This is a genomic window from Anaerocolumna sp. AGMB13020 (assembly GCF_033100115.1).
GTDB lineage: Bacteria > Bacillota > Clostridia > Lachnospirales > Lachnospiraceae > Anaerocolumna.
Map to the genome: position 1 here is coordinate 5053773 of NZ_CP136910.1, position 41228 is coordinate 5095000.

Consider the following 41228-nt stretch of genomic DNA (forward strand, 5'->3'; position numbering starts at 1 on the left):
AGGAGCCACAGGTCCCGCAGGTCCCCAGGGAGAGCAGGGAGTAGCAGGTCCGGCAGGAGCCACGGGAGCAACAGGCCCGCAAGGTCCGGCAGGAGCCACAGGTCCCGCAGGTCCCCAGGGAGAGCAGGGTGAAGCAGGTCCGGCAGGAGCCACGGGAGCAACAGGCCCGCAAGGTCCGGCAGGAGCCACAGGTCCCGCAGGTCCCCAGGGAGAGCAGGGTGAAGCAGGTCCGGCAGGAGCTACAGGAGCAACAGGAGCCCAAGGTCCGGCAGGAGCCACAGGTCCCGCAGGTCCCCAGGGTGAAGCAGGCCCCGCAGGCCCGCAAGGAGTAGCAGGTCCGGCAGGAGCCACAGGCCCGCAAGGTCCAACGGGAGCCACAGGTCCGCAAGGCCCGCAAGGTCCGCAAGGTCCGCAAGGCCCTCCTGGTCCCGCAGGTATTAATTCTTACGTTTTCCGCTATAGTACCAATTCTGACAGAACTATTGCTGGTGGTGCAGAATTTGTGTTTGATAGTGGAAATGTTCCGAGTACGCCTGTTGGTATACTACTTCCCAACACTACTGATACAGTATTGACGGAGGCAGGCGATTATCTGGTTATATTCGAAGCTAATGTATTAGGAACACTCACTTCTGTTTCTATTAATCTTAATGGTTTACCCGTTCCCGGAGGTACAACAGGTGATACCGCGACTACGATCAGAGTGGAAATAACAGCTATTGTTCAGGTAACTACAGTACCAGCAACAATAACAGTAACAAATGACTCATTTATTTCCATCACATTCCCGGATCTTGCGCCAGGAAGTGTAGTTGCATCACTTACTATCCTTAAATTATCATAAATTATAAGGCGTCCGGTTCAGAGGACGCCTTACTTTTCATTAAAAGAGATTGTCAAATGTAATTCATCGAAAAATGTCATGAATAATGAACATATAGCAAAAACTGTCATATATTAAATTAGGATTTCAAAATCCTGATTTATATAGAAAGGAGTTTTTGCATGAGTAGTAAAGATTCGTCAAAAAACAAATCCTTTACTGACAGCCAAGACGACACTATTGTAAGTGCTATGAACTATAATTCATGGAATCCATGCTGTAATCCTAATCCCTATCCACCCGGACCGCCCGGACCTCCCGGACCTCCCGGACCTCCTGGACCGCCCGGACCCAGAGGACCCCAAGGACCAGTAGGACCACAGGGAGCACAGGGACCGCAAGGAGCTACGGGAGCTACCGGACCTAGAGGACCGCAAGGACCAGTAGGACCGCAAGGACCAGTAGGAGCCACGGGACCACAAGGACCGACGGGAGCCACCGGAGCCACCGGAGCCACAGGAGCAACGGGAGCTACAGGAGCCACGGGACCGCAAGGACCAGTAGGAGCCACGGGACCGCAAGGACCAGTAGGAGCCACGGGACCACAAGGACCAGTAGGAGCAACAGGAGCCACCGGAGCCACAGGAGCCACCGGAGCAACGGGAGCCACCGGACCGCAAGGACCAGTAGGAGCAACGGGACCGCAAGGACCAACGGGAGCTACGGGAGCAACAGGAGCAACGGGAGCCACGGGAGCAACAGGAGCAACGGGAGCAACGGGAGCAACGGGACCTCAGGGACCTGCCGGAGCAGCCGGAGCAACAGGAGCAACAGGAGCAACAGGAGCAACGGGACCTCAGGGACCTGCCGGAGCCACGGGAGCCACGGGAGCCACAGGAGCCACGGGGGCCACAGGAGCAACGGGACCTCAGGGACCTGCTGGAGCAACCGGAGCCACGGGAGCAACCGGAGCCACGGGAGCAACCGGAGCTACTGGAGCAACCGGAGCCACCGGAGCCACCGGAGCAACCGGAGCAACCGGAGCAGCTGGAACACCTGGCGGTGCTTCTATTATTCCTTATGCATCTGGTAATGTAGTTGCTTTGACAACTATTCTCGGTGGTTTAGTAGGAACTACAGCCGCAGTAGGTTTTGGAAGTTCAGCAACAGGAATTCAAATACTGAATGGTATTATTGATTCAACCAACATTAATAATTTTGCTTTTTCCGTACCAAGAGACGGAACAATCAGTTCCTTGGCAGCATACTTTAGCGTGGATGCCGGAATCAGTCTGATTGGAACGTCAGTTCAAATAACAGCACAGCTTTATAGAACAGTTGCGGTTAACAATGCCTTCACACCAGTACCCGGTGCTGTAGTCCAGCTTACACCTGCTTTAACCGGTATTATCTCTATTGGTGACAGAGTAAGTGGAATTACCTCAGGATTAGCAATACCAGTAACAGCTGGCACAAGGTTACTTCTTATTTTCTCTGCTTCAGTAGTATCAGGAACAGGAATTGCAACCAGCGTAGTTGGATATGCAAGTGCCGGACTTGGAATTATTTAAAGTAGAATAAAGACCTCCTATTAAATAAAGAAGGGGATATCTGCCGAGGGATTGAGATATTAATTCATCCAGGTGGATATCTCCTTCTTTATGCAATAAGGATATTGCATCCATAAAGAAAGATTGTGAGATTGACAGGTAGAAATCATACTGTTATACTAGTATACAAGATAAGAAGGAGGATTTTGTAATGATAATGACTTTACGTTGGTTTGGTAAAAAGTATGATTCTGTTACCCTGGAACAAATACGACAGATACCCGGAGTTGAAGGAGTCATAACTACTTTATATGATATTCCTGCAGGTGAGATCTGGCCAATTGAAAGAATAAGGGGATTACAGGAGGAAGTAGAAAAGAGTGGTTTAAAGATTATAGGTATTGAAAGTGTAAATATTCATGATTCTATTAAGACTGGCAATGCGAACCGTGATTATTACATTGATAACTATATTGAGACTTTGAAGAATCTAGGAGAATGCGGTATAAATATGATATGTTATAATTTTATGCCCGTTTTCGACTGGACGCGTTCTGACCTTGCCAAATTAAGAGAAGACGGTTCAACGGTATTATCTTATGATCAGGAAATAATTAATACGATTGATCCCGCAAAAATGTTTTCTGAATTGGATAAAAGCAGCAATGGTTTTATACTGCCAGGCTGGGAGCCTGAAAGACTGGAAAAGGTTAAAGAACTCTTTGAAGAATATAAGCATGTGGATAATGACATCCTGTTTGATAATCTTGTTTATTTCTTAAATCGCATCAAACCTGTATGCAAGCAGTATGGAATACATATGGCCATTCATCCGGACGATCCTGCCTGGCCAGTATTTAATCTGCCTCGAATCGTTACTGGAAAGGAATCGATTGAGAGACTCCTAAAGGCGGTAGATGAGGAGTTTAATGGAATAACACTTTGTACTGGTTCCCTGGGTTCTAATATTAATAATGATATTTGTGAGATAATAAAGACAGCGAAAGGACGAATCCATTTTGCGCATTTAAGAAATATCAAGCATCTGGCACCTGGCAAATTTGATGAAGCCGCACATTTGTCCAGTGATGGCTCTCTTGATATGTATGCTATTACAAAGACCCTTTACGAATGTGGATTTAACGGTCCCGTCCGCTCTGACCATGGAAGAGCAATCTGGGGAGAAGTATCCATGCCCGGGTATGGATTATATGACAGAGCACTTGGCACTTGCTATTTGAATGGACTTTTTGAGGCTATTGCAAAAGAAAAGGCTTAAGTTGATTCCAATAATATGGAGGAGAAAAGGATTATGAGATTATCCTACGAAGGTATAAAAAAAAGGGATGAGTGGGAACAGGAAGGATACCATCTGCCACAATTTAATATTGAAAACATGTTGGCTGAAACAGCAGAAGGCCCGGAATGGATACATTTTGGAGGTGGAAATATATTCAGAGCTTTTCCGGCAGCAGTCAGTCAGAAGCTATTGGAGGAGGGTATACTAAAGACTGGAATCATCGTTGCGGAAGGTTTCGACTATGAAATTGTTGAAAAAGCTTACAGGCAGTATGATAATCTTAGCATATTGGCCACTCTGTGCCCGGATGGAAGGATTGAGAAGACGGTAATTGCCAGTGTAGCTGAATCTCTATGCATGAACAGTAAGACAAAGGATTGGATCAGGCTGATTCAAATCTTCAAATCTCCGACACTGAAAATAGCTTCATTTACGATTACGGAAAAGGGCTATAGTCTGGTAAATCAAAGCAGAGAGTTTACACAGGATATATTAGCAGATTTTAAACATGGACCGGATTCTCCTATAAGCTATATGGGAAAACTTACAGCACTATGTTACGAGAGATACAAGGCAGGCGGCTTACCGCTTACTCTGGTCAGTATGGACAACTGCTCTCACAATGGAACGAAATTAAAGGAAGCTGTAATCTGTATTACAGAAAAGTGGATTGAGGGCGGAAAAGCCGAACCTCAGTTTTTAGCTTTCATGACGGATAAAATTACATACCCATGGTCAATGATTGATAAGATTACTCCAAGGCCAGCATCAGAGGTAGAAGAGCATTTAAAGGCTACCGGGCTGGAAGACCTGCAGACCTATATCACCTCAAAAAATACCTACTGTGCCCCTTTTGTTAATGCAGAAGAACCTCAATATCTGGTGATTGAAGATAAGTTTGCCGGGGAAAGGCTTGCCCTTGATAAAGGAGGAATCATATTTACCAGCCGTGAAACCGTAGATAAAGTAGAACGTATGAAAGTATGTACCTGTCTGAATCCTCTCCATACAGCACTGGCTATATTTGGATGTCTCCTGGGGTATCATAAAATCAGTGACCAAATGAAAGATGAGGATCTGAAAACACTGGTATATCAGTTAGGTTATAAAGAAGGACTTCCAGTCGTTGAAAACCCAGGAATTATCAAGCCTGAAAAGTTTCTTGAGGAAGTACTGGAAAAACGCCTGCCCAACCCTTTTATTCCAGATTCACCTCAAAGAATAGCTACGGATACTTCCTTAAAACTCAGTATACGCTTTGGAGAAACCATCAAAGCATACCTTAAGAAAGACGGCCAGGTATCCTTAAGACTAATTCCCTTGGTCCTTGCAGGCTGGTGCCGCTATTTAACAGAACTTGATGATAAGGGAGAGACGTATACATTAAGTCCGGATCCAATCCTTGCTTCACTTACACCTGTATTTCGTAACATTAAATTTGGTGAAGCAGAGGATATTCACACTCAGATTAGCGGAGTTCTCAGCAGGGAAGACATTTTTGGAGTAGATTTATATGAAGCAGGTTTGGGTAGACAGGTAGAAGAGTATTTTGGTAAAATGATGAAAGGACCCGGCGCGGTTCGCAATACATTAAAAGATATTCTAGGCTAAGGAGTCTGCATGATAATATTAGAGAGAAATAACAGGGAAACAGCAAGTGATTATGCTTTAAGAGTAATACGGTTTAATATTATATCGCTGAATTTAGTTCCGGGCAGTCTGGTTAGTGAAAATGAATTGGCAAAAGAGCTTGGAATCAGCAGAACGCCGGTAAGAGAAGCATTAATTGATCTTAGTAAGATTAAGCTGGTTGAAATATATCCGCAAAAAGGCAGCTGTATTTCTCTCATTAATCATCAATTAGTAGAAGAAGCAAGATTCGTTCGGTTGCTTTTAGAAAGTGCAATTGTGGAAGAAGCCTGTGAACTTGCTAGTACCAAAGACATTCTGCTGCTGGAGGAAAATATCAGGCTGCAGGAGATGTACCAGGGGCAGAACTATGAGGATAAGCAGCTGAAACTGGATAATGAATTTCATGAGCTATTATTTACCATCTGTAATAAGCAATTTACTTATAACCTGCTAACGGGAATGATGACTCATTTTGACAGAGTGAGAAGATTGAGCTTATCGGTAGTCAGGGACTCGAAAATACTGGCAGATCATAAGGCTTTAGTGGATTCCATCAAAAGGAAAGACAGTCAGGGTGCAAAAGAGATCATAACAAAACATTTATCCCGTTATCAGCTGGACGAAGAAGAACTGCGAAAAAACTATGGGGATTATTTTAAAAACAAACCTTCTGTGTTATAATAGGTACTGCAATAAACTGCCGGATGAAATTCTGTCCGGCAGTTTAAATTTCATATATTATATCCGATTATTACAATAGAAAGTAGGTAGTGGTATGTCAAATACATCAAAACAAAAAGTTATATACCTTGCGGGAGGCTGTTTCTGGGGAACAGAAAAATACCTCTCAAGTGTACAAGGTGTATTGGAAACCAACGTAGGTTATGCTAATGGTAATACGGAGAATCCCTCCTATGAGGAAGTCTGCCACAAAAATACCGGACATGCAGAAACCGTTAAAGTGGTCTATGATACAGAAATACTCGATTTGGATTTTATTTTGAAATTATACTATGATGTTATAAACCCTACATCAGTAAATAAGCAAGGAGAAGATGAAGGGTCTCAATATCGAACCGGAATCTATTATGAAACAGAAGAAGATGTGCCAGTTATTAAAGCATCTTTGCTTGAACTTCAGAAACAGTATGAAAAACCAATTGCAATAGAAGTACTTCCCATTAAAAATTACTATCTGGCAGAAGAATATCATCAGAAATATCTGGACAAGAATCCTACCGGTTATTGCCATATAAGACCTGATAAATTCGAAAAAGCAAGACAGGCAGTAAAACAGAATTAATTCATAAAATATCATAAAGCATTCATAAAATTCTGCAAAAGCTCAAATCCTAATAATGAAACTTAATGATAATTGTTCTCAAAAGCACAATTGACAAAATTAGTTGTCAAAGGATACAATGTGTTATGAGAATCATTATCAATAAATCATTTTGTTGCTTAAAGCAGGAGATTAAATATGAGTGAGGACATTTTTTTAAAAGGAGAAGACAGAACCGGTTCCTATGTGGCATTTTCATTAGCTAATTGCTGCATGCCTGCCTTGTTAAAGTCAAAACCCTCTAATCTGGTCTGCTTTCGAAAGTGCTATATAGACAGCCGGGTAAATTTTTTTAAAGCGCTAATCAAAGAATGCGAAGGATTTGGCTGCAATGCAAGAGTGCTGTGCGAATGTGAAAAAGCCATCTATATTATTATATATGATAAACAAATGCTGCTGGAGGTAATACAGAATAATATCGAAAATCCTCTTTTAGCCTTAAACGGCTATGGAAGCGGCTGTCCTTATCTTCACAAGGCACTAACCCGCCTGGGCGAACGATACGGCAGTTACCGCAAATGCAGAGAATCAGGACAGAATGAGGATTTCCCACATGAAATAGGAATTATGCTGGGTTATCCGGTTACTGATGTTGAAGAGTATATTAAAAACAATGGTGAGAACTATGTAATGTGCGGCTATTGGAAAGTGTATCACAATGCAGAGGAAGCTATCAGAGTATTTGATCGGTTTACAAAAATACGAAAAGAAGCGATGGAGCTGTTTTATGCTGGAAGACCTTTAAAAGAGATGATAGGTTGAGAATAAAAAATGAGGATAACGATAAAGGACAGTTTGTTTCAAGGGGACGGAAAATAGCACAAACCAGAAAAAACTCATGCTTCAATTCCAAGGCATAAGTAGTCCTAATTCTCTGATTATTTTGTGCTTGGCATATTATAAATCAGATAACTCGCTTCGCTCAGACAATCTGCTTTATAATATAGCACAAAATATTCAGAGAAAGGACTTCTAATGCCTTTCCATAGGCGCATTCGTTCTTTCTGGTTTGTGCTATTTTCCTGTACTCGTATTGACGTAAGCTTTTTATAGAAAAAATTAATATAAGTTTTGTGTCTTAGTTGGAGTGGGATTTTTTAGTTCTACTCTTTTATTATATTTTATTTAGATATTTAATTGAGAGCCCTGTTAGATAATGATATTATTAATACATATAATTTTAGGCGGATGAACATTAGCATCCTGATAAACTTAAGATTATACTAAAAAATATGCTGATAAAACTTTATAAGATATAAACCATTTATTATTGCGCATTTGGAAGGTAGTATCGGTATTTTCTTGTGGATTGTAATCAAGGAATTCGTTATTTCATTTTATGCCACCTGTATTTTTATGAGTTCTATTTGGCTGAATTACAGTCAAATATGCTAATTTTCTAATAAGATAATAAATTATATTATTAAACGAATTCTCCTTTTTTAGGTGAATATTGACCAGTGATTTCGATAATATTTCCATCTGGGTCTGTTAGTTGAAAATAATAATAGGGGCTTACATTGTTAATATATTTAATTTGGGTCAGTTTGTCACTTATATGCAATTGCTCTATTCTATTTCTCTCTTTTTCCAAATTTTCTGACCAGAGATTTAATACAAACTTATGTGTATTATCAGCATCTGCAATTGAAACTAAGTTATCAAATTCCTCTACATATTCCCCCTTGCGTACTGTTAAACCTGGATTCAATGCATCAAAGTAACCATTCAATATTGAAATGTTTTGTCCGTCGAAATGAAACTGAGCAAACCTTTGCATATTCTGAACACTTACCGGCATTTCTAATATCTTTTCATAAAACTGAATTGACTTATTATAATCCTTTACTATCAGATAAACTGAACCTAAATGCATATGTACCTCCTCGAATATAAGAATATTAATAATCATTACCTAAGCGGTCTATCTTTGAATTGTTATGTCCGTACTTCAACTGGTTCACTTACACTATCTAAAAGAGAGTTCTCTAAATAAATAAATCTTTATTTTGTTTAATTTTTCAGCCATTAAAACCAATATAAATAATTGGTTATATAGTTGCTACACCTTTAAAACGCTAATCCGCTTTTGAGGTTACAATGCAGTGAGTTCATATGATTAACTTGATAAACCCAATTCTTATGCCTTCCCCGTTTTTAATTCTTACATGTCTAACACAAAGTCCATAGAGAACTTGATATTTGTCAATGGAATATCGTCATTGAAGCTATTACTTACAATGTATGATTCTTTGAGAACTTGATATTTGTCATTGTCAATGGAATACGGTCATAGAAGCTATTACTAACAATATATGCTTCTTTGAGAACTTGATATTTGTCAATGGAGTACGGTCATAGAAGCTATTACTAACAATATATGATTCTTTGAGAACTTGATATTTGTTAATGGAATACCCCATAAAGCAGATATATCCAAACTAATTACTGGTAAAGATTGCAGAGTAGAATCTGCAGATTCTATTATATCATGATAAGAACATACGTTCAATGCTATTTGATATCATTTAAATCATTTAATAGTATAATATCAACGGATTTTATCTAAAAGAGCTTATAATAAAAAAAGCAAATCCTATTTACATAGAAGTGTTTCTAGTATTGCTAAACATACATCTGACTTATAAGCACTCAAATCTACAGAGATATCTCAATAATGTAACAATTATCCAATATCAATACCCAGATGATTTCGGTTTCTAGTTAGCCATTTTCTATTGAAGAGTTCCTTAATGACACTTAAATGGCAGAAACTGTGACCAGGCAAGATTATACCATGTTTGAGCGCACAGCCTTACATATAGAAAACCTGACAGCGAGTTTGGTATAATCTTGCCTTCCGGGAACAGTTACTGGCATTTTAGTGTCATTTGGAACTCTGAACGAGAAATGGCTAACTAGAAACCGTAATCATCGTCCATTGCCAAAGAAAACCGTCAGACACCAATCAATCAATCCCTGAAATATTTAACCTCAAAGGATTTGAAAGCCACAATTGACAGTTCAGAAATTTGATGTTATCATAATTCAGGCTAATAAAGACAGGAGTTTTGAAAGAACGGAGCAGGAAATGTTAAATCAATTTTCGAGAACAGAACTTTTATTTGGCAACGAAGGTATGGAGAAATTACAGAATGCACGAGTTGCTATATTTGGTATAGGCGGTGTGGGCGGATACACGGCAGAAGCACTTGCCAGAAGCGGCGTAGGAACCTTTGATTTATTTGATGATGATAAAGTATGTTTAACGAATATAAACCGGCAGATAATTGCAACAAGAAAAACGGTTGGTAAATACAAAGTTGAAGTAATGAAGGAAAGAATATTGGAAATCAACCCTCAGGCAGTGGTACATACTCATCAAACCTTTTATACACCTGAAGTAGCAGATCAATATGATTTTTCTGAATACACTTATGTTGTAGATGCAATAGATACCGTTACAGGAAAGATTGAGCTGGTTTTAAGGGCACAAAAATGTAATGTTCCTATTATAAGTTGTATGGGAGCTGGAAATAAGCTGGATCCAACCAGATTTGAAGTAACAGATATATATAAGACTAGCGTTTGCCCCCTTGCCAAGGTTATGCGAAAAGAGCTAAAGGTAAGAGGTGTTAAGAAGCTGAAGGTTGTTTATTCCAAGGAACCTGCTAGAAAACCTTTGGAAGATATGTCTATCAGCTGCAGAAGCAACTGCATATGTCCTCCCGGGGCACAGCGCAAATGTACGGACAGAAGACAAATTCCAGGAAGCAATGCTTTTGTACCTTCTGTAGCCGGACTGATTATAGCCGGAGAAATTATAAAGGATCTGACCGGAGTAAGATAAGATAACAGCAGTATGCCATTTGGTATACTGCTGTTTTTTTATTTATCTTTTTTTTAGGAGAAGAGGTAATGAAATAAATGGAAATCTAGTGGATATAAAATGTTTTTAACAGCAAGGATGTATTCATAGCAAGGAAGAATTCACAGCAGAGCCTGGACAAATATATTCATTAAATTCATTGAAATCAACTTAGTTGTCTGAAATGTAAAGAAAATTTAAACAATTAAACATAGTTATTTGCTTTAGAAGAAAATTGTTGTTAACTATAGCGAAATCAGTCAATATGTGTTATAATAAGTAAAATTACATTATATGGAATTGAATTGAGGGGAATTTATGCATAAGATAAGGACGTTCTTAGGTATTATAATCTGCTTACTGCTGACTTTTGCACCCAATAATTTATCTGGGAAATCACCTGTTTTCTTGGCTGCCGGAAATGAGGAAAAAAAGAATATTCTGTATATTAGCTCTTATAATGAGAATTTTCTCAGTGTACCAGAACAGATTGAAGGAGTTCGTTCTGTTTTAAGGACAGAGGAATATAATGTGGATCTGGAATTCATGGATTCGAAACGTTTTGTTTCATATAACAGCAGACAATTGTTTCATGATCTGATAAAATATAAAATAGAACATCTACCTCCTTATGATGGTATTATAGTAGGGGATGATTATGCTCTGCAGTTTGCCATGGATTATCAGAAGGAACTTTTTGCAGAGATACCAATTGTATTTTTGGGAGTTAATGATACGAACAGGGTGAAGGAAGCAGAAGGGATTCCATACATAACTGGTGTGGTAGAAGAGCTGTCTATCAAAGAAAACATACAACTCGGCATCGCACTTAATAAAGCAGCGAAGAGGATAGTAGCTATTGTGGATGATACCCTGACCGGCATTGGTGACAAAGTACAGTATTATTCCCTGGAGGAGCAATTCCCGGAATTAAAATTTGAACATATAAATGTATCCAACTACACCTTTGCAGAAGTGGAGAATCAAGTCAGCAATATTGATGATGACACGATACTTCTTTATTTAAGTATGTACACGGATAAAACAGGGGCCAATATAACTATACCTGAAGCCTCCAGAGTGTTAAGCAGAGCTGCAAGAGTTCCCATACTGCGTGCGGAAGTCGGAGGTATCGGTGAAGGCATCCTGGGTGGAAAAATGATTTCCTATTATGATTCAGGCGCAATCGCAGCCAAACTTCTTTTAAAAGTCTTTGGAGGTACTCCCATCGACTCAATCCCAATAATTCACGAAAGTCCAAATAATTACATAATTGATTACAACGTTTTAAAGAAATACGATATCCCCGTAAGATTACTACCGTCTGATACCCAGATTGTAGGACGTAAGCAATCCTTCATAGAACAGCATCCGGTTCTGACTGGAAATATAGTCTTGATTTTTTCTCTGTCTGCATTGGTAATAATTCTATTGACCTCAGATAATATCAGGAGAAGAAAAATGGACAGAATACTGCAGGAGAGTCATGAGGAACTGGTACAGACTTATGAAGAATTAACTGCTTCGGAGGAGGAATTAAGACTTCAGTATGAGATATCACAAAAACATATGGAAGAGATGGAAATCCTGAATCAGAAGTATGGTATTGCAGTTGACAGTACAGGCTGTGCAGTATGGGAGTATGATGTAACCTTAAGAACCTTATCAATAACCGAAGAGTTTCTGTATCCGTTAAATCCTAAGCTGGCAGAGATGAAGGATATCGATGTTCTTCTTGATAATATGTTGTGCCAGGAAGACAAGAATCTTGTATTATCAGAGTATAATAGGTATTTAAACGGAGAAACCGATAAGATATATATTGAATTATCCTTACATAATAGAAACAATGAAAAAATCTGGGTAATGTTAAGCGGCAAAGGCGTATTTGACCTGCAAGGAAATGTAATGTCTTTAAATGGTTTATTAATCGATATCACACAGATAAAGGAGCAGGAGGAATATATCAAGTACCTGGCAGGGAATGATTACCTGACGAAACTGCCGAACCGTATGAGTTTTATGGAGAAATTGGAGGGTCATTTAAAAGACAATTTCTATGGAGCTGTCCTCTTACTGGATATTGATAATTTCAAGACAATAAATGATACCCTGGGGCATTTAAACGGTGACCGGTTATTAACTGTTATAGCGGAACGAATCAACAGCCTTGTGGACGAGGATTTAAAGGCATATCGATTCGGAGGAGATGAATTCCTTCTATTGATTACCGATGTGAAGAGTGAAGAAGCTGTGGAAGTCTATCTGAATAAGCTTAGAAAATTATTTAATGAACCGATTAGCCTGCTTGGTAAAGAGCATCTTGTAAGTTTTAGTGCCGGTATTACCTTTTTTCCCAAAGACAGCAGGGATATGGAGAGGCTGCTTATCAATGTTGATACTGCAATGTATTATGTGAAAAGCAACGGAAAAGGCAATTGTATGTTCTATAGTGACAGTATTTTTGAAGATATCCGAAGCAAAGCGGAAATCGAAGATATCTTAAGAGGTGCACTAAAAGAAGACGGGTTTACCTTGCTGTATCAGCCACAGATTAATGTTGATACTGGAGAGATAGACGAGTTTGAAGCCCTGCTCAGGCTGAAGAACAGGAACTTATCCCCTGCAAAGTTCATTGAAATTGCTGAAGTGAGCGGTATAATAATTGAAATAGGAAGATGGGTTACAAAGGAAGTAATCCGGCAAATGGCTGAATGGAGGAAGAAAGGATATCCCTTAAAGCCGGTTGCCATTAATTTCTCGGGAAAACAGTTAAATGATAAAGAATACATATCATTTTTGAGTAATACATTAAAGCAGTATAACATTAATCCCAAATACATAGAAATCGAAATTACAGAAAGCATATTAATGGAGGAAACAGATAATACACTTGCTTTCCTTAACCAGCTGAAGGAAATGGGGCTGAAAATTGCAATGGATGACTTTGGAACCGGTTATTCCTCTCTTAACTATCTTACCTTTATTCCCGTTGACAAGATTAAACTGGACAAATCTCTCTGCGAGAAATTCATTAATATGGATAACAGCAGTGTTATAAGCAGTTTAATCAGTCTTGTTCATAGTCTTAATCTAATAATTACTGCTGAAGGGATCGAAGAACCTTATCAGTATTACCGGTTAAAAGAAGGCGGATGCGACTTGATTCAGGGGTATTTATTCAGTAAACCTGTTTCTTGCCAGGAGGTTGAAGAAATTTATAATGAGAATTTCTCCAGCAGGATTGTTTTATAATAATCTCATAATGAAATAGTAGTTTATAACTGCTGCAAATGGACTGATTAATAATCAGAAAATGGCAGCAGTTATTTTGTTTTTTAAAGAGGAAATGGTTAACATTGTATATTTTTAAGGTATTTGGTTAATTTATAACTGTATTGATATATCAGTTTTTAACCAGGTAGTGACGAGAACTTTTTACATCATTATTTAAGTGTCCATACACACCTGATACATTAAAAATACATTGAAAAGGAGAACCAAATGCAGAATAGAAAAGAGAATTCATTAAATTCGGAAAAGAATAAAAGGCTTGATACGATTAGTGCAACAAACAGTGAAGAAACAGCTGCATGGGCAAATGAAGAGAAAATCGTAAAACACAGCCAGGTATCAATTCCCTCAGAGTATGAGGTGGAAAAGGCAAAGAACTGGGTAGATAATGGAAGCCAGTTATAGATTAAAAAACAGTACATTAAAGCTTACTAAATTCAGGAAAGAGGTTACAAATGGCTAAAACAATAATGACGATGGATGGTAATTCAGCAGCAGCTTATGCTGCGTATGCTTTTACCGATGTAGCAGCAATCTATCCCATAACTCCGTCCACCAGTATGGCAGAGGTTACCGATGACTGGTCAGCGAAGGGAAGAAAGAATATTTTCGGGCAGGAAGTAAATGTAGTGGAGATGCAATCAGAAGCCGGTGCTGCCGGTGCTTTCCATGGTTCCCTTCAGGCCGGTGCTCTTACCACAACCTTTACCGCATCCCAGGGATTGTTACTTATGATACCAAATATGTATAAAGCAGCAGGTGAATTACTACCGGGGGTTTTTCATGTAAGTGCAAGAGCAATCGCCACGCATGCGCTCAGTATTTTTGGTGATCATCAAGACGTTATGGCAGTAAGACAGACAGGGTGCCCGATGCTGGCAAGCGGTTCTGTTCAGGAAGTAATGGATCTGGCACCTGTAGCTCATCTGTCTGCGATAAAAGGGCGTCTTCCTTTTGTACATTTTTTTGATGGTTTTCGTACCTCACATGAAATACAGAAGGTAGAAGCACTTGATTATGAGGACTATGCCTCCCTCCTTGATTATAAGGCCTTAAAGGATTTCAGGGACAGAGCTTTATCTCCCAACCATCCGGTTACCAGAGGAACAGCCCAGAATCCGGATATTTATTTCCAGGGAAGAGAGTCCGCTAATCAATATTATGAGAACATTGTACCCATAGTAGAAGAATATCTGGGCAAAATGGGAGAGCTTACCGGACGAAAATATGGTCTCTTTGATTACTATGGTGCAGCAGATGCAGAATACGTAATAATTGCAATGGGCTCTGTAACCCAAACAATTGAGGAAACCATAGATTATCATAATAAAAATGGTGAAAAATATGGTCTTATAAAGGTTCATTTATTCCGCCCCTTCAGTGCAAAGCACTTTCTAAGCTGTCTTCCCTCCACCGCAAAGAAGGTTGCAGTTCTTGAAAGGACAAAAGAGCCGGGTGCTCTGTATGAGCCATTGTATCTGGACATCAGTGCAAGCCTGGCAGACGAAAAGGACAAGCCGGAAATCATCGGAGGCAGATTTGGTCTGGGTTCAAAAGATACGACCCCGGCAGATATAACAGCAGTTTATGAGAACCTGAAACAGAATTCGCCAAAAGATCATTTTACCATCGGGATTACCGATGACGTAACAGATACCTCTCTTCCGGAAGTGAAAAGATTCTCGACAGAACCTTCTGACAGAAAAGCCTGCAAATTCTGGGGTCTGGGGTCAGATGGTACGGTAGGTGCAAACAAGCAGGCAATTATGATAATCGGTAACTCCACGGACTATAACGTACAAGCGTACTTTGATTACGATTCCAAAAAGTCCGGAGGTATTACCATGTCTCACTTAAGATTCGGAAAGACAAAGATAAAGTCTACCTATCTGGTGGTCCATGCGGATTATGTGGCATGTCATAACCAATCTTATGTGAACAAATATGATATGTTAAGCGATATCAAACCCGGTGGAATATTTGTATTAAACTGCAAATGGAAGGATGATGAACTGGAGGAGATGCTGCCAGTAGGGCTTAAGAGAGACCTGGCTGAGAAAAATATCCGCTTCTATACCATAGATGCTGTAAGCATTGCCGGTGAAATCGGACTTGGAAATCGTATTAACATGATAATGCAGGGAGCCTTCTTTAAGCTCATTGACATCCTGCCGGAAGATGTATTTACGAAAGAATTAAAGAAAGCTGCCGCCTATTCTTATGGAAAGAAAGGTGAGCAGGTTGTTGCTATGAACCACGAAGCTATTGACCGTGGTGTAAAAGGTGTTCATGAAGTAAAGGTACCGGAACACTGGAAGAATGCTTCGGATAAAGCGGTAAATGCTGTAGATGAACCGGAATTCGTTCAAAAGATAATGCGGCCAATGCAGGAGTTAAAAGGAAATGAACTTCCTGTCAGTGCTTTTAAAGGAAGAGAAGACGGTACCTTCCCAAATGGTTCCACTGCTTTTGAAAAACGCGGTATTGCTGTTAATGTACCGGAGTGGATCAGTGAGAATTGCATCCAATGTAATCAATGCTCCTATGTATGCCCGCATGCGGTTATAAGGCCCTTTTTGATGACAGAGGAGGAAATGCAGAAGGCACCTGAACATTATGTTGCCTTAAAAGCTACTGGTAAAGGATATGAAAATTATAGGTTCCGCATTCAGGTCAGCACAATGGATTGTACTGGCTGCGGTAACTGTGCAGATATCTGCCCGGCCAAAGAAAAAGCACTGGTGATGAAACCCATCGATTCCCAGACAGAAGTCCAGGTGCCGAACTGGAAATATGCCTTCTATGAAGTTGGTCATAAAAACAATCTGTCTTATGGAAACACATTTAAGGAAAGCCAGTTTAAGCAGCCTTTGATGGAGTTTTCAGGAGCCTGTGCAGGCTGTGGTGAAACACCGTATATTAAATTGATCACACAGCTCTTCGGAGACAGAATGATGATTGCAAATGCTACAGGCTGTTCCTCTATCTGGGGGGCTTCAGCACCAAGTACTGCCTACACAGCGAACAGAGAAGGAAAAGGTCCTGCCTGGGCAAATTCTCTTTTTGAGGATAATGCAGAATATGGATTTGGTATGTACCTTGGTAACAGGCAGATACGTGCCAAGCTGGAAGGACTTATGAAGGAGCTCCTGGAAACAGGGCTTGAGGAAAATGTGAAAGAGCTTATCAATGACTGGATTCATTATAAGCAGGATGGAGAAATAAGTAAATCTGCCAGTGAAAAGCTTGTAAAGGCACTAACAGAATATAAAACACCGGATGAAGAGAAGAAAAAACTTATTGATGAGATCCTGGAGAAGAAAGATTATCTTGTTAAGAGATCTCATTGGATTGTTGGTGGCGATGGCTGGGCTTATGATATCGGCTACGGCGGTCTTGACCAGGTGCTGTCTTCCGGTGAAGATATCAATGTGCTGGTATTTGATACAGAAGTATATTCCAATACCGGCGGGCAGGCTTCCAAATCCACACCTGCAGCAGCAGTAGCCAAGTTCGCTGCCTCCGGTAAGAAATCCGGTAAAAAGGATCTTGGCAGAATGATGATGACTTACGGAAATGTATATGTTGCACAGGTAGGTATCAATGCCGACAATAACCAGTTATATAAGGCGGTAAGAGAAGCTGAAAGTTATAAAGGACCTTCTCTGATTATTGCTTATTCCCCCTGTATCAGTCATGGTATGAAAGTCGGTATGGGTAAGAGTATGGCTACAATCAAGGAAGCAGTTAAAGCAGGTTACTGGCATTTATACCGTTATAACCCTGACCTGAAAAAAGATAACAAGAATCCATTTATCCTGGATTCCAAAGCACCAACAGGTAGCTTCAGAGAGTTTATAATGGGACAGGTTCGTTACAGCTCCTTAGCGAAGGCATATCCCGAGATTGCAGAGGAATTATTCCAGAAAGCAGAGGAACAGGCCAAGGAACGTTATGAAATCTACAAGAATATGTCAGAATTGACCAAGATTTAATTATGATAGGAATTAGATTAAGATTTCATACATTTAACAAAGCAGGAAACGAAAACTGCTAATTTAGTAATAGGATAAAAACCGATGTTTCAGTAGCTGCAAATCTGCAGGCTTGAAGCATCGGTTTTTATAAATAACCGAAAGAAATTACTGTTTATCTTCTTATTTGAGTATGAATTTATCGGAATATTGGATTTGCCTGTATTGTGCTTATGCACATGTAAAAATGGAATCAGATGTGCTTAAAATAATGTATAATTATAAACCAGAAACCTTGACAGAAGGCATAATGGTATAGTATAACTGCATATGTTGTAACTTTTTGCAGTATTAAAGCATGTGATGAAAATTTGATTAATTAGTAAAAAAAGAGCTTGACAAATCTATAGAAAGGTAGTATAAATTATTCATACAAATCATATCAAATAAGTATGAAATGAATTTCAACTACAAAGGTGAAGGTATGATTCAGGTAAAACAGCTCACAAAAGAATTTTCCATAGCGAAGAATAAGAAGCTGACCGTTCTGAAAAATATCAGTCTGGATATTGAGGATGGAGATATATTTGGTATAATCGGCATGAGCGGGGCAGGAAAAAGTACGTTTATCCGTTGTCTGAACTTATTAGAGAGGCCGACAAAGGGTACCATTGTAATCGACGGGGTAGAGATTACAAGAAAAAAAGGAAGAGACTTAAATTCCCTTCGTAAAAACATCGGAATGATATTTCAGAACTTTAATCTGTTAATGCAGAAAAATGTTGCAAGGAATATAGCCTTTGGACTTGAAATCACAGGTGTACATGAATTTAAGATTCCGGGTATGGCCGATAAGGATTATAAGAAGCTTGGATATTTTAAGAAAAGAGCGCAAAAGAAAAAAGAAATAGAACGCAGAGTAGATGAACTGTTAAAGCTGGTGGATTTAGAGGAGAAGAAATACGAGTATCCTGCGAAATTAAGCGGCGGACAGAGACAGAGAGTAGCAATAGCCAGAGCCTTGGCCACGAGCCCGTCTATTCTGTTGTGTGATGAAGCAACCTCCGCACTTGACAGCAGAACAACAGAATCCATATTAAAACTGTTGAAGAAAATAAACGAAGAGACCGGTGTAACGATTGTTATGATAACACATGAGATGAATGTGGTACAAAAGATATGTAACAAGGTTGCAGTACTGGATAAGTCAGAAATTGTAGCAATTGGTAATACCCAGGCAGTATTTGGCGACACCTCTTCAAAAATTGTTGCACAGTTATTAGGGGGAGGGGAAGAATAATGCAATTTCAGGATTTTATCATACAATTTGGAAATACTTTAAGAACCTTATATACCGATTATGGAACAATGATAGGGCAAGGTGTCCTGGAGACTTTATTTATGACATTTACCTCCATTGCAGTTGCATACATACTGGGGATTCCTATCGGGATAGTAACAGAGGTAACAAGGAGGGGCGGTATTTATCCCATTCCGGCTCTAAATGGTTTTTTAGGTTTTATTATTAATATAGGCAGATCTATTCCCTTCATCATTTTACTGGTTTTTGTAATGCCGGTTACAAGACAGATCGCAGGAACTACAATAGGACCGAAAGCTGCAACTGTTCCATTGATAATAGCAGCGACACCTTTTGTTGCCAGAATGGTTGAAAGTTCCTTAAGGGAAGTAGACGGAGGAGTTATAGAAGCGGCAAAAGCAATGGGAGCCAATACCAGACAGATTATTTATAAAGTGCTGCTGCCGGAAGCAAGACCCTCCCTGATCATGGGAGCATCACTTGCCACTATCACTCTGGTTGGTTACACGGCCATGGCTGGAGTCGTTGGCGGCAGGGGACTTGGTGATATCGCCTTAAGATATGGCTATTACAGATATCAGCCTGATGTCATGATTGTTACTATAATACTGCTTGTAATTATGGTACAGATAATCCAGAGCATAGGGCATTCAATATCAAAGAAGATTGATAAAAGAGGAAAAGGAGAGAATTGATTTATGAAAAAAGTGAAAAAACTATCTGCATTTGCTTTAAGTCTGTTATTAGCGGGAGCTCTTTTAGCAGGCTGCGGTACAAAAAATAATACTTCAGGCTCTTCCGATAATGCTACAGCAGAACCTACACAGGCAGAAGCAACGGAAGCAGCAGAACCCACTACAGAAGGAGAAGCTACACCGGCAGAGTTAACCGAAATCATTGTAGGAGCCACTGTTGAGCCACATGCCACTATCTTAAATTCTGACGCGGTTAAGAATGCTTTAGCTGAGCAGGGATATTCTATTAAAGTAGTAGAGTATACAGATTATATTCAGCCAAATTCAGCCACAGAAGACGGAAGCCTGGATGCTAACTTTTTCCAGCATGTGCCTTATCTGGATGATTTCAATTCCAAAAATGGAACACATTTAGTAGCAGTTTCCAATATTCATTTCGAACCACTTGGCTTATATCCAGGTAAGACAAAGTCATTAGATGCTTTGCCTGATAAAGCACAGATTGCAGTTCCTAATGATACAACAAATGAAGCAAGAGCTTTATTGTTATTAGAAAAAGCAGGACTTATCAAGTTAAAAGAAAATATTGGACTGGAAGCAACCGTTAAAGACATTACGGAGAATCCTAAGAACATACAGTTCTATGAAATTGAAGCAGCACAGACAGCGAAAGTACTCCAGGACGTTGATTTATCCGTTATCAATGGTAACTATGCTTTAACAGAAGGCCTTTCTGCAGCAGCAGATGCACTTTTAGTTGAGGATGCTTCCTCAGATGCAGCAAAAACCTATACAAACGTAATCGTTGTAAAAGAAGGCAATGAAGAATCTGATAAGACCAAAGCATTAATCAAAGCAGTTACATCAGAAGAAACCAGGAAATTCATTGAAGAGAAGTGGCAGGGTGCTGTAGTACCCGTATTCTAAAACTCAATATCGCTTTTAAAAATAATTTGTAGAACCAGCCGGTAAATTTCCTGAATATTCCGGCTGGTTTTATCATTTTTAGGATTGTTTTGTCAAAAACAAAAAGGTATAATGAGAATAGTTATTACGAACCTTTGAAAGGATAAGCGCTGTAAGTCCGCGCAAATTAACGATGAAGATACGATATAAAATATCAATAGCTTCTGCAGCAGTATTACTAAGTTTTATAATTTTTGTAGGTGTATTTTTTCGTATGACCGTTAAGGATGTCATAGTTGAAGAAATCTATGATAAACTGTCAGGTAACTCTGCCCTGGGGTTGATGCTACTGGACAGTAAGATCCCAGGCAATTGGCATAGGGAGGGAGAAGACCTTTATAAAGGCGAAACCCTTATAAATGACAATACGGAAATATTGGATGCAATTTCTGAAAAAACAGATAATATGTACACTGTTTTTGCAGGGGACACCAGGGTGTCCACCACCATAACCGATAAGAACGGTAACCGTGTGGTAGGGACCAAGGCTTCTGAGAAGGTAGCGCAAAGGGTTATAGGAGAAAATACGGAATATAAAGGGGAGGCCCTTGTATTAGAGAAAAAGGCATACGCTTATTATGTACCGTTATATGATGAAAACAAGCAAATAGTAGGAATGTGGTACAGCGGCGTATTTGCGCAGGATCTCAATGAACATATATTGCAAAAATCTATTTACATTCTGGCTATCCTGGGAGTGATGCTGGTTCTGGGGCTAATTGTATCCTATGTGCTTGGTGAAATCATATCCAAAGGATTTGTTAAGATCAAAGAAAGCATGGCAAGAATTGAGAACGGAGATCTGACCGGTATCTTTTCAGGCAAACAGATTCTTAGAAGGGATGAGTCCGGTGATATCAACAGGTCCTTTTTACAGATGCAGAAAAATATCAGCCGGATGATGGAGAATATTCATACGGAAAGCAGTAAGATAAAAGAATCCATCGATTATATGGTGGCTGGTTCAAATAATGTATATGAGGATATAGAAAATATTTCCGCTACAACAGAAGAACTTTCAGCAGGAATGGAAGAAACAGCTGCTTCTGTTCAGGAAATAGGTTATACTGCCACTGAAATAGAGAAGGAGATATCAAACGTTTCAGGAAAATTAGACCATGGAATTACTTTGTCGAACGAAATCAAAGGAAGAGCAGATGATCTAAAGCAAGCTGCCCTTTCATCCCAGCAAACAGCGGTAACGGCATATGAAGGTGCTAATAAGAGGCTTCGTCAGTCCATTGAAAAGACAAAGGCCATTGAGGAAATCAAGTCATTGTCTCAGACCATATTATCCATAACTTCACAGACTAATCTGCTGGCATTGAATGCCTCTATTGAATCAGCAAGAGCAGGAGAGGCTGGAAAAGGATTTGCGGTCGTTGCCGAGCAGATACGTATATTGGCAGAAGATTCCAAATCGGCGGTTTCGAAGATTGAAAATATTACAACCCTAGTTGCTGATGCCGTAAATGAACTGGTTGTTGACTCTCAGAATATATTATCCTTTGTGGATAATCAGGTAATAAAGGATTATGAAAATACCGTTCGCATCGGAGAGCAGTATGATGTTGATGCTGGTACGGTAGAAGCAATGGTGGCTGAAATAAAGGATTCCACCCAGATTCTAAAGGAATCCATTCAATATATAAAAACTGCCATCGATGAAGTGACCTTAGCTACAAATGAAGGAGCAAAGGGGGCAACAGATATTGCTGAAAAATCCGCCTCCATAGCAGAGAAGACTTCTGAAGTACTGCAGCAGGCTAAACTGAATGAAGAAAGTGCTGCTAAATTGAATGAACATGTAGGTTTCTTTAAAATTAAGTAATTAAATTAAGTAATGAAATATCAAAGCAGCATAACCTGCTAAGATAGAACTTGAAGCAAATATACCCTGTAAGCTGGGACAGTTCTAAAACTATCCGGCCTGCAGGGTATTTTGTTATGCCTGTAAGGAGAACTAAGGCAGAATTTGAGTTGTTGTATCGCAAAGCTGACTATAATGACAAACTGAAAGGAACTTATATTGCTCAGATTTCCAGCTCGATTTTATATTTATCAAGCCAATAATTTATCTGCAGTAAATAAGCCAGCATCTGAGGGCCAGCCATTAACTGGCCGAACCAGGGTTTACCATAATCAGAAGGGGCGGAAAGGAAAGACTCCACTTTCTTCCTGTCGATTAGCCGGTTAACGGGAGAGGAGGGATTATTCAGTACTTCCGTTAATCTTTCTGCAAGGATTGCTTCATAATGGGGATTATAGGTTTTGGGATAAGGACTCTTTCTGCGGTATAAAACCTCATCCGGCAGCAGTCCTTTCGCGGCTTCGCGTAGCAGATGCTTTACTACACCGCCTTTGCATTTAATATCCCAGGGGACATTCCACACATAATCCAGTATTCTATGATCCGCAAGAGGTACACGGGCTTCCAAACCGGAGAACATACTGGTTCTGTCCATACGGTCCAGTAGTGTTGCCATAAACCATTTTATATTGAGATAAGAGATTTCCCTACGTCTCGTTTCCTCTGCATTATCTGATGAGAGCCTGGGGGTTTCAGCTACGGAGGTTTCGTAGGTCTTGTTGATATAATCCTCCAGGTTCAATAGTTGAAGCAGGTCATCCTGCAAGAGTTGTTTTCTGGGTTCGATATTTCTGGACCAGGGAAAAGCAGCAGATTCAAAAGCCTCTTTGCTGTGGAACCAGGGGTATCCTCCGAAAATTTCATCGGCACATTCACCGGTAAGAGTAACTTTATTGTATTTCTTGACTTCACTGCAAAAATACAGCAGGGAGGAATCTACGTCTGCCATACCGGGAAGGTCTTTTGCATCCACTGCTTTATACAGGGCATCTGCAAGTTTAAAATTATCGCATTCCAGATAAGTATGTTTGGTATTAAAATGCTTTACCATCAAATCCACATAAGGTCTGTCTCTGGAGGGTTGAAAATCATTCGCTTTAAAGTACTGATCATTTCCGGCAAAATCAAAAGAAAAGGTATTAAGCTGTTCGCCTCTTTTGGCAAGCTCAGAAGCACAAACGGCAGTAACGATACTGCTGTCAACACCACCGGAGAGAAAAGTACAGATAGGAATATCAGATATCATCTGTCTGATAATAGAATCCTTTAACAAAATGGCGGTTTTTTCAACGGTTTCTTCATAAGAATCCGTATGCGGCCGGCTTACTAATTTCCAATACTGATATTCTTTCATTCCGTCTCTGGTATAAACGTTATAATATCCCGGAAGTACTTCCTTACAGCCCTTAAATACACCTTTTCCATATGTTCTTGCAGGACCGATTCCAAAGACCTCACACAGCCCTTCTTTGTCTATTATAGGCCTGATGCCGGGATATTCAAATAACACCTTAAGCTCAGAGCCGAAAATCAATGCATTGCCGGTATTGGTGTAAAAAAGCGGCTTGATTCCTAAACGGTCTCTGAAGATACTTAAGGTCTCCTGATAGGAATCCCAGATTGCAAATGCAAAGATTCCGTTTAATTCTTTTACAAATTCATTTCCGTATTCAATGATTCCTACCAGAATAACTTCTGTATCACTGGTGGTCTTAAAGCGCCAGCCTTTGATTTCCAAGTCCTCTCTAAGCTCGCTGGTGTTATAGAGTTCTCCGTTATATATAATTGTATAGGAACGATTACCGATTTTTCTGGTCATTGGCTGTTTACCATTTGCCAGGTCGATGATAGAGAGCCTGGCGTGAGCAAAACCCGCATGCTCTTCCAGCATAAAACCGTCCTCATCGGGACCTCTGTGCTTAATACTGTTCTTCATGTTAGCCAGAGTCTCCTGCCATTTGGCAGACTCCTTAGAGTAATTTTCCTTGAAGCTGCAAAAACCTGCTATTCCGCACAATTCTGCCACCATCCTTACATTTATAGATATCTGCTAGTTATTCTATGCAAGCCTTAAGGCAATGATACTTAAGGCAGGATAAAAGTAATGGCTCTGTCTTGTTTTTAAATGACAGATGATTTATAATGATGTAGTATATTATGTTAAAAAATCGAAAAATTAAGATAAATGCGGTAATTTATTAACTTAAGGAGGAAGGTTATGAAAGGTACAGTAGTATCGTCTTGGGTGGAATCATGCAGGAAGCTGTATGGCAATGATATTGTCAATAAAGCATTAAAAGATTTCAACCTTACAAGTGAGCATATTTTTACACCTTTTGAAGATGTGGAAGACAGAGTAGCCAGGGGAATCATAGACCACATCGGAGATCAGTTAGGAAAAACAACCAAAGAAATATGGAATACCATGGGAGAGGAAAATATTAAGACCTTTAGTAAGAACTACCCTGGTTTCTTCCGGCATGAGTCTGCTTATCAGTTCCTGAAATCTATGAATGATGTCCATATCATTGTTATGAAACGCTTCCGAGGTGCAAAACCTCCTCTTCTCGATGTAGAAACAATATCTTCACATGAAATTTTATTTACGTACCGGTCAAAAAGAGGTATGGTGGACTACCTGATTGGTCTTACCAATGGGGCCATTAAGCATTTTAACGAAAAAGCCCAAATTGAAATTCTGTATCAGAATGAAGAAGAGACGCAGCTTAAACTGACCTTTGAAAGAGAAATTCAATCCACTAAGAAATATCTTGTCAACAGATTACTGTCTTTTGGATTTATCAAGAATACTGCTGTAAAGTCCTCAATTGTAAATACCGCTGCTGTTACCGTGACCTCCCTGTTATTATCCCAGGGTATCCTAAAGACAGGAATACTTGCTCTTGTTGCTTTTGGTTTCTCCCTTTTGTCAGCTCTTTCTCTTAATCGCCCCAGCAGGATGATCATGAAAGAACTAAAGAATTTAAGCGAGCGTAAATTCGTAGAGACCATAAAGCTTAAGACAAAGGATGAATACGAGATTTACATGGAACATATAAACGAGATAAAGAGAAACATTCAGAAAGATTTTATCGGCTTCAATGCAATCGTAGATGAGCTCTATACCTTTAATAAATCAGTTTCTGATATTGCCGGAACCATGATGAATACCTCCGATGATATTACGGTAGTACTGGATCAGGTAGCCCAGGCAGCTGTAACTCAGGCGGAGGATACTACAAAGGCTATCAGTGTTCTGGATGATAGTGTACAGAACGTAACGACAATCTCTAATGAAGGCCAGCAGAATAAGACTCAGATTGAAGAAGCAGTACTTGGAATCGAAGACAGTTTTAAGAATGTTCAGGCTACAGCTTCCCAGATTGCAGATGTCCTGTATAGTTTCAGTAATATCAAAAAAGAAAGCACGGACTTAAAGAATAATGCCGATGCAATCACTCAGATCGTTCTTATCGTGGCCTCGATTGCCAAGCAGATTAATCTGCTGGCATTAAACGCCTCTATAGAAGCCGCCAGAGCAGGTGAGGCCGGAAAAGGTTTTACCGTAGTAGCGGAAGAAGTAAGAAAGCTGTCAGAGGAAACCAATAAAGCGGTTAAACAGATTAATGAGAGTCTTATGGGCTTTGTTTCCAGTATAGGAATAGTCGTTGAAGGTATCGATACACAGTATACGGTTCTGGAAAATGAAAATACCAAGCTCTCGGATGCGGTTACAACATCAAGTCAGATGAATCAGAGATTAAAGGTGGTATCCCAGCTTTTAATCAAGAATTCAACTGAATTGAAATCAGAGGCAGATAATATTACAGACCTGTTTGACGGAATACAGAATCTTGCGGCTATAGCGGAAGAAAATTCGGCGTCCACACAGGAAGCCAATTCCAATGTTACCGTTTATGTTGAACAGATAAAGAAACTGAACGACCAGATTACAGTATTTGATACCATGATTCAGAACTTCCAGGAAGACTTGGGAAATTATATTATCTAAGACTCTATACCAAAAGAAAATACGAATCCAAAGCAAATGCACCTCCAAAAGGACAGACAGATCAAATCCTTTTGAGGTGCATTTTATAATGGGAATAAGTTTCTTATTTGGTAAAATGGGTTCCGGCTCTGCCATGAACAGCATCCAGTGCTTTCTCAATGGGAGCAATGATAGCTTCTCTGTTATCAGAGCCTTTGATAAATTCAACGGCTGCTTTAATCTTAGGAAGCATTGATCCGGACTCAAAGATATCTTCTTTTATATAACCTTCCGCCTCTGCAACGGAAATAGTATCAAGAGGACGGGCCTCCGGTTTACCAAAACCATAATATACTTTTTCAACACCGGTTAAGAACAGAAGGGTATCTGCTTTCACACCTTCAGCCAGTAACTTTGCTGTTGCATCCTTTTCTATAACGGCGCTGGCACCCTTTAAATTCGTACCCTGCTCCAGCACAGGAATTCCGCCGCCACCGGAGGCAATTACCAGATGATTTGCTTCCAGGAGTGCTTTCACAGAATCAATTTCATATATTTCCAGAGGATTTGGAGAAGCAATTATTCTGCGGTAGCCCTTTTCCTGCTTCACTACATGGTTCCCTTTCTGTTGTTCCTTTTCTGCCTCTTCTTCGGTCATATATCTGCCAATGACTTTCGTAGGATTAGCAAAAGCTTCGTCAAAAGGGTCTACTTTAACCTGTGTGATCAGAGTTACCACCGGTTTATATAAACCTCGGTTTAACAGTTCGGTACGCAGTATGTTCTGAAGATCATAACCCATATAACCCTGGCTTAAGGAACTGCAGACTGACATGGGAGGCGCAGTATACAGGTTATCGAGTCTTGCAAATTCAGTCATTGCGGTATGAAGCATGCCGACCTGGGGACCATTACTGTGAGTGATTACAATATCGTAATTATCTTCAATTAAGTCGGCAATAGCTTTGGCCGCTTTCTTAATTGCTTTTTGCTGTTCCGGAAAAGTTTCGGCAAACGCATCTCTGCCTAATACAACTACCATTCTTTTTTTAGGCATATTATTACCTCTTTCATAGGTTATTTCACGAAGAATCCTGTCCGTAAGAGCAGAAAGAATTCCTGTAATTGCAATTATAAGCTGAAATGAACTATTAAATAAAGCAATTATCAGCTTATATAGATATTTTAAATTATATAATAATACGACCTAAAAGGAAAGTATAAATTAGACTTTGTACGAGGCCTTATAAAGGAATTACTTATAAATAAGCAGATGGAGCTTATTTGCATTCTATTGGAATATAGAACTAAAACGGCAAAATGGATGAGTATAAGAAAATTTCTTCGGATTTTTTTAAAAAGTAACGGTTATGTACTTGCCATAGGATATCTTATGATTTATAGTTTACTGTAGTAACGTGATAATTCATTATCTGTTTACATTGCAAAATTTTCTTCTTGACAACACAGGTATAATTGTATACAATAAGACAAATTATAAAAGACAAAACTATAGGAATGAGGAGCAGAGCAATGGAAAACAGGAAAGTATTTATGAACCGTCAGAATAACCTGCTTCAGCTGGAGGAGCACTTATACACTCTGGTTGATGTCGGCGAACCAAATGTTTTCAGGAATTTATTTCCTTATGATGAGGTCCCTAAAATAGCTTTTAATGACAGAATAGTGCCTCATAATTTTCCGGAAGAGATATGGATTACAGATACTACCTTCCGTGATGGACAGCAATCCAGAGCTCCTTATTCCACCGAACAGATTGTTACCATATTTGATTATTTACATAGACTTGGAGGTCCCAAAGGGATTATACGCCAGAGTGAATTCTTCCTGTACAGTAAAAAGGACAGGGATGCCGTGTATAAATGCATGGAGAAGGGATATCAGTTCCCGGAAGTCACCTCCTGGATTCGAGCCAGCAAGAAGGATTTTCAACTGGTGAAGGATATCGGTATGAAAGAGACCGGAATACTGGTAAGCTGTTCTGATTATCACATCTTTTATAAGATGAAGATGACCAGAAGAGAAGCCATGAACCACTATCTGAATGTTGTCCAGGAATGTCTTGAGACCGGTGTTGCGCCCAGATGCCATCTGGAAGATATTACGCGCTCTGACATCCATGGTTTTGTTATACCTTTTTGTATGGAATTAATGAAGCTGGGAGAAAGATATCGTATACCAGTTAAGATCAGAGCCTGTGATACCATGGGATATGGAGTTAATTTCTCAGGTGCTGTGATACCCAGGTCTGTACAGGGTATCATCTATGGGCTTTTAACGCATGGAGGGGTACCTTCGCACCTGATAGAATGGCATGGACATAACGATTTTTATAAGGCGGTTACCAATTCCACTACTGCCTGGTTGTATGGAGCCTGCGGTATAAACTGTTCCCTTTTCGGTATTGGTGAGCGTACCGGTAATACACCACTGGAGGCCATGGTCTTTGAGTATGCCCAGCTTAAAGGGACTTTAGACGGTATGGATACAACCGTAATTACTGAGCTGGCAGATTATTTTACAAAAGAAATCGGCTACAAGATTCCTCCCCGAACACCATTTGTCGGAAAGAACTTTAATGTTACAAGAGCAGGAATTCATGCAGACGGACTATTGAAAAATGAGGAAATATATAATATATTTGATACGGAGAAATTTTTAAACAGGCCTGCTCTGGTTGCGGTATCCAATACCTCAGGGCTTGCCGGTATCGCTCATTGGATTAATACTTACTTTAAGCTAAAGGGAGATGAAATTGTTGATAAGAATGACCCTCTTGTAATTAAGGTAAAAGAATGGGTAGATGAGGAATATGACAGCGGACGTGTAACGGTAATTACAGATGAAGAATTAATCGGAGTAATTACGGACATCAGAGAAAACCGGTTGTAAATTCCTATTGATAAGCTATCACAGGAATTTAGATCTGCATTGTATGGGACTACCATTCGAATGCTTCAATAGAAACTTATTAACATGCAAAAGAAAGGCACGGTGTAAGATGACAGAGTTTATACAGGCGGCAAAAGAAAAATTCGGGAAATTATTAGAAGAGCAGCTGGCGCGGGTTGAGGTAATGAAGAATCAGGCGGATTTTGTAAACTATAAAGAGCTTGAAACCATAGCAATCGGCGTATGCGGAGGAGACGGTATAGGCCCTGCCATAACAGGTCAGGCTCAAAGAGTGCTTGAGTTCCTGTTAAGTGAGGAAGTAAAAAAAGGAAAAGTAACCTTTAAGACGATTGATGGATTAACCATTGAGCATAGGGCAGAAAAATTGCAGGCGATTCCTGATGATGTGCTTGCAGAGCTTAAGAAATGCAACGTTATTCTGAAAGGACCTACAACAACACCAAGAAAAGGTGATCCCTGGCCCAATGTTGAGAGTGCCAATGTAGCTATGAGAAAAGAACTGGATCTTTTCGCTAATATGCGTCCGGTACGTATTCCGGAGCAGGGAATTGACTGGACCTTTTTCCGTGAAAATACAGAAGGTGCATATGCAGTAGGCAGCAAGGGCTTTCCTGTAACAGAGGATTTGGCAGTAGATTTTACAGTGGTTACCAGTCAGGGAACCGAAAGAATTATCAGAGCTGCCTTTGAATATGCCAAAGCAAATAATAAAACCAAAGTAACGGCAGTAACCAAAGCGAATATCATTAAGACAACAGATGGTAAATTCCTTGATACCTTTAAAGAAATAGCGAAGGAATATCCGGAGATTGAAGCAGATGACTGGTACATTGATATCATGACTGCAAAGCTGGTAGATGAAAAGAGAAGAAAAGATTTCCAGGTGCTGGTGTTACCCAATCTTTACGGGGATATTCTTACGGATGAAGCAGCAGAATTTCAAGGCGGTGTGGGAACTGCCGGCAGTGCCAATATCGGTAAGCAGTATGCTATGTTTGAAGCAATCCACGGATCAGCACCCAGAATGGTGGATGAAGGAAGAGATATCTATGCAGATCCCTGCAGCGTAATCCGTGCAGGTGCTATGTTATTATCACATATCGGATATCAGAATGAAGCAGATAAGCTATATAAAGCACTAGATATCTGCACCATTACTGAGAAGAAGCTGGTCATTACGGGAAGAAATACCGGAGCAACCAGCGCGGAATTTGCCGATTACCTAATGGAGACCATTGAAAAGCTTTAGGAGGAATTTTGTGGACGAAAAAGATGTTCATAAGGAAAATACGGATAAATATTCCCTTCGAGGCAGAGTGTTTACAAAGATCAGGGAAGATATACTATCAGGAAAATATAAACAGAATGACGAATTAAAAGAGACCACCATCGGACAGGAACTGGGGGTCAGTCGTACGCCGGTGAGAGAAGCCTTACGTCAGCTTGAACTGGAAGGGCTGGTAAACATAGTACCCAACAAAGGTGCTTATGTGAATGGCATTTCAGAAAAAGATATCCATGATATTTATATTATCCGGTCTTATCTGGAGGGACTTTGTGCCAAATGGGCATGTGAATACATTACCAAAGAACAGATAGATGAGCTGGAGGAAGTTGTATATTTGTCTGAATTTCACGCAAAGAAAGAACATCACGAACAGATTGTGGAGTTGGACAATAAGTTTCATCAATTGATATATGAAGCCTCCAACAGTAAGATTTTAAATCATATACTTTCTGATTTTCATCACTATGTACAAAGAATACGAAAGATAACCCTGGCCTCGGATTTACGGGCGGCAAACTCCAATAAGGAACATACCGCCATATTGGATGCTATCCGTCAAAGAGATGGTGATAAGGCAGAAATGCTGGCTCATGAACATATTATGAATACCATCAAGAACATAAGTGATAGAGGGTTGTAAAAGGAAACACAGGCAGCAAGTGCCTGAAAGCAGACCCTCATGAGTAATGAAATATAGTTGCATTTAAACCGCCTTTGTAAATAGTTACAAAGACGGTTTAAGTGTATTTTGTAACTTTAAGGGATACCGCCGATAAGGAGATACGAATGGGATTATTTAATTTATTTAACCGAAAGGTAGAAGAAAAACAGCAATTTGATGATTTCAGCATGATGTTGGCAATACCAAAGAAAGAAGACGATATAAAAGAACCTGAAGTCCTTATAAAACGTCTCAGCGAGATTCCCGGGATCAATATATTGTCCAGGAAAATGCAGGATTATAAGTTTGAAGTAGTAATAGAATACAAGAAAAATGAGTATCCATTGATTTTCTATCCGGATAGTTTTGCATTACCGGATTTCTACAGACAGCAGCATTTGTTTCCTGATGTAGACATGCATAAGCTTGTAAGAGCTGAATCTGGTTTAAGGATTGATATGCTTTTTGGTGATGACAGTTTGGAGTCCTATCACTTACAGCTAAAAATAGTAAATGGAATAATACCGGATATTCTGGCTTTGCTTGATATCAGCTCTGAAAAGATTCTGTCCGGAAGATGGGTAGCCATGGCGGCAAGCTCCGATGTACCGCCCGCTCCTCGTTATATTTATACCGTTCAGGCCGTATCCGATGATGATCAGGTATGGCTGCATTCCCATGGATTATCGCGTTGTGGTATCACTGAATTGGAGGTATTGAATTCTACCAAAGATACCTATAACAATCATTATAATATCATTGAAACCGCTGCTAATCGGATGCTGGAGGCAGAAGAACCTTTAAAGCACAAGGAGCCTCTCTACCTGGCAAGATTATCAGAGGAGGATTATCTGGTGATAACCCTGATACCCTGGGAAGAAGCTGTGAAAGGATATGCTTTCGATATGTTGGGGGGGAGAAGAGACAGGGAGGAGAGTCATAACAGAAATACCAGTGCTGTCTTTGCTTATCCAACGGAGGAGGATTATAAAAAGAAGAAATACAAGCCCGTTTCTATCTATGATGATATACTCAAAGATAATCCAATCTATATGATCTCCAACAAAGAAACAGATAGAATGAGAGCCTTGGCTTTGGAACGGCTTGATTACGTAAGAAAAGCAATAACCTCAGAAGAAAATAAGATACTTGTAAAAATTGGTCTGACAGTAGATGATGAGTATAAAACCGAGGATAATTTCCATGAGCATATCTGGTTTGAACTTCTTGAAATTACAGAGGACCAGGTCAGGGGAACACTTACCCAGGAACCCTATTATGTAAAGGATATGCATACCGGCAGCGAAGGCACTTATACGATAGAAGATATTACGGACTGGCTGATTTTTACACCTGAACGGAGATTGTCTCCGGATGATGCTTACCTGCTGGAAGATTAGCTCGGCTTTTGAGATTAAAACATACCATATGAACGAATACAATAAGAATGCTCCCGGTATATATGTTGCAGGTTACAAAGTACAACCTATAAGCCGGGAGCCATTCCTGTTATAGAAGTTACTGGATTTTATGATGCAACACTCTGTTTTACAAAGTAATTGTTTCTTAATATTAACAAAACCCAGATAACAGAATGTATTAATTCTACTCTGCCAGTTCTTCCCACATTACCATGAGTTCTTCCAATCTTGCTTCCAGAGACTTTTTCTCTGTGGTAAGCTTTATAAGTTCACTGGAATTGGTATAGATGTCCTCATTCGTCAATAATTCATCAATTTCTTCGTTCCGAAGCTCCAATTTTTGTATTTCTTCTTCTGTTTTCTTTAAATCATTCTGACGCTTACGTATCTTAGCCTGTTCTTCCTTCTGCTGTTTCCAATCCTGTTTCGTATCAGACTCCTCAGAATCCTTTTCTTTTTGTGAAAAAACCGTATTGTTAGAAATGCTACTGGGTGTAAGTTCATCTTTCTTTTCCAGGTAATAATCGTAATTACCGATATAATTGACCAGCATATTACCGGTAAGATCCATAATCCTGGTAGCAGTTTTATTGATAAAATAACGGTCATGTGAAACATATAATACGGTTCCTGAATAACGATTAATTGCATTTTCAAGAATTTCCTTGGAGGTGATATCCAAGTGGTTGGTAGGCTCATCCAGGATTAATAGATTTGCTTCTGAGAGCATTAGCTTTGCCAGGGACACACGTCCTTTTTCGCCGCCGCTGATATCTTTAATACGCTTAAACACATCATCTCCGGTAAAGAGAAAAGCAGCCAGAATATTACGGATAGCGGTATTATCCATATTAGGGTAAGCATCACTTAATTCCACAAAAAGAGTCTTGTCTGAATCAAGAACCTGATGTTCCTGGTCATAATATCCGATTTTTACTTTGGAACCTAAGGTTACCTTTCCGGAGTCCGCAGGTATTATCTCATTGATGATTTTCAATAAAGTGGTCTTACCCGTTCCGTTATTTCCGATAATAGAGACCTTTTCACTTCTTTTTATTTCAAAATTCAGATTATCAAATAGCTTTAAGCTGCCAAAGGATTTAGCAAGTCCTTCAACTCGCAGCACATCATTACCGCTGATTACCGAAGGCTCTAGGTTAATGTGCATCTGGGGCTCATAAGTAACCGGCTTATCCAGGCGGTCTACTTTATCTAACATCTTTTCACGGCTTTCAGCCCTGCGAATGGATTTCTCACGGTTAAAGGAACGAAGTTTGGCTATTACCTCTTCCTGATGTTTGATTTCTCTTTGCTGATTGAGATAATGTTTTAACATTGCATCCCGCAGCATGGCTTTTTTATCGGCATAAGCTGTGTAATTACCATCATAAGAGACGGCTTTACCCTGTTCCAACTCTACGACCTTTGTTACAACTTTATCAAGAAAATAACGATCATGGGCTATTACAACAACAGAACCCTGATAATTAACCAGAAAGTTTTCAAGCCAGGCAATAGACTCCATATCAAGATGATTGGTAGGCTCATCCAGAAGGATTAACTCGGGTTTGCTTAGGAGTAGTTTACCAAGAGCAACACGTGTCTTCTGACCGCCTGATAATGTAGTGACAGGTTTTGAGAATTCTTCTTCAGTAAAACCCAGTCCTTTTAAAATGCCAATAACTTCACTTTTATAAGCATAGCCATTTTTCAATTCAAATTCGTGATTTAATCTTGTATAGGCAGAAAGCATCTGCTCCAGTTCGGTTCCGGATGCCTCCTTCATGGATTCCTCCAGCTGGCGAACCTTGGTTTCTATATCAATAACATCCTGTTTGACGGTTAATATTTCATCATAAATGGAATTTTCAGAGGAGAGTCCCTGATGCTGTGCAAGATAACCAACACTGCAACCCTTTGCAAATATAATCTCTCCGTCGTCCGGTGCCAGTTCTCCCATAATAATCTTAAAAAGGGTGGATTTTCCTGCGCCGTTAATACCGATAACAGCGGCTTTTTCCCTTTCGTTTACATGGAAAGAAACATTGCTAAGAATCTGGTCTGTTCCAAAGCTTTTAGAAATATTTCTGCATGCTAAAATCATTTCAAATTACCTTTCTCTTTGGATTTCTATTTAGAATCATAAAGGAATGACTGTAAAAAGTCAAGTAATTGACATGTCCCAGCTAAGGTAAACCAAAGAGGATGACATATAAGAGAGAGATTATGGCTGATCTGTTGTTTTGATGGAGGTCTCAAGAAGAAACTCGGATTATGTACAAAGTTTTTGTTAAAGATTTACTTCCGTTATTAAGTGAGATAAATAACTTGAAAAAGTGCCTGTATCAATGATATCATGTAGAAAAAGTGCCTGTTACAGACTGCGGGAAGGTTGTAATTTACAGCGCAGATACTATTATAAGCCAATTAGGAAAGGGGTTTACACATGAGTAAGAAATTTTTCAAAGATTTTAAATGGTTAAATGAAAGCAGTATTCGATATACAAAAGAAGGAATTGTGATAAAAGCACCCGGGCAGAGTGATTTCTTCCGTGGGACAGGAGTATTTGTACGTGATAATGCGCCATTTTATTATACAGAAATTTTTGGGGATTTTGTATTTAGAGCCAAGGTATCTCATGCTTTTTTGGATACCTTTGATGCAGCAACGATAATGTTAATGGAGAATGACAGCATCTGGGCTAAGGCCTGCTTTGAGAAGACGGATTTTGACACCAATGCAGTTGTCAGTGTTGTAACAAATCCCTTGTCTGATGATGCAAACGGCTGTAATATAGAAGGAAATGAGGTTTGGCTTCAGGCAGCCAGGGTAGGAGATGCCTTTGCCTTTCACTATTCTTTGGATGGTATAAAATATGATATGATGCGTTATTTTATTCTGCCCGCCAGTCAGACAATCAAAGTTGGTTTGGTGGCACAAGCACCAATTGGAGAAGGCGGAGAACGTTATTTTGAGAATATATCGCTGGAGCACAGAACGGTTTTAAATATACGCGCCGGCAGATAAACCGAGGGAATTATTGGAAAATTCATATAGGAATCAGCATTTGACAAATAAATATCATTCACATATAATATCTTATTAGAAAGCTATATTCAGGAGTAAATTAAGTTAAATGAAGAATTTGTAGGATCCTTTCTGTAGAAATACCTGAATACCGTATTTTTACACAGGAAGAGTAAAAACAGTTTACTTAAAACATTCCTTTAAACATAAGAAAATCAAAAGCAGGTTAATGAATATATGCATATATCAGTTTTAATTTGCAATATTGAATTACCTGCTTTCAGTTATAAAAAATAAAGGAGGGTCAGAAGTGCAAGAGAAAGAAATTTCATTAGCCGTAATACAGCGCTTACCCAGATATTATCGTTACTTGGGAGAACTGCTGGAAAATGACGTGGTACGTATTTCATCTAAGGAGTTAAGCGAGAGGATGAAGGTTACTGCCTCCCAGATAAGGCAGGATTTGAACAATTTTGGTGGGTTCGGACAGCAGGGGTACGGATATAATGTTGAATATCTGTTTACTGAGATTGGAAAAATATTAGGACTTGACAGAAAGTACAATGTAATCATCATAGGAGCGGGTAATTTGGGACAGGCATTGGCAAACTATGGTGATTTTGAAAGAAGAGGATTTATGATTAAGGGTATCTTTGATGTTAACCCGCGATTGGAAGGAATATCAATCAGGGGAACTCAGATACAGATGATGGATGAACTGGAAGAATTTGTGAAGAGCAACAAGGTTCATATAGCCGCACTGACCATACCAAAGATAAAGGCACCACAGACTGCTAAAGAAATAGTGGCCTTAGGTATTAAAGCCATTTGGAATTTTGCGCCAGTAGATTTAAATCTCCCCTCCGATGTCATTGTAGAGAATGTACATCTGTTAGAAAGTCTTATGAGATTATCCTATACCCTAAAAGATTTGGAAGAGTCCCAAGGTATTACGGAAGAAGACATTTCATCCGATAATAATTAAAAAGGACACCAAAGCGAAAGCTTGCACCAGAAATGGGGTATAAGTATACATGAGAAAAAAGGAAGACATAAACTTTGAAAAAATCTTTAAGGGTAAGAAAATACCAATAGTAGTATTGGATGAACGCTGGCATCAGCTGTTTCCGGATTATGATAAACCTGTTCACATCAAAGCAATGGAAAATAAACTGGATGAGCTGATGAAACAGCAAGGCAAACTTACCAATGATTTAAAGGATTACAAGAAGATAAAGAATCAACTGATGGGTGAGATTATCACTCACATGGATGTCAATGACACAAAGCTGGGAAAAGCCAAAGAAAAGAAACTTGATCAGAACCAGAGACTGATAAGGGAAATTGGCGATAAAGTAAAAGACTCAGAGAATGAACTGGTTGATCTGCCTTATCAAATTAAGGCGGCTAACGAAGCTTTAATAATAGAAAGTTCACAAATCTGCTATAGACGGCTCAGTGAGAACACAGAGAAAATCAATGAGATTAATAAGTGGATTCAAAACATCCGAGAACAGCTGAAAATAAAAATCCTAGAGAAACAGGATATGGAAATGAAAAATGCAGATATCTATAATTACATGCATGATCTGCTGGGACCGGAACTATTGCAGGAACTGGATGAAGAGATAAAAAGGAATAAATAGCATGATTGTTGGTATCGGTACAGATTTAATTGAAATCGAAAGAGTCATGAAAGCCTGTGAGCGGGAACATTTCTGCAGGAGAATCTTTACTCCAAAAGAGTTAGAACTTGCTCAGACAGACAGAAGAAAGCTTGCCGGAAATTTTGCTGTAAAAGAAGCAGTTGTAAAAATGCTGGGTCTGGGTTTTCGAGGAATTCATCCTTCAGATATAGAAGTATTGCGGGATGAATACGGGAAACCTTTTGTGAATTTATTGAAAGGAGCCAAAGAGGCTGCCGATAAAATTGCATGTCAAAGGATACTGGTAACTATCACAAACACAAAGGAGTTCGCCAGTGCTTTTGCTGTTGGAGAAAGCATTAATTCGTAGTATTCAGAAAATACGTAGATAGGTATTCAGAAAGTCAAGTTTATAAAAGAGGTTTATATGAAATATCTGGTCAAGCGTAATGAGATGCAGGAAGTTGACAGGAAAACCACGGAAGAAATGGGGATACCTGCTATTGTTTTGATGGAGCGTGCTGCCTTAAAGGTAGCAGAAGTAATTGATGAACATATCATAACTTCAAGCTGTGAGAAAGATACAAAATTGAAAATACTTGCTTTATGCGGTACAGGGAATAATGGAGCTGATGGAATTGCGGCTGCCAGGATTCTAACCTGTAAAGGGTACAAAGCAGCAATATATGTGGTGGGTGACAGGAATAAGGCATCCGCCTTGTTTTTGCAGCAATTAGAAATTGCTGTGAATTTCGGTGTTGAAATAGTTAGCAATATTGATACCCCGGAATATACTATTGATGAAAACACGATTCTTATAGACGCCATCTTCGGCATCGGATTAAATAAAGATATTCAGGGTGAATATAAGAATATAATAGATAAAATAAACAGATTAAAAAAAGAGAAGGTATTTGCTGTTGATATACCATCAGGAATATCAGCCGATTCTGGATTTCCTTTAGGGGCAGCAGTGAAGGCAGACTATACAATAACCTTTGGATACCTTAAGTTAGGACTTGTACTTTTTCCCGGATGTGAATATGCAGGGGTTATAACAGTTGCGGATATTGGGTTTGCAGCACCTGAATACCTTAAGCTTCCATTCCATCACTATACCTTTAATAAGGAAGATTTAAATTTAATACCCAATAGGAAAGCCTATTCAAATAAAGGCAGTTATGGAAAGATCCTTGTTATAGCGGGTTCAGCAGATATGTCAGGGGCAGCTTATTTTTCTGCCAAGGCAGCATACCGTATGGGAGCCGGCTTAGTCAAGATATTGACCAATGAGAAAAACAGGACGATTTTGCAGACCATATTGCCGGAAGCTCTTATAAATACTTATTCTGACGGGGAACTTAACCTTAGGGATATGAATACTTTAAAAGAGGAGATCAAATGGGCGGATGTAGTAGTAATCGGACCTGGTATAGGGAGAAGTACGCAGGCAGAGCGTTTATTGCAGCTAGTCCTTGCGGAAGTAAAGGTGCCGATTGTTATTGATGGCGATGCCCTCTGGCTGCTTGGTCAAAAAGCAGCAAATTACATGAAAGAACAGGATTTTTCACCGGGAGCTTCACCTTTACCGCAAGCAGAAACAATGGAAGAACAGCAGGCGGCTGACAGAATTTCATTTCTTAAGCATCTTCTGCCTGACAGAACCATACTTACACCACATTTAAAGGAACTCAGCTATTTGCTTCATGTTCCCATAAAATGGATTCAGGAAAATCTTTTAAAGGCAGCCAGTCTATGTACTCTGGATAATAATATGGTATATGCTATAAAAGATGCCAGAACCATTGTGGCGGAAAAGAAAAGCAGATATATTAATTTGTCCGGTAATAACGGTATGGCTACTGGAGGTTCAGGAGATGTGTTAACCGGAATGATAGCGGGATTGTTAGGCCAAGGTCTGACAGAGGATAAAGCGGCAGCCCTTGGTGTATACATCCATGGTTTAGCCGGTGACCTTGCGGCGGAAGAATCTGGTCAGCACTCCTTAATGGCAGATGATATAATCAATCACATTTCAGCGGTAATAAAGTCATGCACTGTTACTGCGGATATGAATGGAGGAACCTATGACAGCAGGAAATATAGACCTGACATCAATTGAAGAATTTAATTCAAAATATTACAGAGCATCAGCGAATATTGATCTGGATGCAATCTGCAGCAATATAAATAATACAAGAAAAATATTACAGCCTGAAACAAAACTTATGGTAATATTAAAAGCTGACGGGTATGGCCATGGTGCGGTACCTATTGCGAAAGCACTTTCCGAGATGGCCGTAGACAGTTTTGGTATTGCAATTCTGGAAGAAGGAATTGAATTAAGGAAGGCAGGAATTGAAAAACCGCTACTGGTGTTGGGATATACCCCTAAGGGGCAATACAAAAAGCTGCTAGAACATGACATAACACAGACGATTTTTCAATACAGCACAGCAAAGGATTTGTCAGAAGAAGCACTAAGTCAAGGGAAAACAGCAAAGATTCACATTAAGATTGATACGGGAATGTCAAGGATAGGTTTTTTTGATGATGGACTTAGTATAGAGGAAATAAAGAAAATATCGGAACTTAAGGGAATAGAGATAGAAGGTATCTTTTCTCATTTTGCCTGTGCTGATGAAACGGATAAGACCTCTGCCAACAGGCAGTTAAGTAAATTTCTCGCCTTTGTGGAAGAACTAAAACAAGAGGGGATCAATATCCCCATCAGGCACATAGCAAATAGCGCTGGTATTATCGATATGCCGGAGGCTCAGTTAGACATGGTACGAAGTGGTATTTCTACCTACGGGCTTTATCCCTCAAATGAGGTAAAGAAAGACGTGCTGGAATTAAAGCCAGCAATGGAGATTAAATCACATGTAAGTTATGTAAAAGAAGTTGAAGCTGGAATAGGGGTTAGTTATGGAAGTACATATGTAACCTCTAAAAAAACAAAAATTGCTACGATTCCGGTAGGGTATGGAGATGGTTACCCCAGGCAGCTTTCATCTAAAGGGAGAGTACTGATTCATGGTATGTCTGCGCCTATCATAGGAAGAGTGTGTATGGATCAGTTCATGGTGGATGTAACAGATATTCCGGGTGTAGAACAAGGTGATTCCGTAACACTGGTTGGAAGAGATCGGGAGGAATTTATATCTGTTGAGGAAGTGGCAGATATGACATATTCCTTTAATTATGAATTTATTTGTAATGTAGGCAAGCGAATCCCGCGTATATATTATCGTAACAATAAATTATGGAACATAGGGATATAAGAGAAAATGATAAAGAGATAAATTAGAAAGATTGGATAAAAAGGCAAGATAAAAAGGCAAGATAAAAAGGCAAGATAAAAAGGCAAGATAAAAAGGCAAGATAAAAAGGCAAGATAAAAAGGCAAGATAAAAAGGCAAGATAAAAAGGCAAGATAAAAAGGCAAGATAAAAAGACAAGATAAAAAGGCAGATAAAAGATTGGATAAAAAGACAAGATAAAAAGTCGAGATAGATGAAATAATAATTAGGTAATAAGTAGTAAAAAAAGAAAAATAAAAATTAACAGAAATAATCACATCAAGAGAATATTTTATGGAATACACCGGTCAGAATTGGGAAA

General features: G+C 39.5%; 30 protein-coding genes (1 of these 30 only partly in view). 26 read left to right on the top strand and 4 right to left on the bottom strand.

Translation table 11 applies throughout. The features are described from left to right. From R2R35_RS21300 to R2R35_RS21330, 7 genes are all read left to right on the top strand, one after another. A protein-coding gene (locus R2R35_RS21300; RefSeq protein WP_317731878.1) for a collagen-like protein crosses the window boundary here: on the top strand, positions 1–844 show its final stretch. It extends 1244 nt beyond the left edge of the window; the window shows 844 of its 2088 coding nt (coding positions 1245–2088); its start codon lies off the left edge, out of view; its stop codon occupies positions 842–844. Between the two features lie 161 nt (positions 845–1005). After that, entirely contained in the window at positions 1006–2394 is a 1389-nt protein-coding gene (locus R2R35_RS21305; RefSeq protein ID WP_331670172.1) for an exosporium glycoprotein BclB-related protein, read from the top strand. A 190-nt stretch (positions 2395–2584) separates the two neighbouring features. After that, a complete protein-coding gene (uxuA, locus tag R2R35_RS21310; RefSeq protein WP_317731879.1) occupies positions 2585–3652 on the top strand; it encodes a mannonate dehydratase in 1068 nt (355 codons plus the stop codon). Between the two features lie 33 nt (positions 3653–3685). Continuing rightward, on the top strand, positions 3686–5284 hold the full coding sequence (locus tag R2R35_RS21315; protein ID WP_317731880.1) for a mannitol dehydrogenase family protein: 1599 nt from the start codon (positions 3686–3688) through the stop codon (positions 5282–5284). 9 nt (positions 5285–5293) lie between these two features. Continuing rightward, positions 5294–5986 carry a GntR family transcriptional regulator gene (locus R2R35_RS21320; protein WP_317731881.1) on the top strand — a complete coding sequence of 231 codons (693 nt, stop codon included), beginning with the start codon at positions 5294–5296 and terminating at the stop codon, positions 5984–5986. Positions 5987–6080: 94 nt separating this feature from the next. Then, the gene (gene msrA / locus R2R35_RS21325; RefSeq protein WP_317731882.1) at positions 6081–6608 is read left to right on the top strand and encodes a peptide-methionine (S)-S-oxide reductase MsrA; all 528 of its coding nucleotides are present in this window, start codon (positions 6081–6083) and stop codon (positions 6606–6608) included. Positions 6609–6785: 177 nt separating this feature from the next. Further along, positions 6786–7409, top strand: a complete 624-nt coding sequence (locus R2R35_RS21330) for a DUF3793 family protein (protein WP_317731883.1) — start codon at positions 6786–6788, stop codon at positions 7407–7409. Between the two features lie 661 nt (positions 7410–8070). Here the strand turns inward: R2R35_RS21330 and R2R35_RS21335 are convergent. Further along, on the bottom strand, positions 8071–8523 hold the full coding sequence (locus tag R2R35_RS21335; RefSeq protein ID WP_317731884.1) for a VOC family protein: 453 nt from the start codon (positions 8521–8523) through the stop codon (positions 8071–8073). A gap of 1215 nt (positions 8524–9738) precedes the next feature. On the opposite strand from R2R35_RS21335, the gene R2R35_RS21340 reads away from it, so the two are divergent. From R2R35_RS21340 to R2R35_RS21375, 8 genes are all read left to right on the top strand, one after another. Further along, complete coding sequence (locus tag R2R35_RS21340; RefSeq protein WP_317734836.1) at positions 9739–10497, top strand: tRNA threonylcarbamoyladenosine dehydratase; 759 nt, start codon at positions 9739–9741, stop codon at positions 10495–10497. 336 nt (positions 10498–10833) lie between these two features. Beyond that, a complete protein-coding gene (locus R2R35_RS21345) occupies positions 10834–13770 on the top strand; it encodes an ABC transporter substrate binding protein (protein WP_317731885.1) in 2937 nt (978 codons plus the stop codon). A gap of 249 nt (positions 13771–14019) precedes the next feature. Continuing rightward, entirely contained in the window at positions 14020–14214 is a 195-nt protein-coding gene (locus R2R35_RS21350; RefSeq protein ID WP_317731886.1) for a DUF3787 domain-containing protein, read from the top strand. Positions 14215–14264: 50 nt separating this feature from the next. Next, positions 14265–17804 (top strand): pyruvate:ferredoxin (flavodoxin) oxidoreductase, encoded by a 3540-nt coding sequence (nifJ, locus tag R2R35_RS21355; protein WP_317731887.1) that lies wholly within the window; start codon positions 14265–14267, stop codon positions 17802–17804. A gap of 463 nt (positions 17805–18267) precedes the next feature. Continuing rightward, positions 18268–19083 carry a methionine ABC transporter ATP-binding protein gene (locus R2R35_RS21360; RefSeq protein ID WP_317731888.1) on the top strand — a complete coding sequence of 272 codons (816 nt, stop codon included), beginning with the start codon at positions 18268–18270 and terminating at the stop codon, positions 19081–19083. A gap of 68 nt (positions 19084–19151) precedes the next feature. Beyond that, entirely contained in the window at positions 19152–19799 is a 648-nt protein-coding gene (locus tag R2R35_RS21365) for a methionine ABC transporter permease (RefSeq protein ID WP_317734837.1), read from the top strand. A 3-nt stretch (positions 19800–19802) separates the two neighbouring features. Continuing rightward, entirely contained in the window at positions 19803–20726 is a 924-nt protein-coding gene (locus tag R2R35_RS21370; RefSeq protein ID WP_317731889.1) for a MetQ/NlpA family ABC transporter substrate-binding protein, read from the top strand. Between the two features lie 253 nt (positions 20727–20979). Beyond that, the gene (locus R2R35_RS21375) at positions 20980–22596 is read left to right on the top strand and encodes a methyl-accepting chemotaxis protein (RefSeq protein WP_317731890.1); all 1617 of its coding nucleotides are present in this window, start codon (positions 20980–20982) and stop codon (positions 22594–22596) included. A 202-nt stretch (positions 22597–22798) separates the two neighbouring features. Here R2R35_RS21375 and asnB read toward each other — a convergent pair whose 3' ends face one another. Next, entirely contained in the window at positions 22799–24652 is a 1854-nt protein-coding gene (asnB, locus tag R2R35_RS21380; RefSeq protein ID WP_317731891.1) for an asparagine synthase (glutamine-hydrolyzing), read from the bottom strand. 201 nt (positions 24653–24853) lie between these two features. Here asnB and R2R35_RS21385 point away from each other — a divergent pair, with 201 nt between their 5' ends. Further along, entirely contained in the window at positions 24854–26647 is a 1794-nt protein-coding gene (locus R2R35_RS21385) for a methyl-accepting chemotaxis protein (RefSeq protein ID WP_317731892.1), read from the top strand. 103 nt (positions 26648–26750) lie between these two features. On the opposite strand, the gene arcC is transcribed toward R2R35_RS21385, so the two are convergent. Continuing rightward, positions 26751–27683, bottom strand: coding sequence for a carbamate kinase (gene arcC, locus R2R35_RS21390; protein WP_317731893.1), 933 nt, complete (start codon positions 27681–27683; stop codon positions 26751–26753). Between the two features lie 476 nt (positions 27684–28159). On the opposite strand from arcC, the gene R2R35_RS21395 reads away from it, so the two are divergent. From R2R35_RS21395 to R2R35_RS21410, 4 genes are all read left to right on the top strand, one after another. Continuing rightward, the gene (locus R2R35_RS21395; protein WP_317731894.1) at positions 28160–29539 is read left to right on the top strand and encodes a 2-isopropylmalate synthase; all 1380 of its coding nucleotides are present in this window, start codon (positions 28160–28162) and stop codon (positions 29537–29539) included. Positions 29540–29648: 109 nt separating this feature from the next. Beyond that, complete coding sequence (locus R2R35_RS21400) at positions 29649–30809, top strand: isocitrate/isopropylmalate dehydrogenase family protein (RefSeq protein ID WP_317731895.1); 1161 nt, start codon at positions 29649–29651, stop codon at positions 30807–30809. Between the two features lie 10 nt (positions 30810–30819). After that, on the top strand, positions 30820–31488 hold the full coding sequence (locus R2R35_RS21405; protein WP_317731896.1) for a GntR family transcriptional regulator: 669 nt from the start codon (positions 30820–30822) through the stop codon (positions 31486–31488). A 146-nt stretch (positions 31489–31634) separates the two neighbouring features. After that, on the top strand, positions 31635–32909 hold the full coding sequence (locus R2R35_RS21410; protein WP_317731897.1) for a DUF4026 domain-containing protein: 1275 nt from the start codon (positions 31635–31637) through the stop codon (positions 32907–32909). 205 nt (positions 32910–33114) lie between these two features. Here R2R35_RS21410 and R2R35_RS21415 read toward each other — a convergent pair whose 3' ends face one another. Next, positions 33115–35034 (bottom strand): ABC-F family ATP-binding cassette domain-containing protein, encoded by a 1920-nt coding sequence (locus R2R35_RS21415; protein WP_317731898.1) that lies wholly within the window; start codon positions 35032–35034, stop codon positions 33115–33117. 342 nt (positions 35035–35376) lie between these two features. Between R2R35_RS21415 and R2R35_RS21420 the strand changes: the two genes are divergently transcribed. The 6 genes from R2R35_RS21420 to alr all read left to right on the top strand — a co-directional run bounded on the left by R2R35_RS21420 (position 35377) and on the right by alr (position 40888). Then, the gene (locus R2R35_RS21420) at positions 35377–35958 is read left to right on the top strand and encodes a DUF1349 domain-containing protein (RefSeq protein WP_317731899.1); all 582 of its coding nucleotides are present in this window, start codon (positions 35377–35379) and stop codon (positions 35956–35958) included. Between the two features lie 310 nt (positions 35959–36268). Then, complete coding sequence (locus tag R2R35_RS21425; protein WP_317731900.1) at positions 36269–36943, top strand: redox-sensing transcriptional repressor Rex; 675 nt, start codon at positions 36269–36271, stop codon at positions 36941–36943. Positions 36944–36992: 49 nt separating this feature from the next. Continuing rightward, positions 36993–37604 (top strand): hypothetical protein, encoded by a 612-nt coding sequence (locus tag R2R35_RS21430; RefSeq protein ID WP_317731901.1) that lies wholly within the window; start codon positions 36993–36995, stop codon positions 37602–37604. Between the two features lies 1 nt (position 37605). Next, complete coding sequence (acpS, locus tag R2R35_RS21435; protein ID WP_317731902.1) at positions 37606–37974, top strand: holo-ACP synthase; 369 nt, start codon at positions 37606–37608, stop codon at positions 37972–37974. A gap of 57 nt (positions 37975–38031) precedes the next feature. After that, the gene (locus R2R35_RS21440; RefSeq protein WP_317731903.1) at positions 38032–39726 is read left to right on the top strand and encodes an NAD(P)H-hydrate dehydratase; all 1695 of its coding nucleotides are present in this window, start codon (positions 38032–38034) and stop codon (positions 39724–39726) included. Then, a complete protein-coding gene (gene alr, locus R2R35_RS21445; RefSeq protein WP_317731904.1) occupies positions 39692–40888 on the top strand; it encodes an alanine racemase in 1197 nt (398 codons plus the stop codon). Before R2R35_RS21440 ends, alr begins: the two co-directional genes overlap by 35 nt. Positions 40889–41228: the final 340 nt, after the last annotated feature.

Bases quoted from the DNA above. Each gene is read 5' to 3' on its own strand.
- R2R35_RS21305 (WP_331670172.1), top strand. From the start codon at position 1,006: ATGAGTAGTAAAGATTCGTCAAAAAACAAATCCTTTACTGACAGCCAA.
- uxuA (WP_317731879.1), top strand. From the start codon at position 2,585: ATGATAATGACTTTACGTTGGTTTGGTAAAAAGTATGATTCTGTTACC.
- R2R35_RS21315 (WP_317731880.1), top strand. From the start codon at position 3,686: ATGAGATTATCCTACGAAGGTATAAAAAAAAGGGATGAGTGGGAACAG.
- R2R35_RS21320 (WP_317731881.1), top strand. From the start codon at position 5,294: ATGATAATATTAGAGAGAAATAACAGGGAAACAGCAAGTGATTATGCT.
- msrA (WP_317731882.1), top strand. From the start codon at position 6,081: ATGTCAAATACATCAAAACAAAAAGTTATATACCTTGCGGGAGGCTGT.
- R2R35_RS21330 (WP_317731883.1), top strand. From the start codon at position 6,786: ATGAGTGAGGACATTTTTTTAAAAGGAGAAGACAGAACCGGTTCCTAT.
- R2R35_RS21335 (WP_317731884.1), bottom strand. From the start codon at position 8,523: ATGCATTTAGGTTCAGTTTATCTGATAGTAAAGGATTATAATAAGTCA.
- R2R35_RS21340 (WP_317734836.1), top strand. From the start codon at position 9,739: ATGTTAAATCAATTTTCGAGAACAGAACTTTTATTTGGCAACGAAGGT.
- R2R35_RS21345 (WP_317731885.1), top strand. From the start codon at position 10,834: ATGCATAAGATAAGGACGTTCTTAGGTATTATAATCTGCTTACTGCTG.
- R2R35_RS21350 (WP_317731886.1), top strand. From the start codon at position 14,020: ATGCAGAATAGAAAAGAGAATTCATTAAATTCGGAAAAGAATAAAAGG.
- nifJ (WP_317731887.1), top strand. From the start codon at position 14,265: ATGGCTAAAACAATAATGACGATGGATGGTAATTCAGCAGCAGCTTAT.
- R2R35_RS21360 (WP_317731888.1), top strand. From the start codon at position 18,268: ATGATTCAGGTAAAACAGCTCACAAAAGAATTTTCCATAGCGAAGAAT.
- R2R35_RS21365 (WP_317734837.1), top strand. From the start codon at position 19,152: ATGATAGGGCAAGGTGTCCTGGAGACTTTATTTATGACATTTACCTCC.
- R2R35_RS21370 (WP_317731889.1), top strand. From the start codon at position 19,803: ATGAAAAAAGTGAAAAAACTATCTGCATTTGCTTTAAGTCTGTTATTA.
- R2R35_RS21375 (WP_317731890.1), top strand. From the start codon at position 20,980: ATGACCGTTAAGGATGTCATAGTTGAAGAAATCTATGATAAACTGTCA.
- R2R35_RS21385 (WP_317731892.1), top strand. From the start codon at position 24,854: ATGAAAGGTACAGTAGTATCGTCTTGGGTGGAATCATGCAGGAAGCTG.
- arcC (WP_317731893.1), bottom strand. From the start codon at position 27,683: ATGCCTAAAAAAAGAATGGTAGTTGTATTAGGCAGAGATGCGTTTGCC.
- R2R35_RS21395 (WP_317731894.1), top strand. From the start codon at position 28,160: ATGGAAAACAGGAAAGTATTTATGAACCGTCAGAATAACCTGCTTCAG.
- R2R35_RS21400 (WP_317731895.1), top strand. From the start codon at position 29,649: ATGACAGAGTTTATACAGGCGGCAAAAGAAAAATTCGGGAAATTATTA.
- R2R35_RS21410 (WP_317731897.1), top strand. From the start codon at position 31,635: ATGGGATTATTTAATTTATTTAACCGAAAGGTAGAAGAAAAACAGCAA.
- R2R35_RS21415 (WP_317731898.1), bottom strand. From the start codon at position 35,034: ATGATTTTAGCATGCAGAAATATTTCTAAAAGCTTTGGAACAGACCAG.
- R2R35_RS21420 (WP_317731899.1), top strand. From the start codon at position 35,377: ATGAGTAAGAAATTTTTCAAAGATTTTAAATGGTTAAATGAAAGCAGT.
- R2R35_RS21430 (WP_317731901.1), top strand. From the start codon at position 36,993: ATGAGAAAAAAGGAAGACATAAACTTTGAAAAAATCTTTAAGGGTAAG.
- acpS (WP_317731902.1), top strand. From the start codon at position 37,606: ATGATTGTTGGTATCGGTACAGATTTAATTGAAATCGAAAGAGTCATG.
- R2R35_RS21440 (WP_317731903.1), top strand. From the start codon at position 38,032: ATGAAATATCTGGTCAAGCGTAATGAGATGCAGGAAGTTGACAGGAAA.
- alr (WP_317731904.1), top strand. From the start codon at position 39,692: ATGACAGCAGGAAATATAGACCTGACATCAATTGAAGAATTTAATTCA.